The organism is Faecalibacterium sp. OF04-11AC (assembly GCF_003460645.1).
Lineage (GTDB): Bacteria > Bacillota > Clostridia > Oscillospirales > Ruminococcaceae > Faecalibacterium > Faecalibacterium prausnitzii_I.
Genome location: NZ_QTVP01000002.1, coordinates 115,343 through 173,013 on the forward strand (window position 1 = coordinate 115,343; position 57,671 = coordinate 173,013).

The 57,671-nt window shown below is 55.1% G+C and carries 46 protein-coding genes and 10 pseudogenes (2 of these 56 running past the window's edge); 27 read left to right on the top strand and 29 right to left on the bottom strand.

Translation table 11 applies throughout. The features are described from left to right. From DXA70_RS01685 to DXA70_RS01700, 4 genes and pseudogenes are all read right to left on the bottom strand, one after another. A protein-coding gene (locus tag DXA70_RS01685) for a TRAP transporter large permease (protein ID WP_128117422.1) crosses the window boundary here: on the bottom strand, positions 1-941 show its 5' portion. It extends 379 nt beyond the left edge of the window; 941 of the gene's 1,320 nt are visible here — the first part of the coding sequence; the start codon lies at positions 939-941; its stop codon lies off the left edge, out of view. Continuing rightward, positions 941-1,429: a TRAP transporter small permease gene (locus tag DXA70_RS01690; RefSeq protein ID WP_128117423.1), complete on the bottom strand. Its 489-nt coding sequence runs from the start codon at positions 1,427-1,429 to the stop codon at positions 941-943. Before DXA70_RS01690 ends, DXA70_RS01685 begins: the two co-directional genes overlap by 1 nt. A gap of 108 nt (positions 1,430-1,537) precedes the next feature. Beyond that, a pseudogene (gene dctP / locus DXA70_RS01695) lies at positions 1,538-2,586 on the bottom strand (TRAP transporter substrate-binding protein DctP). Positions 2,587-2,669: 83 nt separating this feature from the next. Next, the gene (locus DXA70_RS01700) at positions 2,670-3,245 is read right to left on the bottom strand and encodes a YcxB family protein (RefSeq protein ID WP_158565122.1); all 576 of its coding nucleotides are present in this window, start codon (positions 3,243-3,245) and stop codon (positions 2,670-2,672) included. Positions 3,246-3,491: 246 nt separating this feature from the next. Here DXA70_RS01700 and DXA70_RS01705 point away from each other — a divergent pair, with 246 nt between their 5' ends. Then, positions 3,492-3,995: a cupin domain-containing protein gene (locus tag DXA70_RS01705; protein WP_128117425.1), complete on the top strand. Its 504-nt coding sequence runs from the start codon at positions 3,492-3,494 to the stop codon at positions 3,993-3,995. Then, positions 3,956-4,378, top strand: coding sequence for an AraC family transcriptional regulator (locus tag DXA70_RS01710; RefSeq protein ID WP_128117426.1), 423 nt, complete (start codon positions 3,956-3,958; stop codon positions 4,376-4,378). Before DXA70_RS01705 ends, DXA70_RS01710 begins: the two co-directional genes overlap by 40 nt. A 127-nt stretch (positions 4,379-4,505) precedes the next feature. On the opposite strand, the gene malQ is transcribed toward DXA70_RS01710, so the two are convergent. From malQ to DXA70_RS01725, 4 genes and pseudogenes are all read right to left on the bottom strand, one after another. Further along, complete coding sequence (gene malQ, locus DXA70_RS01715; protein ID WP_128117427.1) at positions 4,506-6,008, bottom strand: 4-alpha-glucanotransferase; 1,503 nt, start codon at positions 6,006-6,008, stop codon at positions 4,506-4,508. 16 nt (positions 6,009-6,024) lie between these two features. Further along, positions 6,025-6,462 (bottom strand): endonuclease/exonuclease/phosphatase family protein, encoded by a 438-nt coding sequence (locus DXA70_RS15240; RefSeq protein ID WP_347553460.1) that lies wholly within the window; start codon positions 6,460-6,462, stop codon positions 6,025-6,027. Between the two features lie 59 nt (positions 6,463-6,521). Further along, positions 6,522-6,842 (bottom strand): annotated as a pseudogene (locus DXA70_RS15245) (hypothetical protein); the annotation flags it as partial. Between the two features lie 6 nt (positions 6,843-6,848). Next, positions 6,849-9,011 (bottom strand): PTS transporter subunit IIBC, encoded by a 2,163-nt coding sequence (locus DXA70_RS01725; protein WP_128117428.1) that lies wholly within the window; start codon positions 9,009-9,011, stop codon positions 6,849-6,851. A gap of 286 nt (positions 9,012-9,297) precedes the next feature. Here DXA70_RS01725 and DXA70_RS01730 point away from each other — a divergent pair, with 286 nt between their 5' ends. After that, positions 9,298-10,323: a LacI family DNA-binding transcriptional regulator gene (locus tag DXA70_RS01730; protein WP_128117429.1), complete on the top strand. Its 1,026-nt coding sequence runs from the start codon at positions 9,298-9,300 to the stop codon at positions 10,321-10,323. A 61-nt stretch (positions 10,324-10,384) separates the two neighbouring features. On the opposite strand, the gene DXA70_RS01735 is transcribed toward DXA70_RS01730, so the two are convergent. Then, positions 10,385-11,242, bottom strand: coding sequence for an AraC family transcriptional regulator (locus DXA70_RS01735; protein ID WP_128117430.1), 858 nt, complete (start codon positions 11,240-11,242; stop codon positions 10,385-10,387). Between the two features lie 129 nt (positions 11,243-11,371). Here DXA70_RS01735 and DXA70_RS01740 point away from each other — a divergent pair, with 129 nt between their 5' ends. Next, positions 11,372-13,633: a glycogen/starch/alpha-glucan phosphorylase gene (locus DXA70_RS01740; RefSeq protein ID WP_128117431.1), complete on the top strand. Its 2,262-nt coding sequence runs from the start codon at positions 11,372-11,374 to the stop codon at positions 13,631-13,633. 225 nt (positions 13,634-13,858) lie between these two features. Here the strand turns inward: DXA70_RS01740 and DXA70_RS01745 are convergent, their stop codons facing one another. The 4 genes from DXA70_RS01745 to DXA70_RS01760 form a co-directional block, all read right to left on the bottom strand. Next, positions 13,859-15,334, bottom strand: coding sequence for a glycoside hydrolase family 32 protein (locus DXA70_RS01745; RefSeq protein ID WP_128117432.1), 1,476 nt, complete (start codon positions 15,332-15,334; stop codon positions 13,859-13,861). Positions 15,335-15,358: 24 nt separating this feature from the next. Then, positions 15,359-17,032, bottom strand: a complete 1,674-nt coding sequence (locus DXA70_RS01750; protein WP_128117433.1) for an extracellular solute-binding protein — start codon at positions 17,030-17,032, stop codon at positions 15,359-15,361. Positions 17,033-17,108: 76 nt separating this feature from the next. After that, on the bottom strand, positions 17,109-18,014 hold the full coding sequence (locus DXA70_RS01755) for a carbohydrate ABC transporter permease (protein ID WP_173012883.1): 906 nt from the start codon (positions 18,012-18,014) through the stop codon (positions 17,109-17,111). Between the two features lie 13 nt (positions 18,015-18,027). After that, entirely contained in the window at positions 18,028-18,975 is a 948-nt protein-coding gene (locus DXA70_RS01760; RefSeq protein WP_112114530.1) for an ABC transporter permease subunit, read from the bottom strand. 333 nt (positions 18,976-19,308) lie between these two features. Here DXA70_RS01760 and DXA70_RS01765 point away from each other — a divergent pair, with 333 nt between their 5' ends. The 5 genes from DXA70_RS01765 to DXA70_RS01785 are packed head-to-tail and all read left to right on the top strand — an operon-like array spanning position 19,309 to position 24,438. Next, entirely contained in the window at positions 19,309-20,364 is a 1,056-nt protein-coding gene (locus DXA70_RS01765; RefSeq protein ID WP_128117434.1) for a LacI family DNA-binding transcriptional regulator, read from the top strand. A 17-nt stretch (positions 20,365-20,381) separates the two neighbouring features. After that, on the top strand, positions 20,382-21,032 hold the full coding sequence (locus tag DXA70_RS01770; protein ID WP_097781455.1) for a DUF624 domain-containing protein: 651 nt from the start codon (positions 20,382-20,384) through the stop codon (positions 21,030-21,032). Further along, positions 21,019-21,636: a hypothetical protein gene (locus DXA70_RS01775; RefSeq protein ID WP_128117435.1), complete on the top strand. Its 618-nt coding sequence runs from the start codon at positions 21,019-21,021 to the stop codon at positions 21,634-21,636. Before DXA70_RS01770 ends, DXA70_RS01775 begins: the two co-directional genes overlap by 14 nt. A gap of 36 nt (positions 21,637-21,672) precedes the next feature. After that, positions 21,673-22,605: a carbohydrate kinase gene (locus DXA70_RS01780; RefSeq protein ID WP_128117436.1), complete on the top strand. Its 933-nt coding sequence runs from the start codon at positions 21,673-21,675 to the stop codon at positions 22,603-22,605. A gap of 3 nt (positions 22,606-22,608) precedes the next feature. Next, positions 22,609-24,438: an amylosucrase gene (locus tag DXA70_RS01785; RefSeq protein WP_128117437.1), complete on the top strand. Its 1,830-nt coding sequence runs from the start codon at positions 22,609-22,611 to the stop codon at positions 24,436-24,438. Between the two features lie 187 nt (positions 24,439-24,625). Here the strand turns inward: DXA70_RS01785 and DXA70_RS01795 are convergent. From DXA70_RS01795 to DXA70_RS01850, 12 genes and pseudogenes are all read right to left on the bottom strand, one after another. Continuing rightward, positions 24,626-25,360, bottom strand: a pseudogene (locus DXA70_RS01795) (recombinase family protein); the annotation flags it as partial. Positions 25,361-25,490: 130 nt separating this feature from the next. Then, positions 25,491-25,776 (bottom strand): annotated as a pseudogene (locus DXA70_RS01800) (ABC transporter ATP-binding protein); the annotation flags it as partial. A 129-nt stretch (positions 25,777-25,905) separates the two neighbouring features. After that, positions 25,906-26,400: an ABC transporter permease gene (locus DXA70_RS01805; protein WP_112092004.1), complete on the bottom strand. Its 495-nt coding sequence runs from the start codon at positions 26,398-26,400 to the stop codon at positions 25,906-25,908. 77 nt (positions 26,401-26,477) lie between these two features. Then, positions 26,478-27,083, bottom strand: coding sequence for an L-2-amino-thiazoline-4-carboxylic acid hydrolase (locus DXA70_RS01810; protein ID WP_128117439.1), 606 nt, complete (start codon positions 27,081-27,083; stop codon positions 26,478-26,480). 6 nt (positions 27,084-27,089) lie between these two features. After that, positions 27,090-27,722, bottom strand: coding sequence for an L-2-amino-thiazoline-4-carboxylic acid hydrolase (locus tag DXA70_RS01815; protein WP_128117440.1), 633 nt, complete (start codon positions 27,720-27,722; stop codon positions 27,090-27,092). Then, positions 27,719-28,645 (bottom strand): 2-dehydropantoate 2-reductase N-terminal domain-containing protein, encoded by a 927-nt coding sequence (locus DXA70_RS01820; protein WP_128117441.1) that lies wholly within the window; start codon positions 28,643-28,645, stop codon positions 27,719-27,721. Before DXA70_RS01820 ends, DXA70_RS01815 begins: the two co-directional genes overlap by 4 nt. Before the next feature lie 102 nt (positions 28,646-28,747). Continuing rightward, entirely contained in the window at positions 28,748-29,233 is a 486-nt protein-coding gene (locus DXA70_RS01830) for a hypothetical protein (protein WP_128117442.1), read from the bottom strand. Next, entirely contained in the window at positions 29,233-29,568 is a 336-nt protein-coding gene (locus tag DXA70_RS13970; protein WP_243000967.1) for an L-2-amino-thiazoline-4-carboxylic acid hydrolase, read from the bottom strand. The genes DXA70_RS01830 and DXA70_RS13970 overlap by 1 nt, the downstream gene beginning before the upstream one ends. Next, positions 29,568-29,933, bottom strand: a complete 366-nt coding sequence (locus tag DXA70_RS13975) for a hypothetical protein (RefSeq protein WP_243000968.1) — start codon at positions 29,931-29,933, stop codon at positions 29,568-29,570. The genes DXA70_RS13970 and DXA70_RS13975 overlap by 1 nt, the downstream gene beginning before the upstream one ends. Beyond that, positions 29,930-30,793 carry an MBL fold metallo-hydrolase gene (locus tag DXA70_RS01840; RefSeq protein WP_128117443.1) on the bottom strand — a complete coding sequence of 288 codons (864 nt, stop codon included), beginning with the start codon at positions 30,791-30,793 and terminating at the stop codon, positions 29,930-29,932. The genes DXA70_RS13975 and DXA70_RS01840 overlap by 4 nt, the downstream gene beginning before the upstream one ends. A gap of 101 nt (positions 30,794-30,894) precedes the next feature. After that, positions 30,895-31,662: an alpha/beta fold hydrolase gene (locus DXA70_RS01845; protein ID WP_128117444.1), complete on the bottom strand. Its 768-nt coding sequence runs from the start codon at positions 31,660-31,662 to the stop codon at positions 30,895-30,897. A gap of 228 nt (positions 31,663-31,890) precedes the next feature. Beyond that, a pseudogene (locus DXA70_RS01850) lies at positions 31,891-32,100 on the bottom strand (ZIP family metal transporter); the annotation flags it as partial. A gap of 229 nt (positions 32,101-32,329) precedes the next feature. Between DXA70_RS01850 and DXA70_RS01855 the strand changes: the two are divergent. Genes DXA70_RS01855 through DXA70_RS01870 form a run of 4 tightly spaced genes read left to right on the top strand, consistent with a single transcriptional unit; the run spans position 32,330 to position 35,977 of the window. Continuing rightward, a complete protein-coding gene (locus tag DXA70_RS01855; protein WP_128117446.1) occupies positions 32,330-33,496 on the top strand; it encodes an ABC transporter substrate-binding protein in 1,167 nt (388 codons plus the stop codon). Continuing rightward, positions 33,496-34,527 (top strand): iron ABC transporter permease, encoded by a 1,032-nt coding sequence (locus DXA70_RS01860; protein WP_128117447.1) that lies wholly within the window; start codon positions 33,496-33,498, stop codon positions 34,525-34,527. The genes DXA70_RS01855 and DXA70_RS01860 overlap by 1 nt, the downstream gene beginning before the upstream one ends. Then, entirely contained in the window at positions 34,524-35,327 is an 804-nt protein-coding gene (locus tag DXA70_RS01865; protein WP_128117448.1) for an ABC transporter ATP-binding protein, read from the top strand. Before DXA70_RS01860 ends, DXA70_RS01865 begins: the two co-directional genes overlap by 4 nt. Continuing rightward, a complete protein-coding gene (locus DXA70_RS01870; RefSeq protein WP_128117449.1) occupies positions 35,324-35,977 on the top strand; it encodes a cupin domain-containing protein in 654 nt (217 codons plus the stop codon). Before DXA70_RS01865 ends, DXA70_RS01870 begins: the two co-directional genes overlap by 4 nt. A gap of 74 nt (positions 35,978-36,051) precedes the next feature. Here DXA70_RS01870 and DXA70_RS01875 read toward each other — a convergent pair whose 3' ends face one another. Further along, on the bottom strand, positions 36,052-39,924 hold the full coding sequence (locus DXA70_RS01875; RefSeq protein WP_243000970.1) for an acyl-CoA dehydratase activase: 3,873 nt from the start codon (positions 39,922-39,924) through the stop codon (positions 36,052-36,054). 165 nt (positions 39,925-40,089) lie between these two features. On the opposite strand from DXA70_RS01875, the gene DXA70_RS01880 reads away from it, so the two are divergent. Continuing rightward, complete coding sequence (locus DXA70_RS01880; protein WP_199522839.1) at positions 40,090-40,767, top strand: Crp/Fnr family transcriptional regulator; 678 nt, start codon at positions 40,090-40,092, stop codon at positions 40,765-40,767. A gap of 83 nt (positions 40,768-40,850) precedes the next feature. Here DXA70_RS01880 and DXA70_RS01885 read toward each other — a convergent pair whose 3' ends face one another. Further along, entirely contained in the window at positions 40,851-41,102 is a 252-nt protein-coding gene (locus DXA70_RS01885) for a DUF6061 family protein (protein WP_128117450.1), read from the bottom strand. A gap of 564 nt (positions 41,103-41,666) precedes the next feature. On the opposite strand from DXA70_RS01885, the gene DXA70_RS01895 reads away from it, so the two are divergent. The 12 genes and pseudogenes from DXA70_RS01895 (at position 41,667) to DXA70_RS01950 (ending at position 54,434) form a co-directional block, all read left to right on the top strand. Next, complete coding sequence (locus DXA70_RS01895) at positions 41,667-41,915, top strand: DUF6061 family protein (RefSeq protein WP_128117452.1); 249 nt, start codon at positions 41,667-41,669, stop codon at positions 41,913-41,915. 208 nt (positions 41,916-42,123) lie between these two features. Further along, positions 42,124-43,251 carry an ROK family transcriptional regulator gene (locus DXA70_RS01900; RefSeq protein ID WP_120119684.1) on the top strand — a complete coding sequence of 376 codons (1,128 nt, stop codon included), beginning with the start codon at positions 42,124-42,126 and terminating at the stop codon, positions 43,249-43,251. Between the two features lie 185 nt (positions 43,252-43,436). Then, positions 43,437-44,497: pseudogene (locus tag DXA70_RS01905) on the top strand (NAD(P)-dependent alcohol dehydrogenase). Next, positions 44,494-44,886 (top strand): VOC family protein, encoded by a 393-nt coding sequence (locus tag DXA70_RS01910; protein ID WP_117476342.1) that lies wholly within the window; start codon positions 44,494-44,496, stop codon positions 44,884-44,886. The pseudogene DXA70_RS01905 and the gene DXA70_RS01910 overlap by 4 nt, the downstream one beginning before the upstream one ends. A gap of 33 nt (positions 44,887-44,919) precedes the next feature. Next, positions 44,920-46,302: an MFS transporter gene (locus DXA70_RS01915; RefSeq protein WP_117476343.1), complete on the top strand. Its 1,383-nt coding sequence runs from the start codon at positions 44,920-44,922 to the stop codon at positions 46,300-46,302. A 9-nt stretch (positions 46,303-46,311) separates the two neighbouring features. Continuing rightward, complete coding sequence (locus DXA70_RS01920) at positions 46,312-47,280, top strand: carbohydrate kinase (protein ID WP_128117453.1); 969 nt, start codon at positions 46,312-46,314, stop codon at positions 47,278-47,280. 15 nt (positions 47,281-47,295) lie between these two features. Then, complete coding sequence (locus tag DXA70_RS01925; protein WP_015564590.1) at positions 47,296-47,535, top strand: HPr family phosphocarrier protein; 240 nt, start codon at positions 47,296-47,298, stop codon at positions 47,533-47,535. Between the two features lie 653 nt (positions 47,536-48,188). Next, positions 48,189-49,423, top strand: a pseudogene (locus DXA70_RS01930) (phage/plasmid primase, P4 family); the annotation flags it as partial. Positions 49,424-49,573: 150 nt separating this feature from the next. Then, positions 49,574-50,910 (top strand): annotated as a pseudogene (locus tag DXA70_RS01935) (potassium transporter TrkG). Between the two features lie 11 nt (positions 50,911-50,921). Beyond that, positions 50,922-51,568, top strand: a pseudogene (locus tag DXA70_RS01940) (TrkA family potassium uptake protein). Between the two features lie 279 nt (positions 51,569-51,847). After that, positions 51,848-53,731, top strand: a complete 1,884-nt coding sequence (locus tag DXA70_RS01945) for a DUF4118 domain-containing protein (protein WP_128117471.1) — start codon at positions 51,848-51,850, stop codon at positions 53,729-53,731. Next, complete coding sequence (locus tag DXA70_RS01950) at positions 53,724-54,434, top strand: response regulator transcription factor (RefSeq protein ID WP_128117454.1); 711 nt, start codon at positions 53,724-53,726, stop codon at positions 54,432-54,434. The genes DXA70_RS01945 and DXA70_RS01950 overlap by 8 nt, the downstream gene beginning before the upstream one ends. A 140-nt stretch (positions 54,435-54,574) precedes the next feature. Here the strand turns inward: DXA70_RS01950 and DXA70_RS01955 are convergent. Next, a pseudogene (locus tag DXA70_RS01955) lies at positions 54,575-55,875 on the bottom strand (adenylosuccinate synthase). Positions 55,876-56,035: 160 nt separating this feature from the next. Here DXA70_RS01955 and DXA70_RS01960 point away from each other — a divergent pair. After that, positions 56,036-56,935: a LysR family transcriptional regulator gene (locus DXA70_RS01960; RefSeq protein WP_128117455.1), complete on the top strand. Its 900-nt coding sequence runs from the start codon at positions 56,036-56,038 to the stop codon at positions 56,933-56,935. A gap of 73 nt (positions 56,936-57,008) precedes the next feature. Here the strand turns inward: DXA70_RS01960 and ilvA are convergent, their stop codons facing one another. Then, positions 57,009-57,671, bottom strand: the 3' portion of a protein-coding gene (ilvA, locus tag DXA70_RS01965; RefSeq protein ID WP_128117456.1) for a threonine ammonia-lyase. It continues 543 nt past the right edge of the window; the window shows 663 of its 1,206 coding nt (coding positions 544-1,206); its start codon lies beyond the right edge, outside the window — the gene reads right to left on this strand; its stop codon occupies positions 57,009-57,011.

A 57,671-nucleotide genomic window follows, 5' to 3' on the forward strand; every position in this document is an offset into this window, starting at 1 on the left:
GAAACGCTCATCAGGGCGTTGCTGATCGCAGCCGGGATGCCGGAGTAGCTCATGACGTAAGACATGATGGAGGAAGCGGCGATCAGGAACAGGATGGTAGCGCTGCTCTCCATGGTGTCAGCCAGCAGGTTGTAGAAGCTCTTCAGAGTCATCTCTTTGTAGAGGATGGAGAGCAGACCGCAGTACAGGCACAGGACAACGCCGGCCTCGGTCGCGGTGAAGAAGCCTGCCAGAATACCGCCCATGACGATGATGACGGCCAGCAGAGAGGGCACTGCATCAATGATGATCTTGATGGCGGGATCGGGATCCTTGACGTCCGAGGACTTGTAGCCTTTCTTGACCGCGATGAACACAGCCAGACCAGCGACACACAGACCCATCAGGATGCCGGGCAGGTAGCCGCCCATGAACAGAGCAGCAACGGAAACGCCGCCAGCGGTGATGGAATACAGGATCAACGGACCAGACGGGGGGATCAGGATGCCGGTAGGAGCCGAGCAGATGTTGACGGCCGCGGAGTAGTTGGGGTCGTAACCCTCATCCAGCTCCAGAGGAGCCATGATGGAGCCCATTGCGGAAGTAGCTGCAACGGAAGAACCGGAAACGGCGCCGAAGAACATGTTTGCCAGAACGTTGGTGGCAGCCAGGTAACCGGGCATCTTACCAACGGCCAGACGGGCCAGACGGACAAGGCGCTTTGCAATGCCGCCCTTGTTCATGATGTTGCCGCCCAGAGAGAAGAACGGCAGAGCCAGCAGAGAGAAAGAGTCAATGCCGGAGAAGCAGCGCTGTGCCGCGGTCAGTGCGAAAATCGCGGGGTCCATGCTGAACAGGGCCGTGAAGATGGATGCAATGCCGATGCCTGCAGAGATAGGCACACCAGCCAGCAGCATCACGAAAAAGGAACCGAACAGCAGTAACGTAGCCTGTGCAACCATTATGCGTTTTCTCCTTTCTTTTCTTTACTGTCCAGGAAGAGCTGAACGTACTTCAGCACGCGGGCCAGAATGATGAAGATGCCGGAAATCGGCAGGATGGAATACAGGAGCTTAAAGGGAATGCGCATGACCGAGGAAACGTTGGTAGCGTTCGCGGTCAGCTTCCAGCCGCCATACACGAAGACATAGCCAACGAAGAAGACGATGGCAGCCTCGATGAAGACGCTCAGAATGACATTGAACGCGCCCTTTGCACGGCCCTTGACCAGGTCCAGTGCCAGGTGCTTGTCTTTGTAGAAGCAGTATGCGGAACCGATCATGGAAGCCCAGATCAGAACGTAGCGCAGGAACTCATCGGTGACCGTGGAGGGGTTGCGCAGGATCCAGCGGGTAAAGATCTGCCAGGTGCCGCCTGCCAGCAGGGCGAACATTGCCACTGCCATAAGGAAACGCATGACGTTATCCAGAATTTTATCCAGTTTTTTCACAAGATCATCTCCTTGAGCTTGGTTCCTCCCGCGCGGCCACGGGCAAAGGCACTCAACGCCCTGCCCGCGGCCTTTAGGAGGCAAGAATCAGAATGGAACCGCGGCCGATCAGACCATTGCGCGGATCTCTTCCACGACCGCATAGGTGGTGGGGTTAGCGGTCTTGAGGTTCTCGTAGATGGGCTGCACAGCAGACTGGAATGCTGCGATGTCCACGTCCTTGACCAGCTCGACGCCGTTCTGGTTGACAGCCTTGTCCAGAACCTCGTCCTCGAAGTTCTTCCAAGCGGTCTTGTACTCCTCGGTAGCAGCCTTGGCGCACTCGGTCACAGCGGACTTCTGATCGTCAGAGAACTGGTTCCAGATGTTGGAGGAGATGATGACCATATCGGGGATGCGGGTGTGCTCGTCGAAGCAGTAGTACTTGGTGACGTCGCCGTGGTCACGCAGAGCGGTGACGTTGTTCTCAGCGCCATCGATAACGCCCTGCTGCATACCGGTGTAGATATCGCTGTAGCCCATAACGGTAGCGGAGCCGCCAGGCAGTTCATCATGTCGATTGCCATCTGGCTGTCCATGGTGCGGATCTTCAGGCCCTTCAGGTCAGCCGGGGTGCGGATGGCGGTAGCCTTGGTGTAGAAAGAGCGAGCGCCGGAATCCAGCCAGGTCAGGCCGCGGAAGCCCTGATCGTCGGTGGACTCAAAGACAGCCTGTGCGGAATCGCTGTCCATGTAGGTGTAGTAGTGAGCCTGATCGTCGAAGACATAAGGCACGGAGAAAGCGTTGTACTTCTCGCTGAAGTTGCCCAGCGTGGAAGCAGAGACCTTAGCCATGTCCAGAGCGCCGGCCTGGATCTGGGAGATCATATCAGACTCGCTGCCCAGGGTGCCGTTGGGGATGATCTGGATGTTGACAGTGCCGTTGGTCTTCTCCTTGACCTGCTCCGCAAAGCTGGTCAGCTGGATGTGAACAGCATGGTCCTCAGCCAGGTTGTGGCCCAGCTTCAGGTTGAAGCTGCCGCCTGCAGCAGCTGCCGCGCCGGAAGCAGCAGTGCTGCCTGCTGCAGAGTTGTTGGAAGAGCCGCCGCAAGCGGTGAGCAGAGCGGAAGCGCCTGCAACTGCCAGGACCTGAACGAACTGTCTACGAGAGATTTTCATAGTGGATTTCCTTTCTTCTTCTTGCTTGTGTATACCACGTCACAGCCGGTCGGCCGTGAAACAACAAATTTGGAATGCAGCGGTCAGGACTCGCCGCGGTGGAACCGATCTTTCACCATCTGGATCAGATCTTTCAGGTTGAGGCCCCACAGGCTCTTGGGCTGCTGCCAGTCCTTGCCGGTCTCTTTGGCAAGCACCTTGGCAAACCGCTCGGGGTTCGCCGGCAGCAGGCTGCCTTTGGGGATCATCACCGCCATCTGGCGGCTCTGGAACAGGTAGAAGTACTGGTCGTCCTCGACCAGGCGGTCGATCTTATCAAACGGAATGTGGGCACCGTTTTCCACGTCCACGCCGCCTGCGTTGATCCGGCAGCTGACCGTGCTCTCGGCCCCGCCCCGCTGCATGATGACGCCCTCGGCCGCCACCCGGCTTAGAAAATCCGGCATGGCGAACATCGCGCACCCTACCAGCAGGCAGAGCACCTTGACCACCGTTGGGATGGGAACGAAGAGTGCCAGCATCACCAGCGCAAATGCCACGGCCAGCCAGACCAGCCGCTGCATCCCCTCGTAGGTGTAAAACTCGGTGCGGAACATCCGGCGGATGGTCTCATCGTTAAAGATCACTTTGGCTTCAAAATGATTTTTAGAAGTCTGCATGAGCTCTTCCTTTCCGTTCGTCACGAAACACGACGGCTGCATTTGTAAAATATACCAAAAATTTTGTCACTGTTTTGTCATTTTTGTTCTTGTCGTCTTCTTGCACTCATATCATACTAAAATTCCAATCCGTTTTCTTGCGGTTTTGTGATTCAAATATTGCAATTTGTGATATCAGCTGATATACTAGAGCCAAAATCAACGATAAAGCACATTTCTGATATTTTTCACAAAGGTGGAATCGCTATGGAAATCGAGCGCGTTACGCATTATGTCGATAATGTCCTCACACAGGCGGAAGCACGGATGGGGCTGCGCAACACAAGATTGCTGGTGGCATGGTATACCAACCAAAAAAACGACCAGTCCGTGGTCCATTCCCATCCCTACCATGAGCTGGTGCTGCCCATCGGCGGCAGCACCGTGCGTTACTCCATCGACGGCAGTGTTTATCTGGTGCATGTCGGCGAGCTCATCTACTTCCCTGCTCAGATCTACCACGCCGGCATCTTCAATATTAATAACGACCACTCTGACCGTCTGGTCATCCAGATCGACGACGCCCTCTGGCAGGCCTGCCGCCGCAACGCAAACCTGAAAAACGCCGCCTGGATGCACAGCATCACCGTGCTGGACCCGGATGTCTGCAACAAGTGGGATTTTCAGAGCCTTTTTGTGCGGATGGCCCAGAGCCTGGAATTGCCAGCCAGATGCGTGACATCGTTTTTGAAGCCCAGGTGTCGGAGATGATGCTGCTCATCACGCTGGCCACCGGCAGCGGCCAGACCACGGCCCCCAGCAGCACCAACGTTCTGGTGCAGCGTGCCGTGTCCTACCTGCAAGCTCACTATCAGGACCCGACCCTCACCACGGTAAAGCTGGCCCAGGAGCTCTATGCCAGCCGGGAGCACCTCTCCCGCGCGTTTAAAGAGTGTACTATGGAGAGCATCCACAGCTACCTGACCCATCTGCGGATGCAGCACTGCCGCAAGGCACTGGAAGATGGTGTCTCCGTCCTCAACGCCTGCACCGAGAGCGGCTTCCCGGATTACAGCAGCTTCCTCAAAACGTTCCGGCGGCTGTATGGCATCACACCCGCGGAGTATCGCTCCCAGAACCGGAAAAAAGTTTGATTACGGAACGTATTAAGAGAAGTAAAAGTTCCATCCCGGATATGAAAAGCAGTCACCTATGCTGTATGGCAAATGCAAAACGGGGCCGTTGCACACGCAACAGCCCCGTTCTTTCATTTTTATACGATTACGCCCAGTTCATCCGGCCGTAGCGGGTGGTCAGCTGGCAGATCTCCTTTTGGAGCTTTTTGGTCAGCTGGGTCTTTTTCAGCCGCCAGCGCCAGTTCTGGCCCACGGTGGAGGGTTTGTTGATGCGGGCGGAGTTGTCCAGCCCCAGCCAGTCCTGCATGGGGATGATGCAGGTCGCTGCCGCGCTGCGCAAGATCAGCGCGATCATGCTCTTATAGAGCTGCTCCTCCGGGGTGGCGTAGTCGTACAGATAATCCCGCACCATGGCGCGTTCGGCGTCCGTGACGGTCCGATACCACGATACCAACGTCTCGTTGTCGTGGGTGCCGGTATAGGCCACGCTGTTCACCGGGTAATTGTGGGGCAGGTAGTCGCTGGCACTGCCGGTGTCGCGGGAGTCAAAGGCAAATTCCAGCACTTTCATGCCGGGGAAGCCGCTGTCCCGCACCAGCTGACGCACGGTATCGCTCATGTAGCCAAGATCCTCTGCAATGATCTCCCGCTTGCCCAGCGCCTGCTCCACGGTGCGGAACAGCTCAATGCCGGGGCCTTTCTCCCAGTGGCCCTCCACCGCGGTCTCACTGCCGTAGGGGATGGAGAAATACTCATCGAAGCCGCGGAAGTGATCGATGCGAATCACGTCGTACAGTTCAAAGCAGTACCACAAGCGGGTGATCCACCACTGATAGCCCGTTTCCCGGTGCTTTTCCCAGCGGTAGAGCGGATTGCCCCAGAGTTGGCCAGTGGGCGAAAAACCATCCGGCGGAACACCTGCCACAGCGGTGGGAATGTTGTCCTCATCCAGCTGGAACATCTGCGGGTTCGCCCATGCATCGGCGGAATCCAGTGCCACATAGATGGGGATATCACCGATGATGCGGATGCCCTTTTCGTTGGCGTAAGCCTTTAGTGCACGCCACTGCTGGTCGAATTTGAACTGGAGATATTTGTGGTACTCCACCTCAAAATACAGTTCCCGGCGGTAGTAGTCCATGGCATTCTGCCAGCGCAGGCGGATATCCTCCGCCCATTCGATCCACGGCTTGCCCTCAAAGCGGTCTTTCACCGCCATAAACAGGGCGAAATCGTCCAGCCACCACTTGTTTTTCTCGCAGAATGCCGCAAACGCTTCATTGTGGCCGATATCGCTGCGGGAGTAAGCCAGCCGCAGCAGACGGCCCCGCTCGGTGTACAGGCGGCTGTAGTTGATGTCGTCTGCCTTGCGGCCGAAGTTTGCCTTTTTGCATTCGGCGGCAGTCAGCACCCCTTCTTCCACCAGTGCGTCCAGACTGATGAAATACGGGTTGCCCGCAAAGGCGGAAAAGCTCTGGTAGGGACTGTCGCCATAGCTTGTCACCCCCAGCGGCAGGATCTGCCAGTAGGTCTGCCCGGCTTCCTTGAGCCAATCCACAAAGTCGTATGCTTCCTGCGAGAAGCAGCCGATGCCGTAAGGGGACGGCAGACTGCTGATGGGCAGCAAAATGCCTGCACTTCTCTGCATCTTCGTTTTCCTTCCTTTATAACTCGATCAAAATACCTGCATGGTCGGATACCTGCGGCTCCTGCAGGCCGTTGAACACGACCCGGCTGCTTTTGACGGGCACCGCTTTGGAGCACCAGATCTGATCGATGCGCTTTTTGGCCGCTGCATCCGGGGCATCCCGCCAGCCATCAATGGCTTCCACGACGGTGTAGCCATCGTCCCGCTGCTGTGCCATACTGTAGGTATCCTGCCAGCCGCTGCGGAGGATAAGGTCGTAGCCCTCCCCCCGCACATCGGCTTCACTGTTGAAGTCCCCCAGCAGAAAGGCAGTCTGCTTTGCTCCCGCCGCCTGCGAAAGCTTTTCCCACTGGGCCGCGAAGGGTTCTTCTTCGTCCTTCCACCAGCCAGATGCACCGTATAATACCAGACATCTCCTGCACAGATGCCCAGTGCACGGCGGGTCTTCCAGTATTTATAATCACTGCTTTTGCTCAGCAGCAGGTTTTCGGCATCGGTGATGGGGGCACGGCTGAACACCGCCATCCCCTCATCGTACTTGTCGTAGCCGACCTTTGCCGGGAGCCAGCTCCAATCATAATGCACGCCCCGTTCTTCCAGCATCCGGGCCACTGCTGCGGCGTGATTGTCCGCTTTCAGCAGCAGCGTATTGCCGGGGCAGGGACAGTAACCCGCCGGAGCATCCCCCAGCAGCGGAGCGGCAGCAGTCTGGTTCACCTCCTGCAGGGCGAACACCTCCGGCTGCTCCTCTGCGATGAAATCTACAAAAGCCTCCCGCTTAGCCTCATAGTCCGGCTCGATGAGGCTGTGGGTATTCAAAGTCAATAGTTTCATAGTTTTTTACAGAATATCGTTGATGTCAGATTTCAAAACGTCTGCTTTGGGGCCGTACACGGCCTGAATGCCGTCGCCCTTGACCAGCAGGCTCAGGGCACCCTCAGCTTTCCACGCGGCAAGGTCGGCCACCTTGGCGGGGTCTTTCACGGTAACGCGCAGACGGGTCATGCAGGCGTCCACCAGCACGATGTTCTCCCGGCCGCCCAGCAGGGCGATGATGCGCTCGGCCTGACCGTTGTCTGCCTTCTTCTCGGTCTTGGCGGCGGTATCGTCCGCGTTATCGTCGGTATAGTTGCCCAGACGGCCCGGCGTTGCCAGTTTGAGCTTGCCGATCATGAAATAGGCCACGAAATAGCCAATGATGAAGAATGCCACGACACAGATGACAAAGTTGATGATGTCGCCGCCCAGACCGGCCTGCAGGGACATGGGGATGCGGGTGATGAATTCCAGATTGCCGAAGGAGTGCAGGCGCAGATGGATGATGCCTGCCATGGCGAAAGCGCAGCCCTGCAGCAGTGCGTACACGATGTACAGCGGCATGGCGCAGAACATGAACATGAATTCCAGCGGCTCGGTGACGCCGGTCAGGAACACTGCCAGTGCGGTGGAGATGAACATGGACTTATAGTTTGCACGCTTGTCGGCGTCCACACGGCGGTACATGGCCAGTGCGATGCCCAGCAGCAGACCGGTAGCGCCGATCATCTGGCCCACCTTGAAGCGGGCGGGGGTAACGGTAGCCAGCAGGTTGTTGTAAGCAGCCATATCGCCGGCCTTCTTGAAGTTGATGAGGTCGTTGGCCCATGCCAGCCACAGCGGGTCCTGACCAAATACCTGACTGCCCGCGTTGACGCCGGTAGCGATGGTGTAGGTGCCGCCGAAAGAGGTGTAGTTCATGGGGATGGTCAGCATGTGGTGCAGGCCGAAAGGCAGCAGCAGACGTTCCAGCGTGCCATAGATGAACGGAGCCAGAACGGGAGAAGTCTCGGAAGAGTTGGCGATCCAGATGCCGAAGTTGTTGATGCCGGTCTGGACTACAGGCCAGAACAGCGAAAGCACGATGGAAATGACTACCGAGTAGCCGATGACCACCATGGGCACAAAACGCTTGCCGTTGAAGAAAGCAAGCGCATCCGGCAGCTTGCGGAAGTTATAGTATTTATTGTAAGCCACACCGCCCACGAAGCCAGCGATGATGCCCACGAACACGCCCATGTTCAGCGCCGGAGCACCCAGCACGGAGGTGAAGTAGCCGTTGACGGCGATCTCCTGCCCGAACAGGGTATGGGTCACGGCATTAGGGTCTTCCAGCATGGCGCTGGTGACGCCAAAGATGTTGCCGGTGATGACGTTGATCAGGGCAAATGCCAGCACGGCGGCAAAGGCACCGCCCGCGCGCTCCTTCGCCCAGCTGCCGCCGATGGCCACGGCGAACAGGATGTGCAGATTGTTGATGACCGCCCAGCCGATGTTCTCCATGGTGGTGCCGATGGTCATGACTGCCGCAATGTCGCCGCCGCCCATCTGCACCAGCTTGCCCAGACTGATCATCAAACCGGCAGCGGGCATGACGGCGATGACCGTCATCAGCACCTTGCCCAGCTTCTGCAGAAAATCGAAATTGATGAAGCTCTTCTTCGGTTTCTCTGCACTGGCTTCCTTGGCCGCGGGAGTCTCGGCAGGCTTTTCTTCTTTTTCCGTCAGGGTCAGCACCGGCGTCTTGCCTGCCGTTGCAAGGCCATCGGCGCAGTGCAGCTCCATATCGTCTGCGCCGCCGGTCAGAACGATGGAAGTGATGGTTTTCAGGCCCCGCTCCCGGATGAGCGCAAGGTCTGCCTTGGCCACAGGCTGACCGGTCTTGACCCGGTCGCCCTCTTTGACCAGGATCTCGAAGCCCTCGCCGTTCAGGCTGACGGTCTCCAGACCCACATGGACCAGAATCTCCAGCCCATTGTCTGCCGCAAAGCCAATGGCGTGTTTCGTTTCGGCGATGGTCTCCACGGTGCCATCCACCGGGCTGCAGAACAGCCCGTCGGACGGCTCGATGGCGATGCCTTCGCCCAGAACGCCGCTGGCAAAGGTTTCATCCGGGACTTCGCTCAGCGGGACGAGTTTTCCGCTGAAGGGTGCTGTCACAACAATCGAAGATCTCGTTGTGGTCATGATGTTCCTCCTCATTCCTTTTGCGTTGTTTTACGTAAGCGTTGCATTGTGCTTGCGCAACTTTACGCAACAAGAATAATCCAACTCCGCAATTTTTACAAGAGTTTTCTATGTCAAAAATAAACTTTCTATGTTTTCTACAATGCAGCTAAGGATTCTTTGTGAAAGTTGTTGAAGATATGCAGAGTGTCGCATTGCACGATTTGCGCAACTCTTTGCGCAAACATTGACATCGCGTGCAAACAGCTTTACAATAGAAGCAATATCGATTCAGGAGGAACAGATCATGGCAGTTACCATCAAGGACGTCGCCGCAGCAGCGGGTGTCTCCCCCTCCACCGTGTCCCGCACCTGCAAGGACAGCCCTTCCATCAGCCGGGACACCAAGGAGCGGGTGCGCCGCGTCATGGCACAGCTGGGCTATGAACCGAACTTTGAGGCCGAACCAGTAGAAGCTTTTTCCAAAACCATCGGCATCATTCTCCCCTCCTCCCAGCGGGACGTCTACGAGAACGCATTCCATCTGGAGATCATCCGCGGCATCGGGCAGTTCTGCAACCAGCGGCGGTATGTGAACACGGTCATTACCGGACAGGACGACGCAGAGGTTCTGGACGCCATCCAGAGCATGGTGGCCAACGCGCAGGCAGATGGTTTCATCCTGCTCTACTCCAAAAAGGACTGTCCTGTGGCGGCATATCTGCGCAGCGAAGGGCTGCTCCACGTCATTGTGGGCAAAGCGGCACAGTCCGCCAACCAGACCATCTATATCGACAACGACAACGCCCTTGCCGGAGAGGAAGCCGCAGACTACCTCTATGAGATGGGCCACCGCCGCATTGCCTATTTTGGTGTCAGCAATGCCATGCTGTTTTCGGCAGAGCGTAAGCGCGGTTACCAGATGTCTCTGCTCAAGCATGGCATCACCCCCCGCGAAGAGGACTGCGTGGAGATCGGCACCCTGAACGATGCTTACGAAGAAACGCTGAAAGCCCTGCTCACCGCACCGGACCGCCCCACCGCCATGCTGGTCAGCGATGATATTCTTGCTGTGGTGCTGGAACAGTTCTGCGGCAAACTGGGGCTGCACATCCCGAAAGACCTGTCCATCGTGTCTTTCAATAACTCGCTGTTCTCCCGCATCACCAGCCCGCAGCTGACCACGGTGGACGTCAACCCCTACCAGCTTGGCATGGAGGCCGCCAGCCAGACCATCAACCATATCGAGAACCCGAACCTTCTGGCAACCAAGATCATCGTGCCGCATAAGCTCATCCAACGCGAGAGCTGCTGCCCGCCGCCGGAGGTCTGATGCGCAAAAAACGAGGCCGTTTCCTCTCTTTTCCAGAGCAGCGGAAACGGCCTCGTTTTGTTTATTTTTTTCGGTATTCCCGCGGGGTCATGCCGAAGTGCGCCTTGAACTCCCGGTTGAAATAGGAGAGATTTTCGAATCCGCACCGGGAGGCGATGGTCAGGACGGTCTCGTCCGTGGTCTGCAGCGCCTCGGCGGCGGCATTCAGGCGGTATTCGTTCAGAAAGGCAACGAAGCTCTGCCCGGTCATCTGCCGGAACCAGCGCATGAAATGGCTGGCGCTGAAAGAGCAGACCCCGGCGGCATCGGCGACCCGGAGCACCTCGGCATAATGGGCCGAGAGCCATTGCAGAACGGCTTTCAGCCGCTGGGTGTCGGCTGTTTCCGCGGGGAGCTGCTGCTTTCCCTGCGCAATGAGCAGGGAAAGGAAGCGCAGCAGCGCCCCCTTGACCAGCAGCTCGTAGCCGGGGAGCTTGGCGCGGTTGGCTTCCTCCACCTCCCGCAGGCAGGCAGCAGCCGGAAGGTAGCACAAGTCGTTCGGGGTCAGACGTGCCTGCAGCGACAAGCGCCCGCTTTGGAGCGGCAGCAGATACTTCTCGGCGCAAAGGTCTTCCGCGCCGCCCAGAAGCTCCAGCGCGAAGATGATATTTTCGTATTCCATGCACTGCCCCTCGGCCTGCCGCAGGGCGTGGAGGGTGCCGGGCGTAAAAATGAAGATGTCCCCCATGCGGGCCGGGCAGGTCACAGCGCCCACCTGCACCAGTCCTATGCCCCGCTTGACAAAGACCAGCTCCATGCTCTCCTGCCAGTGGAGCGCTACCTGTGGAAAATCCCCCGGAATGGCGCAGGGATACAGATTAAAGGGGAAACGCACGGCACCGTGCTGCTTGGTTTCCTGCAAAGATGCCTGATTTTGCATCGTCTCACCTCCTGATGATAGGATTGTACCACAGTTTGCACTTTTTAGGCAAGATTTTGATTGTTTTATGTGGTATATTTGGAAGTACAGATGTCAAACCTGTTTTCCGTAGCAAAGGAGGATGCATTTATGAGCTTTACCGAAATGTTACAGAGTCTCACGGGCAAGCCACTGGTGGACTGCACCGATCAGGAGCTGTATCTGGCACTACTGGAGCTTGTGCGGCAGAAGAGCGCCGACCATGTGCAGCCGGTCACTGGACGCAAGCTGTACTATATCAGCGCCGAATTTCTCATCGGCAAGCTGCTGTCCAACAACCTCATCAATCTGGGGCTGTACGATGAAGCCCGCGATGCACTGGCTGCCGCCGGCAAGAGCCTTTCCGATATCGAAGAGGTGGAGCCGGAACCCTCTCTGGGCAACGGCGGTCTGGGCCGTCTGGCGGCCTGCTTCCTCGACTCTCTGGCAACGCTGAATCTGCCCGGCGACGGCGTGGGCCTGCGATATCACTTTGGCCTGTTCCGCCAGTCCTTTGAGGACGGCGTGCAGAACGAAAAGCCCGACCCGTGGCTCACCGCCCACAGCTGGGCGGAAAAGACCGACATCACCTACCCGGTGGAGCTGGCAGGCAAAGAGTACACCGCCCGGCTGTACAAGCTGGCCGTTACCGGCTACGAGGGCCGCACCAACACCCTGAACCTGTTTGACCTTGACACCATTGACGAGCGTATCGTCCATGACGGCATTGCCTTCGACAAGACCGCCATCGACAAGAACCTGACCCTCTTCCTCTACCCGGACGATTCCGATGAGGCAGGCCGCCGCCTGCGGGTGTACCAGCAGTACCTGATGGTCTCTGCCGGTGCTCAGCTCATTCTGGCCGAGTGTGCCGCCCGGGGCTGCGATTACCACGATCTGGCCGACTATGCCGCCATCCAGATCAACGACACCCACCCCAGCATGGTCATCCCGGAGCTGATCCGCCTGCTGGGCGAAAAGGGCATCGAATTTGAGGAAGCTGTGGAGATCGTCACCAGGACCTGCGCCTATACCAACCACACCATTCTGGCCGAAGCGCTGGAAAAGTGGCCCCGCGCCTATCTGGATGCCGTTGTTCCCCAGCTGATGCCCATTATCGAAAAGCTGGATGCACTGGCCCGCACCCGCACCAAGGAGGAGAGCCTTGCCATCATCGACAAAGACGACCGGGTGCACATGGCCCACATGGATATCCACTTCACCCACTCCACCAACGGCGTGGCGGCGCTGCACACCGAGATCTTGAAAAATTCCGAGCTGCACGGCTTCTATGAGCTGTACCCGGAAAAGTTCAACAACAAGACCAACGGCATCACTTTCCGCCGCTGGCTGCTGGAGTGCGACCCGCGCCTGACCGCCACGCTGGAGCAGCACATCGGCTCCGGTTTCCGCAAGGACGCGGCCGAGCTGGAAAAGCTGCTGGCGTTTGCCGACGACGAGACCGTGCTGAACGAACTGACCGCCGTGAAAAAAGCCAACAAGGCGGCCTTGGCGGAGTGGCTGCTGCGCACCCAGAAAGTAACGGTGAACCCCCATGCCGTGTTCGATATCCAGTCCAAGCGTCTGCACGAGTATAAACGCCAGCAGCTGAATCTGCTGTACCTCATCCATCAGTACCACGAGATCAAGGCAGGGCATCTGCCTGCCGTCCCGCTGGTGAGCATCTTTGGGGCCAAGGCGGCCCCAGCCTATACCATCGCAAAGGACATCATCCATGCCCTGCTGACCCTGTCTAAGGTCATCGCCGCAGACCCGGAGGTGTCTCGGTGGCTGCAGGTGGTCTTTGTGGAAAATTACAACGTCACCGCTGCCGAAAAGCTCATCCCGGCCTGCGACCTGTCCGAGCAGATCAGCCTTGCCTCCAAGGAGGCTTCCGGCACCGGCAACATGAAGTTCATGCTGAACGGTGCACTGACCCTGGGCACCATGGACGGTGCCAATGTGGAGATCAGCCAGCAGGTGGGGGAAGAGAACATCTATATCTTCGGCCAGACCTCCGATCAGGTCATCCATCGCTATGCCGTCGGCGACTACGATCCGGCCCAGTGGGTGGAGGGCGATGCCAACATCCGCCGTGCCATCCGCTTCCTCACCGGGCCGGAGATGCTGGCTGCGGGTCATGCCGAGAACCTGACCCGCCTGCACGACGAACTGATCCATAAGGACTGGTTCCAGACCCTGCCGGACTTCAACGCATACGTCGTGCGCAAGGGGCAGGCCCTCTGCGATTACGCCTGCGACCCCATGGGCTGGCGGCGCAAGTGCCTTGTGAACATTGCCAAAGCGGGCATGTTCTCCTCCGACCGCACCATTGCCGAGTACAACCGCGACATCTGGCATCTGGGCGAATAGTTTACGCAAGCTTTCCTATGGCAGTCGGAGCAGGCTCATCATGCCCCCAGAAAAGAGAAGCAGGGCGTTCCCGACGGGGAACGCCCTGTTGTGCATGATCTCTCGCTTGGTTGCGACCACGGCAGACTGGAAGAGTAATGACATAACAAACACAGCCCCACCTTGGCGAAGGAGAAGCCAAAGTGGGGCTGTATTCAATGAAGGAGAAATGAAGGGGATATCAGGTTACAGATCCAGCTCAAACTGTTCCACCGTAACAGTTGCTTTTCCATCGGCAGCAAAGGTGATGCCGTCGGCAGACTGAGGGGTGTAGATCCATACGGTCATGGTCTGCTCGCCATCGTTGACAAAAACTTCGATGCTGTTTTTATCCAGCAGGATGCGGAGCTTGAGCGCACCGTTCTGGCTGCGTACCTTGCAGCTGCGGGTATGCACGATGTCGGCACGGGAACCGGCATAGCTGCGATCCAGCGTCAGCTGCGAGGTGTAGGGGTCGTAGGTCAGGCTGGTGTGATGGTCTGCGTCAGCAGCCAGCTTCAGGGTAAAGGAACGGTATTCGCCGGGCTGCACCGTAACGGTCAGGTCCGCCACACGGCCCTTGATGCCTTCCAGAGAAGTTTCGCTTTGCACCGTCACATTTTCGTGGAAAGTGCGCTTGCCGTGGACGGCGTCCAGCTCCCGCACCGGGGCCTGAACAATGCGTCCGTCCTTGATATGCAGCTCTCGGGGGCAGATGGTCTGCCCGAACCACTTGCAGCCCTTGGGCTTATCCTCGGTGTCCGACCAGGTCTGCAGCCATGCGGTCATGATCCGGCGGCCATCCGGGGCAAGGGTGGTCTGGGTGGCGTAGAAGTCGATGCCGCCGTCCATCAGCTGCACATTTTCTTTCGTGAAAGTGTGGGTGGCTTCGTCGTAGCTGCCGATGAAGGCGATCACATTGTGACCATTGTGGAACTCGCCCTTGGGCAGCATCTCCATGGGGCCGAGCATCAGGATCTGTTTGCCGTCCAGTGGGAAGAAATCCGGGCACTCCCACATTTTGCCGTACTGATTGTTGCAGCGTTCCAGCACCGTGACAAAGTGCCAGTCGAAGCCGTCCTTGCTCTGGAACAGTGCCGCTGCGCCGCTGCCGTCCTCGGCCTGGCAGACGGTGACGGCGGAGTAAGTGCCGTCGGCCTCACGCCAGATCTTGGGGTCCCGGAAGTCGAACTTGCTGAAGCCCTCCGGCAGGTCTTTCTGGGTCAGCACCGGGTTGCAGGCAGGCTTTTCGTAGTTGAGACCGTCACCAATGGCAATGCTCTGGGTCTGGATGTCCCGCATCTCCCCATTGGGCTGCTTTTCTGCCACCACGCTGGTGTACATCAGCAGCTGCCTGCCGTCGTCCATCTCGGTGGCAGAGCCGGAGAAGCAGCCGGGGCCGTTATCCGCCGGGGAATCCGGGGCAAGCGCACAAGGCAGATACTCCCAGTGCAGCAGGTCGGTGCTGACGGCGTGGCCCCAGTGCATGGGCGCCCACCGCACATCGTAGGGGTTATACTGATAGAACTGGTGATACTTCCCCTTATAATAAGAGAAGCCGTTGGGGTCGTTGAGCCAGCCCACATAAGGAGTCATGTGGTAGGCAGGGCGTTCCGCCGGGGAGATCGCTGCTCCGTGTTCGGCCTCGTAGGCGCGGGCTTTTTGTAAAGTCAGATCGTTCATGGAATCCTCCAAAGGAAAGAATTCTTATGCGTAGTAAGCATCCAGATATTTCTGCATAATGCCCAGATAGTCGGACAGGCCGTAGGCTTCCAGCTTGCTCAGATATTCGTTCCACTCTGCATCCGTAGTGCCGTTCATGATCCAGTTCGCCTTCTGCGTATTCATGTAGGTCTGCAGATCTGCCTGCAGGTTAGAGACCTGCTCGGTGTCCTCGTTGCTCATAAAGACATTGGGATAGACATAATCGTTGTTCATATCCGGGGTGTAGATCTCCTTGATCCAGTCCAGACGGTACTGTGCATCGTCCGGGCAGGTAACGTATACACCATAGTAATCATCCAGAACCGCCAGAGGTCCACTGACACACTGCGCTTCACGGACTTCCACGGGAGAAGCATCGCCCAGAGGAGCGTGCTTCAGCATGGGCTCGCCCTTATCGTTGGTGGACAGTTCAAAAATGTTAAAGCCTTCCGCATCGCCGTAAGTACCCCAGTTGTTCTGCGGAGACTGGAGGGGGGCGTACATCTGATCCAGCCATGCACAAACCAGTGCAGGATTAGCCGCCTTTGCGGTGACAACGCATCTGCCGCGGGCAAAGCCGCTGGTGAAAGAGCCGTTCTGCGGAGTGATATTCCGGGTATCGGCGGTCAGGGCAGGCAGCGGCTCCCAGTCGGTCAGGTTGTCAATGTTGGCAACATCCCAGCTGAAGCAGACACCATAGCGGCCAGCCTTGCCCTTGGAAACATAGGTGGACCACTCCTGCGTGAAGCACTCCGGGTCAATGAGCTTCTCGGCATACAGCTTGTGCAGCCAGTCCAGACCATCACGGTAGCCCTGCTGGGTGGCGGCACAGATGACTTTCCGGTCGTTGGTAACGGCGATATGGCGATCCTTGTCAGCGTCGCCGTAGCCTTCGCCAAAGCCATTGATGAGGATGCTGGGGTCCTGATCGCCGTTGTTGACGATGCAGGACATGGGGATGATGTCGCCGTCAATGCCATACTCGGCCTTGATCGAAGCGGCGTTATCACGGAATGCCATCAGCACCTGCTCAAACTCGTCCACTGTGGTGGGCATCGACAGACCGAGGAAGTTCAGCCACTTGGTATTGATGAAGCTCATGTTGCCAATGGTCTGGATGGCGGTCTTTTCGGAGCCAAGCTGCTCGATCCAGGGCAGTGCCCAGATATGGCCCTCGCTGTCGGTGCACATGGTGCGGTACTCCGGGTACTTCTCAAAGACCTTCTGGAGATTGGGCATATTGTTGTCAATGTAATCTTCCAGATTGAGGATGACGCCCTGATCTGCGTAGCGCAGCAGATTGCTGTCGGTAAAATCAGCAGTAAAAACGAAATCCGTCAGGGTGTTGGGGTTGGACATATTCAGGGTGATCTTATCGCTCCACTGGTCGGACTGGATGGCGGTCCAGTCGATGTGCACATTGGTCTGCTCTTCCAGACGCTTGAAGATGGTGCGGTTGTTCGGCTCGGGTTCGCTACCCACAGGGAAGCTGGTCATACCGGTAAAGGTGACCTTTTCGGACAGCGGAAATGTAACGGCACCGGTCACGTCCACAGCTGCGGCAGCGGAATTGCTGCTGCCGGTGGATTTGCCGCCGCCACAGGCGGACAGAGCAGCGGCAGAACCTGCCAGAGCGCAGACCTTGAGGAAGTTGCGGCGAGAGATCAGCTTTTTCATGGTATTTTCTCCTTTTTCATGTTTCTTTTTTCGTGTAACAGATGAGCGTACCTGCTTATAAAATTCTGGAATATCCTCAGCCTTTAATGGAACCAGCCATGATGCCAGCATCAAAATACTTCTGGAAGAAGGGATACATCACCAGCAGCGGCAGACTGGAAATAATAATGGTTGCATATTTGAGCAGCTCTGCCATCTTCGCACGTTCGGCAGTACTCTGGATATCCGCGATCATGCCGGATTCCGGCTGGCTCTGGATCAGGATGGAACGCAGCACCAGCTGCAGCGGCTGCTTCGATGCGCTGTTCAGGTAGATCATGGCGTCAAAGTAGCTGTTCCACATTGCCACGAACTGCCACAGGGCCAGAACTGCCACCACCGGCATACAGACGGGCAGCAGGATCTTGAAGAAGTAAAGCATCTCGCTGGCTCCATCCACATCCGCAGCTTCGCGCAGCTCACGCGGGATGCCTTGATAATAGGTACGGGCAATGATCATGTTCCACACGCTGAATGCTCCCGGCAGAATGACCGCCCACATGGAATCCAGCAGACCCAGATTGTTGATGAGCAGGTAGGTGGGGATCAGACCGCCGCTGAAAAACATCGTGATCACAAACAAGGTGTTGAAGATCTTTTTGCCTTTGAAGTCCGGCAGCGACATGGGATAAGCGGCAAGCATCGTCACAGCTACCGAGATGATGGTGAAGATGATCGAGTAAAGTACTGCGTTCCTGAAGCCGACCCAGATCTGCTTGTCCGAAACGACACGCTGGTAAGCATCCAGACTCCACTTGCTGAAATCAAAGGAGATGCCCTTGTTTTGCAGAGTGACCGGGTCCATAAAGGACGCGATGACGATGTAGATCATCGGAACGATGATCGCCAGCAGGAACAAGCCCAGAAGTGCGTAGCCGCAGTACAGGATGATCTTATCTTGTCTGGTGTAGAGGGCCATTTTTGATTTTTTCTGTTTTGCCATGGTAAACCCCTCCTTACAAGCCCTTGCCATCGTTCATTTTGGCAACGACCTTGTTCACTGCGATCAGCAGAATGACGTTGACAACGGTGTTGAACAGACCAACTGCCGTAGAAAAGCTGTAATCGCCGTCCAACAGGCCCTTTTTATAAACGTACGTTGCAATGATCTCGGCAGTGTTCAGGTTCAGGTCGGTTTGCAGGGCATAGGCTTTTTCAAAACCGATGCTCATGATGTTGCCTGCCTGCAGGATGAACTGAATCACGACCATATCCTTAATGGCGGGCCACTCCACCGTCATGATCTGCTGGATCAGGTTTGCGCCGTCGATCATCGCAGCTTCCTTCAGATCTTTGCTGGCGTTAGAAAGGGATGCGGTGTACATGATGGATGCCCAGCCGGCACCCTGCCAGATGCCGCTGATGATGTAGATGGGGCGGAACGCTTCCGGCAGCGTCATGAAGTTGATGCTGGTGTGAAGCAGGCCGTTCACCGGGCCGGTGACACTCAGCAGCACCCGGACGATACCGCACAGCACGATGACCGAGATGAAGTTGGGCATATACAGCACCAGCTGCACCTTCTGCTTGATCTTCTTGCTCTCGATACGGTTGAGCAGGAATGCCAGCAGGATGGGGATCGGGAAGCCCCACAGCAGACCGTAGACGCTCAGCTTCAGGGTGTTGATCAGATAGCGCTGGAAGTCCGGCGAGGACATGAAGCGGGTAAAGTTTTTGAAGCCTACCCACTCGCTGCCCCAGATGCCCTTGAAAGGATTGTACTTCTGGAACGCGATCAGCACACCGCCCATGGGAGCGTACTTGAACACCAGCGTCAGCACCACGGCAGGCAGCAGGAACAACAGGTAAAGCTGCCAATGCCGTTTGATGTAGACCCATGTGTTGTGCAGCTTGCGTTCTGCTGTCAGCACAGCCGTTTCCGGCGAGGCCGTCTTTGCTTTCATGAATCATTCTCCTCCTTTTTGATTTGCTTGCCGTTTGATTTGTGTTTTACATTTGCACCTTTGAATTTTACGTTTTCATCGCTTCGATTGTGCAAATGTAAAACTCTGTAATTCATTTATACCACGCATGAAGGCGAATGTCAACGATAATTCATGGTATACATCAAAAATTATTGTGGATTTGTACAGATGCACAAATTCGAAAGTGCGTAAATATGCAAAATGATGATTTGCATTTTTGCATTTGACTAATTTGTGCATTTGCACTATACTGGAGTCATAAAGAATAAGATCCGTCGCCAGACTTTATCTATAAAAGAAAGAGGATGACTTATGGCAACCAAAGTCACCATTCAGGATATTGCAAACGAGCTGCAGCTTTCCCGCAACACAGTTTCAAAGGCCATCAACAACACCGGTGTGCTGGCAGATGCCACACGGGAGAAGATCCTGCGCAAAGCCGCCGAAATGGGCTATAAGCAGTTCGCCTATCTGCCGCTGTTTCAGGAAGACGCTGCAAAAGCAGCAGAGCCTTTCATTCTGCCGAGTGACAAACGGGAGATCGCCATGCTGACGACCCGGTTTCTGAGCAACTCTCACTTTTCCTCCATGATGCTGGATCGTTTCCAGTCGGAAATCGACCATCTGCACAGCGGCATGACCATTCATCGCATTTCTCCCATAGAGCTGAAAGAGAAAAAACTTCCATCTTCGCTCAACATCCAGCGCACAGCCGGCATCATCTGCTTTGAAGTATTCGACTATGACTACGCACAGATGCTGTGCGATCTGGATGTTCCGCTGCTGTTTGTAGACACCCCTGTGATGGAGATGCGCCCTCCTCTGAAAGCTGACCGCCTTTATATGGAAAACCGCATGGAGATCCAGAATGCGGTGGCCCACATGGTCCAGCGCGGCAAAAAACGCATCAGCTTTGCGGGGGATAAAAACCACTGTCAGTCCTTCTTTGAGCGTTATATGGCTTATAAGGATGCAGTGGAGCACTTTGGTCTGACAGAAGGCCTGAGCACCTGTGCGATGCCATCTGGACAGCAGAACTATCCGGTATCCCTGTACGAAACCATCCGTCGGTTCAAAACGATGCCGGATGCCTTTGTCTGCGCCAATGACTTTGTTGCCATGGATCTGGTCAAGGCATTGAATGAGCTGGGGTATTCGGTTCCCGATGATATCTGGGTCTGCGGCTTCGATGATAGTCAGGAGGCTTCCTACTTTGCCCCCCGTCTGACTTCGATCCATATCCATGGACAGATCATGGGCTACACCGCTGCCAATCTGCTTATGACCCGCATCGAAGAGCCATCGCTGAACTATCGCACCGTCTATACGGAAACCAACCTGATCCTGCGCGAATCCACAGGAGATTGAGCGAAAGGAGAACCCCCATGCGTGACCTGTGCAATACGGACAAGCCGTTGTTTGCTGTGCTGACGAAATTGACTTACAGTGCTTACCTGAACATCTTATGGCTCGTGTGCAGCCTGCCCATCGTTACCATCGGGGCTTCTACGACCGCATTGTTCTACGTCACGCTCAAAATGGCGGAAGATCGGGACGATGGTCTGACCCGGATGTTTTTTAAGGCGTTCCGGGAAAATTTTAAGCCCGCCACAAAACTCTGGCTTATCCTGCTGGCAGTCGGCAGTTTCCTGGCTGCGGATGGCTTTGTGCTGCGCCGAATGTGGAGCGAAAACATTTTCTGGACGCTGCTCACGGCAGTGCTTATTGGTGCGGCAGTTCTGTACGGCATCGTTCTGCTGTATGCCTTTCCTCTGCTGGCACGGTTTGAAAACACCACCTTCGGCATCCTGAAAACAGCGTTTCTCGTGGGTGTCCGGTATCTGTTTTGCACCCTGCTGATGGCGGCGATCTATGGCATCATGGGGTACGTCATCGTGTTTGTGTTCACGCCCGCATTCCTGCTGGGCATGGGTTTCTGCGCCATGCTCTGCTCCTTTCTGATGCTTCGGATCCTCTATCTGATCGGTGGAGACCCTGATGCAGTACACGAGGAATACGACCATGACAAAAACTGACCGGGATACGCTCCGCTCCCTCCATGGGCGCAAAAAGTGGGAGCACATCTGGGCATATTACAAGCTGCCCATTGCGATCGTGCTCATCGTCGTCTATATCCTCGGGTATGCAGCCTACCGCCATGTGACGAAAAAAGAGGATGTGCTTTACCTTGGTCTGGTAAACATCACTGCCGGGTCTGATCTGACGGAACAGCTTACCACCGGCTTTGCCGAGGCGCAGGGTCTGACCAAAAAGCAACAGGTCGATCTGCTGTCCGGCTTGCTGCTCAGCGAAAGCGAACACGCAGAGGAGCAGTATGTATATGCTTCGGAGATAAAGCTGCTGGGTGCAGTCAGTGCCCAGCGGTTAGATGTTGTTCTGATGGACGAATATGCACGGGATCGACTGTTGGCAGATGATTATTTTCTCGATCTGCGGACACTGGATGCATCTTTCCATGCACTGTCGGGTTTGAACGCCGGTGGGACCGTGCTGGATATTTCGGACACGCCGTTTGTCAGGCAGGCAGGTTTTTCTGGCAAGGTCTATCTTGGGGTGGTGCAGAATGCACCGCACCCGGAGCGTGCAGCCGCTTACATTCATTATCTGTTCCAGCGGTGATCGTTGGGTTTCACATCAAGAATAAGGAGAAGTATCATGGACATTGTAACGATTGGTGAAGTTTTGATCGACCTGACCCAGACCGGCAAGGATGAACGCGGCATTCCTCAGTTTGCCGCAAACCCCGGCGGCGCACCGGCCAATCTGGCTGTGGCTGCTTCCAGACTGGGCGCACAGACCGCCTTTATCGGCAAGGTGGGTGCGGATGCCTTTGGCCGCTACCTGAAAGAGGTTCTGGCAGAAAACAAGGTGGATGTTTCCGGCATGGCGGTGGATGCAGACCATCCCACCACCATGGCAGTCGTGTCAGTGGATGCCACCGGTGAGCGGGATTTCAGCTTTTACCGCAGTGCCAATGCCGATGTGATGCTGAGCAAAGAGGACATCCCGGAAGAAACTCTCAAAGCGGCAAAGATCGTGCATTTCGGCTCGGTCAGCCTGACCGCCGACCCTTCCCGCACCGCCACGCTGGATGCTGCCGCCCGCGCCAAAAAGCTGGGTGCTGTCATCACTTATGACCCCAATTACCGTGCCAACCTCTGGAAGAACAAAGAGGATGCCATTGCCCAGATGAAGGCTCCCCTGCCGCTGGTGGATATCTTGAAAGTGTCCGATGAAGAACTTCCCCTGCTCACCGGCACCACCGACTGCGAGAGCGGCACGGCACAGCTGGCACAGAACGGCATCCGACTGATTTTTGTCACCTTGGGTGCAAACGGCGTATTCTACCGCTTTGGGGAGAAAACTGGTCATGTGGCAGGCGTTCCCTGCAAGGTGGGCGACACCAACGGCGCAGGGGATACCTTCTTTGGGGCGGCACTGTCCAAACTCTGCAAGGAGGAGCTGGACACCCTGACGGTGGACAAGCTGGAAGGCATTCTTGCCTTTGCCAACAAAGCGGCCAGCATCACCACCAGCCGCCACGGCGCGATCCCCGCCATGCCCACCCTTGCAGAAGTGGAGGGCTGACCTATGGCAGCAAAACAGGAATTTGAGTCCCGGTTTGCCAAGCACAAGGATGAACTAGAATGGCTCTTCATGGAGCTGTACCGCGACCGTGAAGCCCTGCACACGCTGGAAGCCGAAATGGAACAGGCGTGGAATGCCCGCAGCGCCGAGCTGAAAGCACTGGACAAGGCACGCTCTGCCGACCCGGACTGGTACAAGCGTGGCAATATGTTCGGCATGACCATGTACACTGACCTCTTTGCCGGAAATTTGAAAGAACTGGCCAAGAAGCTGCCCTACCTGAAAGAGCAGAAGCTGACCTATCTGCACCTGATGCCCCTGCTGCAGATGCCCCACCCCCACAACGACGGCGGCTATGCGGTGGAGGATTTCGACACCGTAGACCCTGCCCTTGGCACGAATAAAGACCTCGAAAACCTGACCCGGGAGCTGCGGAAAGCCGGCATCAGCCTGTGTCTGGATTTCGTCATGAACCACACCGCCAGCACCCACCGCTGGGCCATGGCGGCAAAAGCTGGCGACCCGTGGTTTCAGGCCTATTACCACCTCTATGATGACCGCACCATCCCCGACCAGTACGAGCAGACCGTGCCGCAGGTGTTCCCCAACACCGCCCCCGGCAACTTTACATGGTGCGAGGAGATGCACAAGTGGGTGCTGACCACCTTCCACGACTACCAGTGGGATCTGAACTATGCCAACCCGGCGGTGTTCGTGGACATGACCAAGAGCATCCTGCATCTGGCAAACCTCGGCGTGGAAGTGTTCCGTATTGACGCCGTGCCCTACATCTGGAAGCAGCTGGGCACCACCTGCCGCAATCTGCCCCAGGTGCACACCATCGTGCGGATGCTCCGGATGGTGCTGGAATGTGTCTGCCCGGCGGTCATCCTCAAGGGCGAGGTGGTCATGGCACCCAAGGAGCTGGCTGCTTACTTCGGCACCCCGGAAAAGCCGGAATGCCACATGCTCTACAACGTGTCCACCATGGTCAACCTGTGGAGCGCACTGGCAAGCCGGGACACACGGCTGCTGAAAGCGCAGTTGGATGCTCTGCACGCCCTGCCGGACAACTGCTGGTTCGTGAACTATCTGCGCTGCCACGATGATATCGGCTGGGGTCTGGACGAGGCCGTGGAGAAGCGACTGGGCATTGACCCGCAGAAACACAAGGAATATCTGTACCACTTCTACGAGGGCAATTTCCCCGGAAGCTGGGCAAAGGGCGAGCTGTACAATTACGACCCTGCCACCGGCGATGCCCGGAGCTGCGGCACCACTGCCAGCCTGTGCGGTATCGAACAGGCACTGGAAAAGGACGATAAAACCGCACTGGACTATGCGGTGAAGCGCGACCTGCTGCTGCACACTGCCATGGCATTCTTGCAGGGCTTTCCCATGCTGAACTGCGGGGACGAAATTGCACAGCTTAATGGCTGGGACTACAAAAACGACCCTGACCGTGTGGAGGACAGCCGTAACCTGCACCGCAGCAAATTCAACTGGGAGGACGCAAAGCAGCGCACCCGAAAGGGCACACTGCAAAACCAGCTGTGGCAGGGCATGGAAGAACTGCGCAAAATGCGTGCAGACGAGTGCTTCAGCCCGGATGCGTGGGTGACCACATGGGACAGCCATAACCCCGGCGTGCTGGCACTGGTGCGCAAGCGCGGCGAGGAAACGCTGGTGGGACTGTTCAACTTTACCGAGTACCCGGCAGGGGCCAGTCTGGACGCTCTGGGCGGTGAGTATCACACCCCGGAGGGCACTTCCGTCTGGCTGGCGGATGTGGAACTGGAACCCTATCAGGCGCTGTTGGTAAAAAACAAATAAGCAAAACGAGCCCATCTGGCTCTCTCTTTTTGCCAAAGTTTTCAGCGTGTTTTCTTGCACACTGCCGAAAGTAGCGTGTTTTCAAAAGTTCGCGTTTGCGCAGCGCAGCGGAGCAATGAAAGCCCCAGTGGGGCTTTTAAGCGACAGAACGGTCTTGCGTAGCAAGATGGAGGGGCCTTCCCCCGACAAGTTCACCTGATACCAATGCCGGGATCGCATTAGGCTGTACCACATCCCGCAAACGCAATTCGCCGATGTACCGGCGATTACTCAGCATCCGCTGAATTGTGTTATAGGACATCTCTCCGCCCATCGAATTTTTGATGTTGTGCGCCTTCAACCAATCCCGCAGGTCAGTCATGGTCGCACCGTCCACATACTTCTGGAACGTCTGCTCCACATACGGAGCCAGCAGCGGGTCTGGCTGGTAATGCCGGGTCTCATCGATCATGTATCCGAACGGAATCGTGCCGCCATTATAAATACCCTTGAGAGCATTTTCGGTCATGCCACGCACGACCTTTTCGGACAGGTCAGCCGAGTAATATTCGGCATAGCCCTCCAGCACCGACTCCAGAATAATACCCTCCGGGCCAGCCGAAATGACTTCCGTTGCCGACACCAGTTTCACGCCGTTTCGCTTCAGCTGAGTCTTGTACCGGGCACTGTCGTAGCGGTTCCGGGCAAAGCGGTCGAGCTTCCAGACAATGATGATGTCAAAAATGCCACGCTCACTGTCCTTGATCATCTGCTGGAACTGCGGGCGGTTGTCCGTTTTTGCAGAAACGGCACGATCGATGTAGTGTTTGACCACCGTAAAGCCGTTCTTCTCCGCATAGGCGGTGCATTCCCGGATCTGACCTTCAATGGATTCTTCACGCTGACTGTCAGTAGAATAGCGGGCATAGATCACGGCGGTCACGGCAAGCACCTCCCATTTACACGTCATTGAACGGTGGAGCGTTCTTTCAAAGCAGTGTTTCGTATAATGTATATACCACAGTTTTTAACTGAATGCAAGACTTTTTCCCAAATAAAAGCCGCCCTCATTCTCAGATTGTCCAGTTCTGGCATGCCGACTGCAGATCCACCATGTGGGCATACAGTCCCTTCCGGGCGTACAGCTCTGCCGGGCTGTCCTGCTCGGCCACGATGCCGCCCGACAGCACCACCACCTGATCCGCACCGGCTACGGTGCGCATTCGGTGAGCAATAATGAGAACCGTTTTATCCTTGATAAGTCGTGACAGTGCTTCCTGAATGGCAGTTTCGTTTTCCACATCCAAGCTGGCGGTGGCCTCGTCCAGCAGGATGATGCCAGAAATACCATGAGCGCAGTAAGAACCGTAATTTTCATTTCGACTTTACTTTCTCTCCTTCACGTCCGCAAATATGGCAGATCATTGCATTCCCGCGTCGGGGTATTTGATGAGGCCATACAGCGAGGAGCATCTCCCATGTATTGTTTCAAAGTACGGTAACGATCAGGGCTGTCAGCGCGGCGATCGCGGCAAACAGCGGCATTCCGTGCAAAAACGATTCGATATGCTTTTTCGGATCCTGATAGTATTTCTTCTCCGGCAAAAACGAGAAACGGATGCGTTTTGTACTGCGCCACCAGAGCAGATCGATCACAAGGAGATCGAACAGGCCCAATCCCTCGCCGAATGCAAGGAAGTACCAAAATGCTGACAGGTAATTGTTTAGACCCAGCACACTTTTCAACGCAAGCCCCAAAACGGAAAACACCACTGTAAACAAAAGAAGATTACTGAGCAAAATGGCAGCGGTGGATTTTGCCTTCGGAACTGCTTGCCCAAGCTGAGGGTCGCTTTGCACACGGGTCTGAACCTCATCGGGATAGGAACGCAATCCGATGAGATTTTTCCTGTCCGTGCCTGTTCCGAGAAAGCATACGCCCCAATACAGAAAATAAAATACAGCGGCGATCATGATTTTCATATATATCTACGCTCCCATTCCATTTGCCGACCATCTCCGCTCCTGACGAACGCTTTTCATACCAATCTGCCTCCCCGCTATTTTTTGACCTTCATGCAGAAATCGCAGCGGTCATTTCCGCGCCCCAGCGTTTTTGTTCGGTGCCAAATGAGCTTCGGATGAAGACCGGTGTAGCTGATGTCATCACTGTCGCAAAAGCAGCGGCACAGCTCCGGGCATCCGTATTCTGTGCAGGTGTCGTGATAGGGACACTTCATCATATCCACACGCCAGACGCCGCTGCCGGTCTGCAGTTCTTTTGGGGCAAAGCCCGCCGCCGGGCCGAAAATGCTCCGGGTGGATTTGACGAAAACGCCGGGAACAAGGCGATAAAGCCCCGGTATGTGCAGCAGGGCGGCAAGCTGTTTGTGGCTCGTTCTCGCCAAGCGCTCCACATAGCCGTGAACGGTTTGCAGTGCCTCCTCTTTCGGCATGACCCGCTGCAAGGTCTCGTAGGCCGAAATGCCCGGCAAGATCTGCCGCTTGAGGTGGTATTGCTTTTCCTTGCTTGCACCCGCATTTTCAGCCAGCAGCGCATTCAGGCGCATATCAAAAGCGGCGTTCAGCTGCTTTGCCTGCTCAGGAAAACGTTGTGCCGCAGTCTCCCGGAAATCACGGGAAAGATAGGTTTTCTTCCTCTTCATCGTCCGTTACCCTTTCTTTTTGTACCCGCAGTCGCAGTAGGACCCACCGGAGGCAAGGGTGTACTGCCGCACAAAGTCGGTCACGCCGCCCGCTTCGCTCATTGTGTAGTCCAGACGGCACAGGGCGGGGGTCAGGTCGTACAGACCCAGCTCCTTCATCAGCACACAGATGCCGCACTTGGTAAAGCGTCCCTCGTAGCCGCTGCCATCCGGGTATTCGTAAAACTCCATGTTCCACGAGTAGGGGTTGCGGTCGGCGGCTTTCAGAGTGGCGGTTGCCTTCATAGCGGCAATGTCCTTTGCGGTAAACTTGCTTTTTCCGCTTTTGCGGCAGAACCACTGCATGGGCTTTGTCATCATGGATCTTGCATAGTAATCCGTCAGCCTGTCCACCTCCGGGCGCTGCGGCATGGAGAGAATGAACGCGCCGACCATGGCGCAGTTGACGATGTTCATCTTGAAGCGGTCCGCTTTTTCAAACTCCGGCAGCCTGCGGATGATCTGCCGGTATTGCGGCTTTGCCTTTTTCGTGATGGCTTTTGCGGTAGCTGCATCATAGCCCAGCACAGTGGTCAGCTGCTTTTGAAAGGAGCCGGCAAACAGCGCCCACATCCCAAAGGGCATTCCGGTGTACTTCATTGCAGATACCTCCCGGCTTCCGCTTCCAGTGCCTGCCATACCGGGTAGGCTGCGCCATGTTCATCGAAAAATTTCTTGAGATCCCGGTTCAGCGCACTCATTTCGTCGATGACGTTCATGGCATGGTCGGAGGCGCAGAGCTTCCCCAGCGAGGTGGCACACATCAGCTTGAAAAAGCGCAGGCAGGTCTTGCGGTACTTTTCCCCTTCAAAGTCCGCATCCTCCTTGGGCAGAATGGCGTGCCCGGCATTTCTGATGGCGCGGTATCCCTCGATGTTAGCATCCAGCAGACGGTTCAGGTATGCAGTATCTCCCCTGAGCTTTTTCAGGTCGCCGTCTGTCTTATAGCAGGCAAAGGCCGCAGGCATCACAAACGCGGCATGGCAGAGCAGATAGTCCTCCATGTTCGGCTCGTAGACGACCTTATATTTCGTGCCATAGAAGATACGCCCAATCAACTGTTTATTGGAGGTTGCACCCGTCAGCTGCCCAATGGTGATCTTTTTTAGGTCGATGGAGACCACCCGGTCAGCCTCCCGATGCCCCGCAGAAAGCGCAAAGGCAAACAGGACGTTCTTCCCCGGCAGCGCCGCCGCCAGTGCCCTCGCCTGCACATTGTTCCCCACAAAAACGATGTTCTTCGTCCGGTTCGCCCGCAGCATGTCCAGAACGGAATCCAGCTGTGTATAGCGCAGGACCACAAAGATCACATCGTACTTTGCATCCGGCGCAAGCTCCGTCACCACCGGAATGCGGCTGACCGAGGTGCGGAGCGAAAATTTGTCCTTGATCCGCAGGCCGTTCTGCTTGATCTCCGCAGCCCAGTTTCCCCGCGCAAGCAGAGTGACATCCTTTCCGGCGCGCAGCAGATTTCTTGCCAGATTGCACCCCAGAACGCCTGCACCATATACCAGAATTTTCATAGCTTGCCTCCAAATCCGATCTTCACGATCTGCATTTTCATCCCGTTGTCCCCGACCTTGGCGAGAAATCGGAAAAAGCCGCTGACGGAAAGGTCTTTCCGATCACTGTACTGTCATCATTGTCGCCAGCGCCGCCGCTATGGCTGCCATACCTACCGTACCGAAAAGCCACTTTTTCTGCTTGTCTTTTGCAGTAATGTAGGGCTTCAGATCCTCCGTTCCGGGGATCGTCCATGCGTTCGTGTGCCCCACCCAATAGCCGTCAACCAACAGGCGGTCCATGAGATTCATAACAGACAAGATAACGAGCAACTGCCAGAAACCCTGAACAAAGCCCTTTGCACCGTTTATCCCATAGACACAGACCAGCACATAGCCGATATAGCCGGGGACGCATACCGCTTTGAAAATCAAAGCATTTCGCTTTATTTTCTCGTGTGTTGTAAGTCCCAGCTTCACGCACCGCTGCTGCACCGCCGGGCTGTAAAGATGCACCATCCCAACAGCCCCTTTGCGGATGCCCGCAGCGCAGACGAGAACCAACAGGATTCCCAGCCCAAGACCTTCCAGAATCACCTGTAAAAGCATTACTTATTCCTCCTGTATCCGTTTTCATCCCGGTATTCGGGATGTTCCTTTACGTATGGATCCTTATCGCCGCAGATGGTATAGTCGCATCGGCAGCCGTCCACGCAGGTGGTCGTCCGCACGAGCTTGGCATGGAGCAGTTCCATGGATGCATAGTCCACATTGCACAGGGCAGGCATAATGTCCGTAAATCCGAACCGCTTGGCAAATTCCGCCGCCGGACACGCCGTAAATTCATAATAGATGGGCTTGCCGTTTTCGTAAGGCGCAACATCCATCTCGTAATCATGCCATGTGTCACAGTGCTTTTGGGTGGTGCTGAACGCCCGATACATCAGCTTTTTCCAGAATGGCTTGTTGATGTCAACGAAGCGCAGCTCCGGAAGGACGGCAGTATCAGATTTTCTTCGATCTCTTCCATTTCGCGGAATGTGACCACATCCCGGCACACATCGTAAAAGCACATGATGGCGATGCAGTCGTAGGTTCCGCCCATGCCGTTGTGAAAATTCTTCCTGCCGCCCAAATCGGTGCGCCAGTCGGAAAGAAGCTCTGCGTATTTCAGCTGCACCTGCTCCCATATCACTTCGCGCTCCGCCCCCGGATAGTGCAGAGCGATTTTCGCCAAAATTTCTTTTTTGCAGGGCGTGGAATACAGCACATGGCAGCTACGGTCAATTTGTAATTCGCTGTCCTTCATCTTCCCACGCCTTTCAGAAAACCGCTCTTTGCATTTTCTTCGGTGTCGTCCGATTCGTCGTAGGCATCATAGGGTGCCGATGGGTCGTGTACTCGTTTTTTGAATGGTGAACAGCGCTTGTCTTTGTGGGCAAACGCAAAGGCAAAATTGTCCGTCCATCCCGTGTGACCGGTGATGAAATATGGATGCAGCCCACGTGCGCGCAGTTTCCGCTCCAGCTCCGCCAGTGACTGCACAGCCAGCTTATTGTCCTCCGCCAGCGAGGAAATGAAGCTGTAACCGCCGTCCGCACCAAACCACAGTGTGTCGCCGATAAAAAGGTACTTATCGTCAATGAGGTAGACCATATGTCCCCATGTATGACCGGGAACCAGAAAACACTCGATCCTGACGCCGTCAATGTCAAGTACCTGCCCATCGTGCAGCAGTACCTTTTCGTTGTTGATCGTGACCCGCGGCAATTTATAGAGATGACAGATGACTTTTCGCCGCTCCTCGCCGGTGAGATACCGGTTCTCGATCTCGCCGATGTACAGCTTCGCATTCCGGAACAGCCCCGGACCGTCTGCTTCCACCGCACCCACATGGTCGGTGTCCTGATGGGTGATAAGGATATGGTGTATCGACTTCGGATCAATCCCAAGCCAGCTCATTTTTTCGGCAAGGCGGTCGTAGTTATATCCCGCATCGACCATAATGGTCGTATCGCCTTTGCGGTAGAAGAAGATGTTCGCCACCCATTCGCGCACGCAGGCAACATTCTCGTCGATCCAGCCGGTGTTCAAAGGCTTGAAGATTTCCTTGCCCCGGTACATCCAGCTCATTGCTTTTCTTTGAAATTCCGTTGCCTTTTTCGACATGATCGCACCTCATTTCTGTGCTGTGATGCACAGTCAGCCCTTTTTATTTTTGTGGTTCTGGATCTTACAAAATCCTGCTTGCTCCAGATACGTTTTACCGTTCACAATGCAATGCTTTTTACCAGATGCGCCCACTGCTCCGGGTGACAAGCCAGCAATTCCTCGTGCTGCAAGTTCTGCTCATGGAGAACAGGATGTGCAAAATGCTGCTGATACCGGGCACGATATTTTGCGCCCATTTTCAGGGCGTAAAAAATATGGATCTCGGTACCGGGTACATGGATCTTATCCGGCAGCGGAGTGATAAGATCGGAATAGAACTGATTTTTACAGCTCTGCATGGTCACATAAGGGCGGGCCTCACCGAACATTTTCAGAAAGGCTTTGACATAATCCCCCGACTCTTTGGCACGCTTGTCCAGACGCTTTTGGAGAAATTTTGCCTTGAACTTTCCGTCCCGCACCACAGGGTAGATCAATGGCAGCAGAAAATCAGTCTGCAATCTTGCCGCCAGCGGCGATGCCTGATCCAGATCGGAGCTGCCCAGAATGCCACAGTCCATGTGGATGTTCTGCCGTGCCGCCAGCAGCCCCACAAACGAGCCGCCCAGAGAGCAGCCGTAGGCCGCCCGGATGTGACCGCCGCAGTGGGTCTTGAGGTAGGCCTCGATCTTTTCGGTCTCCTCCAGCATGGTGGGAAATTCGGTCTGTTCAGTCTCATCAAAGCCATCGTAGCTGACGCACAGCACCCGGAAGCTGTCAGCCAGAAGCGGGATCACCGCACCGAAATTGCTTTTCCAATGGCAACAGGTGCCCGGCAGCAGCAACAGCACCGGGGCATCCTCTGCACCAAAATGGTAGATCTTCATCCTGATACGCTCCTTCTCTATTTATTTTCCACCTGTAAATAGAAGAGATCTATTTCTTCGTATAGGGCAGAGTTTTGAGTTAGACAAAGCTAACTTTTTCATTCTATAAAAAGCCGCTTCTCAGCGGTCCTTCTGCCAAAATAATACGCCCTGCCGTCTCCTCTGTCAAGAAGTTTAGGCATTTTCAGAGATTTTGAAAAAGATTTCGCTTTCGGGAACCCCCAACCGTCACCCCAGTGCCACATCCAGCACCATCATCACGCTGAAGCCCACCGCAAAAAACACCGTGCCAACGTTGGAGTGCTGCCCCTGCGACATTTCCGGGATCAGTTTCTCCATCACCACATACAGCATGGCTCCGGCTGCAAAGCTGAGCAGATAGGGCAAAGCGGGCACCACGATGCCTGCCGCCAGAATCGTCAGCACTGCCCCGATGGGCTATTCACGGTTGTTATCAACGAATCAAATCGTGAATTGCGATGGCAGGGTGCGTCCTATTCAGGGGCGCACCCTGTTTTTGTGGCTATTTTTACCATCACATAAATTTGCACTGCCGTTGCCATAGCAACCGACAAAGGAAAGTGAATTTGATAAAATGCTCTGCGGTTGGTTATTGCTAACTAACTACCACAACCAAAGAACCATTGATTGATCAAAGGAGTTTTCCATGAAAAAGATTTCTCGTCGTTCGTTTATCACTGCCATGGCTGCTGTAAGTGCAGCCGGTGTTCTGGCCGCCTGCGGTTCTTCTTCAAGCAGCACGGCTTCTTCTGTGGCTTCTTCCGCTGTATCCAGCGAAGCAACTTCCTCTGCCGCATCTATGGATGAGACCGGCACCCACACCGTCATCGACCACGGCGGCAATGAGGTCGAAGTCCCCAACAAGGTCACTCGTGTGGTCATCGACCAGATCCCCATCCTGTCCACCTACATGGCCTATTTTGAGGGCAGCGCACCCTATATCGTGGGCTATTGCGGCTCCTTCAAGTCGGTCATTTCCGACACCGTGCTCAAGAACATCGCCCCGGAGCTGATGGAATCCAGCGACACGGTCTATGCGCAGAGCGACCTCAATATTGAGGAGATCATGAAGCTGAACCCGGATGTCATCCTGTACAATGCAGGCAATTCCTCCCATGCAGAAATCCTGAAGGCCAGCGGTATTCCCTCGATCGGCTTTGCCACCGTGGGTGCTTCCACCGAGGCTGACCCGCTGGAGCGCTATGAGGAGTGGCTGAAACTGCTGGAGGATATCTTTGGCGAACCGGGCAAGACCGAGGCCTTTGTGGCTGCCGGTGACGAGATCGTGGCCGATGTGGAAGCCCGCATTGCGGATATTCCTGAGAGCGACCGCCCCAGCGCCCTGATCCTGTGGAAGTACTCGGACGGTGTGCCGCAGGTCTCCGGAAACGGCACTTTCGGTACCTACTGGATGAAGCATCTGGGCGTGACCGACAAAGCGCTGGAAGCCACCGGTTTTGCCCAGACCAGCATGGAACAGGTCTACAGCTGGGATCCGGACATCCTCTTCCTCGATGGCCCCGGCCTGCAGCCCCTGCGCACGGAGAATGTGCTTTCCGGCAACGTGGATGGTGCCGACTTCTCCACGCTGACCGCCGTTCAGAACGGCCGCGTGTACAACACCACCCTCGGTATGTGGAACTGGTTCACCCCGAACCCGGATGCCCCGCTGGTACTGGCATGGCTGGCCTGCAACACCTACCCGGACGCTTTCGCAGATTACCCGCTGGGCGATACCATCAAGGAATATTACAAGACATGGTACGGCTACGATGTGACAGATGACGAGTTGGAGGAAATGCTGCTGTACTGATGAAAGATACCATCTGGATCAAAAAAGGCCGGTTCACTCCTCTGGCCGTGGTGTTGATGTTCGCTTTTCCCCTTGTGACCGCACTCATCTGCCTGTGCTTTGGGCGAATGAATGTTCCGGTAGGCGAAGTTCTCACAGCTTTGCGCACTGCTCTGACGGGTGAGAGCACCTCAAATGTACAGAACTACTCCATCGTCATCAATCTGCGGCTGCCCCGCATTCTAATGGCCATCATCGTCGGCGCAGGTCTGTCTTGTGCAGGCAATACCTATCAATCCTTATTCTCCAATCCGCTTGCCACACCGGATATTTTGGGTGTAACCAGCGGCACCTGTGTGGGTGCAATTCTTGCTATTATCCTGTCTTGCAGTATTCTGGAAACGCAGCTCATCGCCTTGGTCTTTGGCCTGATTTCCGTCTGTTTTACTCTGAAAGTCGCAGGCAAGAGTGATGGGCGTTCGATGGTTTATCTGGTGCTGGCCGGTACGATTGCATCCTCTCTGTTCAACGCACTGGGTTCGCTGTTGAAATATACTGCCGATCCGCAGGACAAGCTGCCGGAGATCACCTACTGGCTCTTGGTCAGCTTTACCAGTGCCAGTTACCAAAAGATCCTGATTGGCTGCCCACTTATCGTTGCGGGAATCATCATCATCTATCTGCTGCGCTGGCGGCTGAACATCCTTTCACTGAGTGATGACGAGGCTCGTGCCAGCGGCATCAACATCAAACAGACCCGGATGCTGTTTATTGTTGCATCTACGCTGGTCACGGCTTCAGCCGTTTCCATGTGCGGTCAGGTGGGCTGGATTGGTCTGCTGATCCCGCACGCATCCCGGATGCTGGTTGGAAGCAACAACCGTTATGTGGTGCCCCTCAGTCTCAGTCTGGGAGCCAGCTTTATGATCCTGATCGATACCCTGTCCCGCAGCATCAGCATTATCGAGCTGCCTCTTTCCATCCTCACCGCTATCATCGGTGCACCGGCGTTTATTTCTCTGTTGAATAAAACAAGGAGCAATCTGCAATGATCTTAGAAGTGCAGAACGGTTGCTTCGGCTACCCGAAGCAGCCTGTGATTCTCGAAAATATCAATTTGCGTCTGGAAGAAGGTCACATCCTTGCGATTCTTGGTCCAAACGGCATTGGTAAAACCACCCTGCTCAAGTGCATGATCGGTCTGCTGCCATGGTACAGCGGCAAGACCCTGCTTTACGGGAAGGACATTCACACCCTCAAACCGAAGGATGTCTGGAGTACCATCTCCTACATTCCGCAGTCTCGCGGCTTCGCTTTTTCCTACACCGGTCTGGAAATGGTTCTGCTGGGGCGCAGTGCACATCTCGGGACCTTTCAGCAGCCCGGCAAAGAGGAAATCGAAATGGCGGAAGCCATGATGGAACGGGTGGGGATCACCCGCCTTGCCAACAAGGACTGCAACCGGATGAGCGGCGGTGAACTGCAAATGGTGCTCATCGCCCGTGCCCTCATCAATGAGCCGAAGCTCATCATTCTGGACGAGCCGGAAACCGGTCTGGATTTCCACAATCAGATCTTAGTACTGAATATGGTGGAGCGGCTGGCGCATGAATCCGGCATCAGTGCCATCATGAATACCCACTATCCCACCAATGCCATGAGCGTAGCGGACGAAGCCCTGATGCTGAACCGCAAAGGCGAATTTTTCTACGGTCCAGCTGCGGAGATCTTGAACGAGGAGAACATCTCGTATTCTTTTGATGTTCAGGTGCTGGTGGATGAACTGCATTATCAGGGGCGGTCGGTGCGCAGCATCGTTCCGGTTGCTCTGCGGGAGGAAACTGCTGTATGAACAATGTCCCTTTTACACTTTCCCAGGTTCGCCCGATCCGGGATGCTATGACCGTTTCCCGACCTTCCGGACTGGGCTATGGAGTGCCGGTAACATGGTTTTCCTTGGGCGCAGGCACTTCTATTACCCCGGAATACTATGACTGCACCACTCTTTATCTGGGTGGTGAGGGAAACGGCAAGTTTCTTCTGGGAGTCGATGGGCAGGAAGTGTCTGTCAAACCCGGAGAAGTGCTGTATGTACCGCCGAAAACACTGTGCGGCACAAAAACCAACAGTGGAATGATCTATACCGAAATCATTTTGAAAAAGGAGAATTTTACCATGAACAACATCATCAAGGCAGGCCAGCCCACCGAACTGAAGAACCTCATTTCTTATGAAGAGGGCAGCATCGCCAATCTGGACATCGCTCATGCAGACAACATGAAATTTGTCCTGATGGCTTTTGACGAGGGCACCGGCCTGACTCCGCACCGCGCTCCCGGCAATGCCATCCTGACCGCCCTCGAAGGCAAGGCCATTATTGGCTATGAGGGCAAGGATTACGAACTGAACGCAGGCGAGAGCTTCCGCTTCGATAAGAACGGCCTGCACAGCGTTACCGCACAGGGCAAATTCAAAATGAGCCTGCTGCTGGTCATCGAATAAGCGATTTTCTGTTTCATAACTGACGCAAAGAACCCGTCTGGACGTACCAGACGGGTTCTTTGCGTCTGCCAGATTCAGCAGTAGTAGAGGAACGAACGCAGGCGGCTCCATGCAGTTTCATCCCAGTCGTTATCAAGGGAAATCTGGAACAGCGGAGCCCGACAGGCATCGTGCAGGCCGCGCATATCCAGAATCATCGCTGTATTTTCATACCGGGGTGCAAGGGTCAGCACTGCATTGGTACGGTTAGAAAGCTCCACGGCCTTGGCGTACCGATATCGACCGTTCCCGCCTGAAAAATTCGGCAAGGCAGAGTCCGCAATGAGGAACAGTGTTTCAGCGTCTTCCGCAAAGGCACTGTGCGCTCCAAGTTCATTACCAAGGGTCTGCATCTGCCTCTGCATCTGGTCAAGCCAACCAGCCGATGGTTTGTTTTCATCCAAATTGTCTTTCCACAGAAACCAGAGTGCCTCGCTGAGTGGGGCGCGAAGCACCTGTTCGCCTTCGGCTTCCAGCGCGGCAAGTACGCCGTTGTCCAGTTCTGTCAGGCAGAGCGGCGTACCAACAGCGGCAATGCGGCGGCCTTTTGCGGGAAGTGTGCCGATTTCTCTCGCTGCGGTGTGCAGCTGCTTCCAGTCGGGCAGAGCATCCCACTGTGCTGCCATGTCTGCACGTTGGTCTACCGGGGCGGCATAGAGGATATCTCCCGCCAGCAAAGTGCGGAAGAGAGCATCACGGTTCTGCGCCATTTCGGGCAGTGTTTCCAGCATTGGGCTGACCAGTTGAGCATTCAGCTCTTTTCTGCGGTCCAACACAGCACGGATGACACGGGCGTATTGACCGTCTGCTTCCGCTCCCTGCGTCTGCGGAATCAGGAACTGCGCATGTGTCTGGTCGTTTTTTCGCTCGGCAAGGATACTGCCCAGCAGTGCCGGGAAAGGCAGGTATTCTTTTGCACTCGTCTCTGCTCGGCCAAGGCTTAGAATATCGTCCGTCAGGTGCGGCAGCTCGTAGGGATCTGCCCCTTGCTGTTTGAAATATGCAGCCAGATAGGGCGTATAAGCACCCATCGCCGGAAGATAGAGTGGCACATTGGGGGATGGTGTCTGTGCCAGACGACAGGGGTGAATATCGACCTGCTCCAGCACAAAGTCCTTGGGCAGAACTTCCACCGGGCGGTGGTTCAGGCTGTTCAGGAAGGCTTCAATGCGGGTGATGACACCCACATTGGAGAAGTGCTCGTCCACTTCGATCTGCAAGTAGGGCTTATCCCCCATTTCCTGCTTGAACAGATGGGACAGCATGGTATCCGGGCCGCAGCCGTGGTTGGTCAGATACACCGCATACAGGTTCGGATGATGAGCGATGAGCTTTGCGCCGGACAGGATGTGCTGTCCGAACGGATAATACAGATTTTCGTATTCGTCCGCAATGTCCAGCGCATGGCCGGGCAGATGACTCAGGGTAATGACCTTGTATCCGCGTTCCAGCAGCAGTTCCGGGATACCCATGTTCAGGATGGGGTCGGAAACGCCATAATTCCGGGTGATGAGCACCAGAATTTTGTCCTCCGGTTTCAGGGTCGCCAGCAGTGCTTTGCCCTGCTTTTCCACTGCGGCAGTATGGCGGCGCACCGCCATGGCACCGCTGAGCAGTGCTTTTGCGCAAAGCGGCTTCGGGATACCTAGTACTTTGCCCAGCCCCAGCATGGCGGTGGCCATGGCTTCCTGCCCGAAGTCCAGATCAAATACCGGGCTGAGCAGGGTGATGCCCTTGCTTTCGATGTCCAGTGCCTTTGCGATGGACACCGCCGCCGTCTGCATATAGACGCAGCCGTAGTTGTGCTTCACCCGGCTCTTTTCGTGCTTCATGGTGTGGATGCTGGGCAGAAAGATATAATCCACCTTCTGGTCGATGAGCTGCTGTATGTGGCCGTAGATCAGCTTGACCGGGTAGCAGGTCTCGCTCTGTGCCAGCTGCTGGGAAAGCCGGGTGGTTTCCTCGCTGGTCGGGTCGGTCAGGACTACGTTGAACCCCAGCGAGGTAAAGAAGGCATTCGCCATCGGGAAGAATTTGTGGATCATCAACGCAAAAGGCACACCTACGGTCTTTTTACGTGGGTCACGTTTTCCAGTGTAACCCTCCAAAAGCAGTTTGTCTGCCTGCTTGTAGAAGTCAATATTCTTCTGAATCTCCGCACTGCGGCTGTCCTCTGCGGCCTGTGCCGGGCTGTCAAACCCGACGAACTGACTGGACGTATCGCCCACCGCTTCCTGCGCCAGCAGGGCCGCGCCGTATGCGCCGCTGATGGAGAACACCGGGCTGACCCGGACCCGGCTGCCATAGGCCGCCTGAAAAGCCGCCACGATGCCGGGATTGTAATCCACACCGCCCTGCAATACGATGTGCTGTCCGACCGGTTTGGAGCCGACCACTTTGTGCAGGTAGTTCTGCACGATGGCGTGGCACAGTCCGGCCACAATATCTGCCTGTGGAACGCCTTCGGCAGCGGCAGAAGCAATGGCGGTTTCAATGAATACCGTGCAGCGCTCGCCCAATGCGGTCGGGTGCTCTGCGGACAACGCCAACTGGCCAAATTCAGCCAGCGGAATCCCCATGCGGGCGGCCTGTTCCTCTACAAAAGAACCGGTGCCCGCTGCGCAGATCTTGTTCATCTGGAAATCCACGACCTCACCGTTTTTCAGGCTGATGTATTTGCTGTCCTGCCCGCCGATCTCAAAGACAGTATCCACCTCCGGCACCCAGTGCGCAGCGCCCTTGGCTTGCGCAGTGATCTCATCCCGGACAGCATCTGCTCCGATGCGTTTGCCGACGCGCTCTCGTCCAGAACCGGTCACACCGACTGCGGTAAATCGAATATCACCAAACCGCTGACGAATACTTGCAAGGCCTTTGCGGACAGCTCCTTCCGGGTCACCTGCGGTGCGCAGATATTGAAAGTCTACCAGTTCGCCGTCAGCACCGACCAGAACAAGATCGGTACTGGTAGAACCGATGTCGATGCCCAATGCGCAGCCACTTTCTGGAATGATCTTGGTAGCGTTTGGCTCCGCAAGGCTCGTGCCGGGGCGCAGTTCCAGTTTGGGCAATGTTCCGACCGTGTGGTGTGTTGTTCGTGTACAGTCCAGAGAATCATTCAGTTGACGTAACGTGAACGAGCCGGATGCTTTGAGTGCAGCACCAAGAGCCGCTTCATATCGGGCAAACTCCGGAACGATGAGTTCTTTCTCACTCAACCCGAATACATCCCGGATGGCTCGGATCACGCCTGCATTGCAGGTAACACCACCGCAGAATACCACAGGTTTGCAGACCGGCAGCCGCCGCACGATGGTAGCTTTATAGTTGCGGATCATTGCATAGCACAATCCCAGCAGGATATCCGGCGTGGAAACGCCTTCCTGCTGGCGGTGAATGATATCCGTTTTGGCAAACACTGCGCAGCGTCCGGAAAGCCGCGGGATGCTCTGCGCCTGCTCAACCAGCGCAGAATAATCCTCCAGCTTGCAGCCCACACGGGACATCTGATCCTCAAAAAAGGAACCGGTACCGCCTGCGCAATGCTCGTTGGCCGCAAACTGCGGGGTCCGGCTCTGGACTTCCGTGATGAACCGCGCTCCCTGGCTGCCGATTTCAATAATCGAACCGGCCTGCGGCACAAGCCTGTGCACACCTTCCACGATGGCAGGGATCTCTCCTAATTCTGACAGAACCGGACAACGTTCCAGTAGTGCCCCGGCATTATCACCTGTCACACAAACGGCAAGTGTCTCGTCCCTGCCAATAGCAAGTTCCGACAAGCCCTGCCGCAGGCACAGAAGTGGTCTGCCGTGATGCACGGCAAGCCAGTACTTCTCCACTGTTTCGTTCTGCATCAGCACGATTTTGACCGTGGAGGTACCAAGATCCATTCCCAAAGAATACATGGGACAGCTCCTTTCAAAAATCAACCCTGTTGCTTTGAGGGTTTGACATTTCAAACTTCATTCCGTATAATAGAGCTGTCGTAAATTAGACAGCTCTAACCAGAGTTTAACATAACTACCTCGATGTGTCCGTTGTTATGGCAACGGACGGAATGATTTTGGAGCATGGAAAAATATTATTCGATTTTACAGCAGTGCGGAATGTTCCACGGCATCCAGCCGCGCCGCTACCGGGATGTTCTGGACTGCCTGCACGCAAGCGTGCATCAATATCCCCGCAATACGCATCTTGTGGAACTGGGCGAACAAAGCCACAATACAGGCATCCTGCTGGATGGCACAGTGGAAGAGTTTCTGTATGATGAAAATGGCAATCAGGTCAGCATCTGCCGGCTGGCAAGCGGGCAGATTTTCGGGGCCGAACTGGCCTGTACCGGCTGGAGTACCAGTCCGGTCTGCCTGCGGGCCGACTCAGACTGTACGGTGCTCCGGCTGGATTTCAGTGCGCTCATGTCCCAGCAGACCATGAGCTGTCCCTGCCGGATGCAGGTGACCGCCAATCTGATGCAGGACATGGCACAGCAGCTTCTGTTCTTCAATACAAAGGTGCGCATCCTTGCCCAGAAGCGTCTGCGGGATCGGCTGAAAATTTATTTGCAGACGCTGACACCGGACAGCAAAGGGTGTTATCATCTGCTGTACAGCCGCACCGAACTAGCCGACTTCCTCTGTGTAGACCGCAGCGCGCTTTCCCGCGAATTGTGCCGGATGCGGGATGAGAAACTTCTTGAATTTTCCGGGGCAAAAATCAAGATTCTGGATGATAATTTTCTCCGTCACTAAGATTCAAACTGAAATAAAAGGAAGGCAGGGTGTTCTTTTGATGGAACACTCCGCCTTCCTTATCGTGTGTGGATTTTTGGGAGTTAGTCTTCTAGTCCATGGATTCCAGCCACATTCTTCAAATATTCCTCCGGTTCGCCGTTTAGAATCAGGTCCGCATAGCCTAGCGGGTCATTATAGACGAGATAGTCTAACTCCGACCTCTGCGCCATGGTAACGTCCAGCGCATCCTCGGCCCCGGTGCAGTCGATGGAAATTTTTCTTCCATCCCGGAGCAGCAGCTCCACGCACCCGGCGTCCATGTTGAACGAACAAACTCTTGCATCGTACTTCATAATTTTGTCCTTTCTGCCTTACGGCACTCTTACCGTGGTCTGTCGTGCTTTTTTGTGATAAGGTCTAGGACGTTTTTCGAGGGAAGCAAGAGATTCGTTTTGTTTTCCAAAGAAAACAAAAAATCCGAACCCTTCTCCTATCGGAAAAAAGTTCGGATTTTGTTGATGTGGTGCACCTCCAGGGACTCGAACCCTGGGCCCACTGATTAAGAGAAACCAACGTGCAACAATCGTCAATTCCCAGAATTGCGTAAAATCGTTATTTTTATCGTTTCACCGTAAATTTGCATTTTGCATCTGCTGCATTCTTTGCACCTGTTATCCCCTCTTGCATCCGTTATCCAGCCGTTCCGGTGTGCAAAAATGTGCAGAGCCAAAATCAGCACCTTAAAACAGGTATCGGATTTTTATGCAATGGGGTGAAAACAGGTCTGTTTCATCCGGCGAAAGGCACACTCTATATCACCAATTTATACCATACATCAAATGTACATCAACAATTTGATTCTTGGCAGGGATATGGACAATCGAACTGACACCACCTTATATAAAAGGAGTTTTCCCATGAACAAACTGCTTTCCTGCCGCTACAACATGGACACCAACCGGGTGGAAGCCCGGTTCGCTGATGGCTCTGCCGTTGCCATCGACTGCGTCGCCATCGAGGACAAGTACGGCAACACCCCGAAACAACGGGCAGAACTTGACTGGCTGCTCTACCATAAGCCTTTGGAGTATGCACAGCTTGTGCTGGGAGGAGAGATGGAGCACTATCTCTCGCTGGGATGCGACCACGGCAGGCTGGATGATTAAGTCCCTATAAAGAACACGGTGCCCACCGACCTATGGTTTGCCATAAGCTGGTAGCATCGCTTCTTATCCATAAGCAACTCGCTCTTTTCGGCTAACGCTTTTTTGTAAATGTTTCCCTTGCAGAATCTCTCCAGATTCTCTATAATAAGAAAGAGCTTTATAAATCTTCTTTCAAATGTTGAATCTGCTCTTGGAGGTGAGTGAGCCCATGACCGGCAGCGGCGCAAATAACCGTGATGTTAAAAAAATCAACCGCATCCGAACGATTCGCAGCATTTTTTCCTGCGACCGAATCTCGCAGCCGGAGCTTGCGGCAAAAGTCAACAACAGCTGGCCGACCGTATTGCAGAATGTCAAAGAACTGATGGCGATGGGACTGGTGCAGGAGGTCGGCACCTTTGAATCCACCGGCGGGCGCAAGGCGAGAGCATTCGCTCCTGTACGGGATGCCAGACTTGCGGTCGGACTGGAGATTACCCAGAATCATGTCGGAGCAGTTCTGGTCGATCTGTCCGGTAACCTTCTCCGCTATGAGCGTAAAAAGCGTCTTTATGAGCGGTCGGACACCTATGCGGAAATGCTTGCCGGAATCGTGCAGGGGCTGATCGAAAAAGAGGGCTACCCGGTGGAAAAAATTCTGGGTGTCGGCATTTCGCTGCCCGGTATTCTGGACAAAGAGGGGCAGACATTGGTTTACTCTCATGCCTTGGGTCTGCGGAATGTTCCTACCGAAGAATTCAGCCGTTACATCCCGTTCTCCTGCCGGTTCATCAATGACGCGAACGCTGCCGGACTTGCTGAAGTGCGCGACCTCGAATCTCCCCGCAGCCTTGTCTACCTTTCTCTGAGCAACAGTGTCGGTGGTGCGATTCTGACCGGTGGAGCGCTCTATGGCGGCGACCATCTTCGTGCCGGAGAGTTCGGGCACAACACGCTCGTTCCCGATGGCCGCCCCTGCTACTGCGGAAAAAAGGGCTGTCTGGATGCCTATTGCTCTGCAAAAGTCCTCTCCCGACTGACCGACGGAAATCTTGCACTATTCTTTGATGGGTTGCGCTCTGGCGATGCAGCTTTGCAAACGGCATGGAATGAATACCTTTCTTACCTTGCTGTAGCAGTCAATAATCTGCGCATGACCTTCGACTGTGATGTAATTGTTGGCGGCTACGTTGGCGGATTTCTGGCAGAGTTTGGCGAACCGCTCCGGGAAATGCTGGTCGAGCGTAATACGTTTGAGCCGGACAGTTCCTACCTGAAGTTCAGCCGCTATAAGCTGGAAGCCTCTGCGCTGGGAGCCGCTCTGCTCCATATCGAAGCCTTCATTCAGAACCTATAAACCTTCCCATCGAGGACGGCACCTGCCGTCCTCGATTTTTTGCACAATTCCGCCGCTTTTTCCTTGTGCAGTTCTCCGAATCCGCGAAAAAGGGCTTGACTTTGGTTGTGCGGTGTGTTAATTTGTAGTCACATTCATAAACACTTTATAAAAGTTAATAAACAAATAAAAACGGAGGTCATCTTATGAAAGGCACAATGAAAGTTGCAGTCATGAACGGCATCGGCAAGATGGGCTACACCACCCGCCCGATCCCCACACCCAAAGAGGACGAAGTTCTGGTCAAGCTGGAATACGTTGGCATCTGCGGCAGCGATATGCACTACTATGAAACGGGTGCGATCGGCAATTATGTAGTCAAGCCGCCGTTCGTGCTGGGCCACGAGCCGGGCGGCACAGTCGTGGAAGTTGGCAGTGCTGTCAAGCATCTGAAAGTCGGCGACCGCGTTGCGCTGGAGCCGGGCAAGACCTGCGGTCACTGCAAGTTCTGCCGTGAGGGCAAATACAACCTCTGCCCGGATGTCGTGTTCTTCGCTACTCCGCCGGTAGACGGTGTTTTTCAGGAGTATGTGGCCCATGAAGCAAACCTCTGCTTCAAGCTGCCGGACAACGTAAGCACCATGAAGGTGCGCTGATCGAGCCTCTGGCTGTTGGTTTCCACGCAGCCAATCAGGGCGGTGCTCATGCCGGTCAGACTGCGGTGGTCATGGGTGCAGGCTGCATTGGTCTGGTCTCCATGATGGCGCTGAAAGCCGAGGGTGTTTCCCGTGTTTACGTTGTGGATATCATGCAGAAGCGTCTGGATAAGGCTCTTGAACTGGGTGCAGACGGTGTGATCAACAGCCGCGAAAAGGATGCCGTCCAAACGATTCTCGACCTGACCGATGGTCTGGGCTGCGACCTCGTTATCGAGACTGCTGGTACAGAAATCACTACCCGCCAGGCCATTGAGATGGCGCAGAAGGGTGCAAACATCGTTCTGGTCGGTTACTCCAAATCCGGCGAGATGACCCTGCCTATGAGCCTTGCACTGGACAAGGAACTGACCTTCAAGACCGTGTTCCGTTATCGCCACATTTACCCCATGGCGATCGATGCCGTTGCTTCCGGCAAAATCAACCTGAAGGGCATTGTGACCAACATCTTTGACTTTGACGACATCCAGAATGCCATGGACAAGAGCATTTCGGACAAGGCCAACATCGTCAAAGCAGTGGTGAAGATTGCGGAGGCAACGAAGGTATGAGTTTTCCGCAGGTTCTGACCGGTGTGGCGCACATTGGCATCCCGACAAATGATCTCGACAAGACCATTGCATTTTACAAGAAGCTGGGGTTTGTTTCTGCGCTGGAAACGGTAAACAAAGCCGCCGGGGAGCGCGTTGCGTTTCTTCAGCTTGGCGATCTGATGATCGAAACCTATGAAAACCATCGTGCGGCGGAAAAGGCCGGAGCAATCGACCATGTAGCTCTGGCAACGACCGATATCGAAGCCGCCTTTGCTGCAGCAAAAGAGGCAGGGATGCACCTGCTGCATTCCAGCATCCAGTCACTGCCGTTCTGGGAAAACGGTGTGCGCTTTTTCATGGTCGAAGGCCCGAATAAAGAGAGAATAGAGTTCTGCCAGAAATTATAAGCATCGCGTCAAGAGGAGAAAGGAGCGCGCCGTATGAGTTACACAGCAGAGCCGAAACAGCAGGATACGAACATCAAAGTCCCTCTGATCAGTAAAATCGCTTACGGCATGGGCGATGTGGGCTGCAACTTCAGCTGGATGTTCGTTGGCAACTTCTTGATGATTTTTTACACCGATGTCTGCGGCATCAGCATGGCGGCAGTGTCCCTCCTGATGCTGGTCTCCCGCTTCTGGGATGCCATCAATGACCCCGTGATCGGTTCGCTGAGCGACCGCACCCGTTCCCGCTGGGGACGCTACCGTCCATGGCTGCTGTTCGGCGCACCGGCAACTGCTGTGGTGCTCGTGCTGACGTTCTGGGCGCACCCCACATGGTCAGACAGTGCTAAGAGCCTGTATATGTACATTACTTACTGTGTACTGGTTCTGGGCTATACTTGCGTGAACATCCCTTATGGTACGCTCTGCGGCACCCTGACCCAGAACATCGAGGAGCGTGCGAAAATCAACACCTCCCGCTCCGTCTGTGCCATGATCGCCATCAATATCATCAACATCATCACCCTGCCTTTGATCTCTGCTTTTGGCGGTGATAATGCAGCACGGGGATATCTTCTGGTGACCGTCCTTTACGGCGGTATCTTCACCCTCTGTCACTGGTTCTGTTTTGCCAAAACCAAAGAGGTCGTCCAGCCCCCGGAGCGGAAAAAAGTCTCACTGAAAAAGCAGTTGGATGCAGCGCTTCAGAACAAGCCCTACCTGATTGCACTGGCGGGTCAGTTCCTGTTCGGTGTGACGCTGTATGGCCGCAATGCCGACCTGCTCTATTACTTCAAATATGTGGAAGGCAACGAGAATCTGTTTACCATCTACTCGATGATCCTGATCGTTCCCTCCATTCTGGGTGCTGCGGCATTCCCCTTCGTGTTTGAAAAGCTGGGCAACAAAGGGCACACTGCTTCCCTTTTCGCTGCCGGAACCGGCGTTTCCCTGATTGCGCTCTATTTCTTCAGTGCAGTTTCTTCTCCCATTCCGTTCTATACATTCGCTGCACTGTCCCAGTTCTTCTTCTGCGGATTCAATACCGCCATCTACGCCATCGTTCCCGACTGCGTGGAGTATGGCGAGTGGAAAACCGGTGTCCGCAACGATGGTTTCCAGTACGCATTCGTTTCACTGGGGAACAAGCTGGGCATGGCGATTGGCACCTCTGCGCTGGCTGGTGTGCTGAGTGCATTGAGTTTTGCCCCCAATCAGGTGCAGAATGCTGCCGTGCAGAATGCGATGCACTATGCATTCTCGCTGCTTCCCGGTGCGCTGTGGCTGGTAACAGCGATTGTCCTGTTCTTCTACCGAATCAGTAAGCGTTCGTATAACCAGATTATGTCCGAACTGAACGCTAAAAAAGCAGGTTGAGGTGATACCATGTTTGATGTTGTAGCTTTGGGAGAAAGCCTGATTGACTTTACCCCGAACGGAACCAATGCACAGGGCATCGAATTGTTTGCCCGGAATCCCGGCGGTGCACCCGCCAATGTCCTTGCCATGAATGCCCGTCTGGGCGGCAAAACAGCATTCATCGGAAAAGTCGGCAAAGACGGATTCGGCGATTTTCTCCGTCAGACCCTTGTGGAAAGCGGCATTGATGTGTCCGGTCTGGTGATCGACGAAAAGATTCCCACGACCCTTGCCTTCGTTCAGCTTGACAGCAAGGGAGACCGCTCCTTTACCTTTTACCGGAACCCCGGTGCCGATGTGATGCTGACTTCGGCAGAAGTCAACAGGAATCTGATCGACGATGCTGCCATCTTCCATTTCGGCTCTGTCTCTCTGACCGCCGACCCGAGCCGCACCGCCACGTTGGAAGCTGCGCGGTATGCACGGCAGCAGGGCAAGCTGGTCAGCTTTGACCCCAATTACCGTCCGCTTCTGTGGGAGCACCCGGCAGATGCCGTTGTCCAGATGCAGGAAGGTGTCAAGCTGGCGGATCTTCTGAAAGTTTCCGAGGAAGAAATGCAGCTTATCACAAACGAAAACGACCTTGCCCGCGGCTCACAAGCCCTGCTCGAAATGGGGCCATCTCTTGTGCTGGTATCGCTGGGTGCAAAGGGTGCTTATTACCGGAACGCTGTGGGAGCAGGGCATCTTCCCACCTATGATGTGCCTACCGTGGACACGACTGGTGCAGGCGACGCATTCATGGGCGCAATTCACTACCAGCTGCGAGGAAAAGATGCTGAGGATTTGCGTACCCTCCCTGCATTTGAGCTTGAAGAAATCGTCCGCTTCGGCAATGCAGCGGGCAGTCTGACCACGACAAAGGGCGGCGCAATCCCTGCAATGCCCTCCATGGTGGAAATTCAGAACTGCATTGCCTCTATCCCACTGATGTAAAAGAAAGGATACCCTATGACAAAATTACAGATCAGAATGCGGCAGGTCGATCAGGTCAAGGACTTTGTAGATTTGCTGTCCAAATATCCCTATGAGATGGACTTAGTCTCCGGGCGATATACCATTGATGCCAAATCCCTGCTTGGCATTTACAGTCTCGACCTGAGCAATCCGCTTACCCTTGTGATTTATTCCGATTCCTGCGAAGAACTGCTGACACAGCTCCATGCGCTGCTCCCAGATTGCATCGTCTGATTTTCTACGCTTTTCTCCTTCTTCCATTTGCACCGTTCAATTCTGGTTCTCCTTCACCAGAATCGGGCGGTGTTTTGATTTGTATAAGTCCTACTATCACCGCATTCCCTTAATAAATTTTGCAAGCCCATATTGATGTGCCTCATTGCCTTGTCAAGAGGGCTGGCACCGCCCAGCCCTCTCTCTTTTTGCCAAAGTTTCCCTTGCTTTTTCTTGCAAGCTGCCGAAAACAACGCGCTTTCAAAACTTTTTGTTGACATGGCTCGATTTTTGTGGTAATCTATCCCAACAATTGAATATAACATATTTTTACATATTCGTTCTGGCCCTGCGGGGCTGAACATTTTGGCTTTCAGCCGTTACATAACCGACTAGCATGACCTTCCAGAAAAAGCGAAGGCAGGGCTGGTCTGTTCTGTGACGGCTTTTTTGTTGCCGTTTTGCCCGTTGCACCTTGAAAACCGCATGACCGTCTGCATGGGATACTCGGCGATGACCCCCAAGTGGGAGAGCCGGAAAACGCCGCCGAGAGGGGGCAGGAAATCCATGAAGGGAGAACGGCAGGACGTTGATTTCTCAGTTGCGGAGTAAGAAAATGTGGTCAAAATGACCACATTTTCTTACCGTAACGCCAATGAAAGGACGGAATGCCTATGAGTAACTTTACCCCTGCATGGTTCAAGAACGGCTTTTTCAACGAATCCCTGTTCTGTGACGATTTTCTGAGCACTCACCAGCTGCTTTACTCGAATGGCGCATTTTTCACCCCGGATGGCAGAATGGTGGACCCCATGCCCCTGCGGTGTGAGATCTTCGAGATGATGCGTGAATACGTCGGGGCAAACCTTGCCAAGAAGGTTACCAATGTAGTAGACGTACTGAAGCTGGCGGCACAGGTGGAGGACTTCCCGCCCATCACCGACCGCATTGCGCTGGCAAACGGCACCCTGTATCTGGACGGCACCTTTCAGGAAGGCAAGCCGGAGATCGTCCGCAACCGGCTCCCGGTCAAATATGACCCGAAAGCCGCCCAGCCCGTCCACTGGCTGCGGTTCCTGTCCGACCTGCTCTACCCGGAGGACATTCCCACGGTGCAGGAGTTCATCGGCTACTGCCTGATCCCCAGCAACAAGGGGCAGCGCATGATGGTCATCAAGGGCAGCGGCGGTGAGGGTAAGTCGCAAATCAGCGTGGTGCTGTCCCGGCTGTTCGGCTGCAACATGAAGGATGGCAACATCGGCAAAATCTCGGAGAACCGCTTTGCCCGTGCCGATCTGGAGCACACCCTGCTCTGTGTGGACGATGATATGCGGATGGAAGCCCTGCGCCAGACCAACTATGTCAAGTCCATCGTGACCGCACAGGGGCAGATGGATTTGGAGCGCAAGGGCAAGCAGAGCTATCAGGGCTGGATGTACGCCCGCCTGCTGGCGTTCAGCAACGGCGATCTGCAGGCTCTGTATGATCGCTCGGACGGTTTCTACCGCCGTTAGCTCATCCTGACCACCAAGGACAAGCCCCTCTCCCGTGTGGATGACCCGGACATTGCCGAGAAGATGGCGGCAGAGGTCGAGGGCATCCTGCTGTGGGCATTTGAGGGCTTGCAGCGGCTGGTGAAGAATGGTTTCCAATTCACCGAGAGTGACCGTGCCAAGCGCAACCGGGAACTGGTGAAGCGGGACAACAACAATGTGTTTGATTTCCTCGAATCCGAGGGCTACATCCGCCTGAAGGCGGATACCTGTACCAGCTCGAAAGAGCTGTATGAGTCTACAAGACGTGGTGCGAGGAGAACAGCCTGAATGCGATCAAGGCCAGAGGATTCAGCGATGCGCTGATCGCCAACCAGCGCAGGTACAATCTGGAATCCACCAACAACATGCTGGACATTACCGTTTTTTGCGCTGGTGATGCCCGGCATTTTTTAGTGTTGCCCGATCAATTTTAATGGAATCTTTATACTTCTACAATTTTCTTTACGGCTCCTTTATCTATTCCATGCTAATCTTTATGCACACGGATAGGTAAAGGAGCTTTTATGATTCAATATCCTCGTTACAGGCAGCACCGTTTTTCTTCTTTTCAGGTCATTATTGCAGGTTTTGCGGCAGTTGATCTGGTGGGCGCGTTGCTTCTGATGCTCCCGATCGCTGCACAGCAGCGGTGCATCACACCGTTCCATGAGGCACTGTTTACCTCCACTTCCGCCCTTTGCGTGACCGGCCTTGTGGTTCAGGATACCGGCAGCTACTGGTCGGCATTCGGGCAGAGCGTAATTCTTCTTCTGATCCAGATCGGAGGATTGGGCGTCATTACAGTGGGCGCTGCCTTTGCGCTGCTTTCCGGGCGAAAGATCTCCCTCAAGCAGCGCAGCACGATGCAGGAGCTACGGCTGCCCCGCAGATGGGCGGCATTGTGCGGCTGACAGGCTTTATTCTGCGGATCACCGCCCTGTTTGAATTGGCCGGTGCTGCATTGCTGCTGCCGACGTTCTGCGCCGATTATGGTTTGCGCGGGATCTGGTACGCGCTGTTTCATTCCATTTCGGCGTTCTGCAATGCCGGTTTTGACCTGCTGGGAACAGAGGGGGCAGAATTTGTTTCGCTGACACAGTATGCAGGAAACCCATTGCTTACCACAGTGATCGCGGCCCTGATTGTCTTTGGCGGCCTTGGTTTTCTGACATGGGAGGACATTTGTACCTATCGCCTTGATTTTCACCGTTACCGGATGCAGAGCAAGGTGATCCTTGTCACAACGGCATTTCTTCTGGTACTGCCGGCACTGTACTTTTATGGTTTTGAGTTCACGGCAGGTTCTGCCCGGCAGCGCATTTTATTGTCGATGTTCCAATCCGTTACCCCCCGTACTGCCGGCTTTAACACCGCTGATCTTGCTGCGATGGGCAGCGCTTCACAGGCGTTGATGGTGGTTCTGATGCTGTTGGGCGGTTCGCCCGGCTCTACGGCAGGCGGCATGAAAACCACAACATTTGCCGTTCTGCTGGCCAATATGTGGGCAACCTTCCGCCGCAGAGAAGATGCCGAATTTTTCGGGCGGCGCATAGATGGTTCTGCGGTCAAGAATGCTGCCACCATCGCAGGGATGTATTTGACGCTGTTCTTCCTCGGAGCCTTTGTCATTGCTGCGGCAGAGCAATTGCCGATGTCGGTCTGTCTGTATGAGACCGCTTCGGCTGTGGCAACGGTGGGTCTGACATTGGGCATCACGCCGCAATTGGGCATCCTTTCGCAGGGGGTTCTGATCGCACTGATGTTTTTGGGACGTGTTGGCGGATTGACGTTGATCTATGCGGCATTTGGCAGCAGCCCTGCCCATTCTCGTCTGCCGCAGGAGAAGATCGCAATCGGATAAAGGAGACAAGTATGAAATCGATTCTTTTGATCGGGCTTGGCCGTTTTGGCCGCCATATTGCGCAGGAACTGAATGAACTGGGTCATCAGGTCATGGCGATTGACAGCAACGAAGACCGTGTGAACGCCGTGCTTTCCTATGTGACGAATGCACAGATCGGTGACAGCACCAGCGAATACTTTCTGCGCTCCCTTGGTGTCGGCAATTTTGATGTGTGTATCGTAACCATCGGCGGCAATTTTCAAAGCTCACTGGAAACAACATCACTGCTCAAGGAGCTGGGCGCAAAGCTTGTGGTCTCGCGTGCAGAGCGGGATGTACAAGCTAAGTTTTGCTGCGCAACGGTGCGGATGAAGTGGTCTATCCGGAAAAGCAGCTGGCAAAGTGGGCAGCGATTCGATACAGCTCCGAACACATTCTGGATTACATCGAGCTTCAGGACGACCACGCCATCATGGAAGTGACCATTCCACCGGAATGGATGGATCGTACGATCGGTGAGATCAATATCCGAAAAAAGTATAACATCAACATTCTTGCGCTGAAAAAAGACGGAAAACTCGATATGAACATCACGCCGGATACGCAGCTGTGCCGGGATGAAAGTATGCTGGTTTTGGGAAAATACGCATCGATCCAGAAGTGTTTCCGGCTCTAAAAAGATAGGACGGATCGTATGGATGTCGTTTTGTTGCTGATGGTTCTTGGAGTCATGTCGAGCGGCTTTTGGGCAGCAGATGCGCTGGATCACATGCGGAAAGAGATCCTTCGACAGGAAGGAAAAAGACGTGGCTGGTGGTCGTGACCATCAAATTGTGCTATACTGTGGGCAAGGCAGGTGATCTTTATGAATCAGAACGACCCACCCACTGAACATATTCTGGCGTGTCTGTCGTCCTCTCCCTCCAATGCAAAGATCGTGCGGACGGCAGCAACGATGGCAAAGGCGTTTGGAGGGACCTTCACAGCTCTGTATGTCCGGACGCCTGACTCGGATCAGATGGGAAAAGAAGACTGTCGGCGCTTGCAGCAGCACATTCGTATGGCAGAGCAGGCAGGTGCTGACATTTCTACGATCTACGGGGATGACATTCCGCAGCAGATCGCAGAGTTTGCCCGCGTCTCCGGCATTACCAAAATCGTGCTGGGGCGCTCCAGCGTACGTCGCCGCCATTTCTGGAGTGGACCGTCACTGACTGAAAAATTGACGATGACTGCGCCTAATCTGGATATTTACATCATCCCGGATGCTTCTGCAGAAAACGGCTACGGCTCAGGACGGAAGCTGTTCATCCGTCCGTTTCTGCCTTCTGTCCGCGATTTACTGATCACCGCAGGCATTTTGAGCTGCATCACGCTCATCGGCTTCTTTTTCTTGCAACTGGACTTTGCGCGCTATAACATTATTACGTTCTATATGCTGGGGGTGCTGTTCACCGCATTGTGTACCAGCGGTTACACCTGCGGTGTGCTGGGCTCCATTGCCAGTGTTGCGCTATACAATTTTTTCTTGACGGAACCGCGCCTGACATTCCATGCGTATGACCCCGGTTATCCGGTCACATTTGCCCTGATGCTGACCTCTGCGATCGTTACCTGCACCCTGACAACACGGTTGAAAGACCATGCAAAAATGTCTGCGCAGGCGGCATTCCGTACAAAAATACTCTTTGACACAAACCAGCTTTTGCAGAAAGCCAAAAGTGAAGAAGAAATCTTTTCGCTGACAGCTTCCCAGCTGATAAAACTGCTGAACCGGAGCCTGATCGTCTACCCGGAACAAAACGGAGATCTTGGGTCAGAACAGGTTTTTGGGGTTGACGGGAAAACGGTGCAAAACATCTTTTCTGCACCGGAAGAACGGGATGCAGCAAATTGGACATTTGCAAACAAAAAGCGTTCCGGTGCAGGCACGGATAGCTACCCGGACGCAAAGGGACTTTATCTTGCACTTCGGACCGGAGGCGGCGTGTTTGGAGTGGTTGGGATCGACCTGTCTGAAAAACCGCTGGATGCCTTTGAAAACAGTGTGCTGCTCTCCATTCTGGGCGAAGGTGCGCTGGCCATCGAAAACCGCAGAAACGCACTGGAAAAAGAGCAGGCAACCGTGCAGGCAAAAAATGAAGAGCTGCGGGCAAACCTGCTGCGCACGATCTCCCATGACCTGCGCACCCCGCTGACCTCCATTTCCGGCAATGCCAGCAATCTGCTTTCCAACGGAGAAATGCTGGATACAGAGACCCGAAACAAGATCTGCACCGATATTTTTGATGATGCACAATGGCTGATCGGTCTGGTGGAAAATCTGCTTTCCATCACCCGCATTGAAGATGGACGGATGAATCTGCAGATCTCGCCGCAGCTGATGGACGAAATGATCGAAGAAGCACTGCATCATGTCAACCGGAAAAGCTGCGAACACACCATCACAACACAGTATGGGGATGAGATCCTCCTGGTCAATGTGGATGCACGGCTGATCATGCAGGTCGTTGTCAATCTGGTGGATAATGCCATCAAATACACCCCCGTGGGCTCGGTCATTCAGATCTCGGCTTACCGGAAAGACCATCAGGTCGTAGTGGACGTTGCAGATAACGGTCCCGGCATTCCGGATCGCGCAAAAGCACAGGTGTTCGAGATGTTTTATACCGGGCAGAGCCGTATCGCAGACAGCCACCGCAGCCTTGGATTGGGTTTGCCCCTCTGCCGAGCGATCCTGACGGCTCACGGCGGAACATTGACCCTGCGTGACAACATTCCCAATGGCAGTGTCTTTTCCTTTGCATTGCCGCAAAGTGAGGTGAATATTCATGAATAAGCCGTCCATTCTGGTCGTAGAGGATGATGTTCCTGTACGGTGTCTGATCACAACGACCCTGAAGACCCACGGCTATAAATATCTGACTGCTTCCAATGGGGAAACGGCGATCATGATGACTACCAGCCACAATCCGGACATCATGCTGCTGGATCTTGGGCTGCCCGATATCGACGGCATCGAGGTCATCCGCAGCGTCCGCACATGGTCGAACCTGCCCATCATCGTCCTGAGTGCCCGGAGCGAGGATTCTGATAAGATCGAAGCACTGGACAACGGCGCAGACGATTATCTGACAAAGCCGTTTTCCGTGGATGAGCTGCTGGCAAGACTGCGTGTAACGCAGCGCCGATTGAATCTGCTGGCTTCTGACGGTATCAACAGCCCGGTTTTTGTCAATGGTCCTTTGAAGATCGACTTCTCGGCAGGCTGCGTCTGGCTGAGCGAGAATGAATTGCATTTGACTCCCATCGAGTACAAACTGCTGTGTGTGCTGGCGCATAATGTGGGCAAAGTGCTGACGCATACCTCCCTCACGCAGAAAGTATGGGGCAGTACGCAGGAAAATGACATTGCTTCCTTGCGAGTTTACATGGCATCCCTGCGCAAAAAATTGGAACGAAACCCGGATGCGCCGCATCTGATCCAGACTCATGTTGGTGTCGGATACCGAATGCTGCGCGCAGAAAACGATGAAGCATAGTAAAAAAACAGGGTGCGTCCACCCGGACGCACCCTGCCAAAGCCACGGACGATAGCGATATGGAACCAAAAAACGCGGGAGCTCCTTTCTGGAGACTCCCGCGTTTTTCGGTTCCTGTGCTCTGCGTGAAGCTTTTGGCTTTACAGCCACTCGCCTTTCAGCACGAATTTTTCGCGCTCGGCACCCGTGGAGACGAACTGGATCTCGTGGCCCAGCTCTTTTTCCAAAAACTCCACATAGGCCTTTGCTTCCTTGGGCAGCTCCTCCCAGCTCTGGCAGCCGGAGATGTCCTGGTTCCAGCCGGGCAGCATGGTGACAACAGGCTCCACACGGTCCAGGTCGGACAGGGTATCGAAGCGGGGGACTTCTACCCCGTCCAGCTTGTAGCCGGTGATGACCGGGATCTCTTTCATGCTGCTCAGCACGTCCAGCTTGGTAAGGGCGATCTTATCCGCGCCCTGGCAGGCCAGACCATAGCGGCTGGCCACACAGTCAAAGGGGCCCACCCGGCGGGGACGGCCGGTAGCGGCACCATACTCTCCGCCAGCCTTGCGCAGCTGTTCGTTCCAGCCTTCCCCCATGCGTTCTCAGCCGCAAAGGGGCCTGCGCCCACGCAGGTGGAGTAGGCTTTCAGCACGCCCACCACATGGTCCAGCTTGCAGTTGGGGATGCCTGCCCCCAGCGGCGCGTAAGCCGCCAGCGTGTTGGAGCTGGATGTAAACGGGAAGATACCGTAATCAATATCCCGCATGGCGCCCAGCTGGGCCTCCAGCACGATCCGCTTGCCGCTGTCGTGGGCCTGCTGTAAAAACGCGCCCACATCGCAGATGTAGGGGGCAAACTTTGCAGCCTGCGCCTCACACCAGTGGAACAGCGCGTCGTAGGACATTTTTTCCTGATGATAGCAGCCTGCCAGCTCCATGTTCTTGGAGTCCAGGATCATGTGCAGGCGGTTCTGGGTGCGTTCCTCGTCCAGGTGGAGCAGGTCGCCCAAACGCAGGGTCTTTTTGCGGTATTTGTCGCTGTACGCGTAGGCAATGCCCCGCCGGGTGGAACCAAAGGCCGTGCCATTCTTGGCCAGACGGTCTTCCTCCAGCCCATCCTGTACTTTGTGCCAGGGCATGGAGATGGTGGCCTTATCCGAAAGTTTGAGGTTTTTGGGGCTGATCTCCACACCCCGCTCCTCGATAGCGGCCATTTCACCCGCCAGATGGTCCAGGTCTACCACCATGCCGGTGCCCAGCACACAGGTCACCTCCGGGTGGAGGATGCCCGAGGGCAGCAGGTTCAGGATGAACTTGCCTTTCTCGGTGACAACGGTATGTCCGGCGTTATTGCCGCCCTGATAGCGGGCGACGATATCAGCGTTTTCAGCCAGCAGATCGATGACGCGGCCCTTGCCCTCATCGCCCCAGTTGATGCCAGTAACTGCGGTAAGCATATGATGCTTCGCTCTCCTTTTTATCTATTTCCGGCACAGGGTCGGAATTTCAGCTTGATTTTTGGGTGCGGTATGATTATACTAGCAGGCAGAAAATGTGTAAAACGTATCTTGTACATAGCTGCAATGTAATTTGCGTATGGCAGAGGAGGAGCTCCCCATGTATGTGGATTGGGAATACTACAAAATCTTTTACTATGTAGCAAAATATCAGAATTTCACCAAGGCGGCCCGTGTGCTGGGCAACAACCAGCCCAACATCACCCACTCCATGAACCGGCTGGAAAGCCAGCTCAACTGCGTGCTCTTCATCCGCTCCAACCGGGGCGTCACCCTGACGCCCGAGGGGGAGCTGCTCTACTCCCGTATTGCCTCGGCGGCAGTGCAGATCCAGGACGCAGAGGAAGAGCTGAGTGCCAGTGCCACCCTGGAGCATGGGGCCATCAGCATCAGCGCCACGGAAACGGCCCTGAACATCTATCTCTCTGAAAAGCTGCGGGCGTTCCACACCGAGTACCCCGGCATCCGGCTGCGCATCTCAAATCACTCCACCCCGCAGGCCGTGCAGGCCGTGAAAAACGGTGAGGTGGATTTTGCGGTCATTTCGACCCCGGCGGAAGTCGAGTCCGGCTTGAAAATGGTGGAGCTGAAACCGTTTTACGAGGTGCTGGTGGGCGGCAAGACGTTCACCGCATTGGCAAGCCAGAACCTGACTTTGAAAGAATTGGGCAATTATCCCCTCATCTCCCTGAGTGACGAGAGCATGACCCGGAGCTTTTACCGGCAGTTCTTCCTGGAGCATGACGCGGTGCTGAAGCCCGACACCGAGGCCGCCACCACCGACCAGATGCTCACGCTGGTCAAAAGCGAGCTGGGCCTCGCCTTTGTGCCGGAACCCATGGCCAAAGATCCGTTGGAACGCGGCGAGATCGTCCAGCTGCATCTGCAGGAGATCATCCCCACCCGTTCCATCTGCCTCGTCTACGACCATCACCGCCCGCTGAATACGGCGGCCCGGAAGTTCCAGCAGCTGCTGACGGCTGCCGACCATAAATGCTGAAAACAGCCCGGCTCCCTGCTGTGATACAGGGAGCCGGGCTGTTTTGATCCTTTTTCCTTTTTTGGTTTTGTAGTTATACTCGCTCGGCCACCAGCTGGAAGCCTTCTTTGGTGAGCTCCGTACGGATCTGCTCGATCTGTGCGTGGTCACGAGTCTCAAGAGCCAGCTTGAGGAAGCAGCTGGAGATGGGCATGTTGGGGTCGGAACCGTCGTGGAGGACGGACACCACGTTGCTGCCGCAGCGGGAAACGATGGCGGCCACCTTTTCCAGCTGGCCGGGCTTGTCTTCCAGTGCGATGGTCAGGTTGGCCTTGCGGCCACTCATGACCAGACCACGGGTGATGACACGGTTGAGGATGTTCACGTCAATGTTGCCGCCCGAGATGAGGCAGACCACCTTTTTGCCCTCGATGGGCAGCTTGTGGAACAGGGCAGCAGCCACCGGCACCGCGCCGGCACCCTCGGCCACCAGCTTCTGGTTCTCCATCAGGGAGAGGATGGCGGCGGCGGTCTCGTCCTCGGTCACGGTGACGATATCGTCCACATACTCCTCGCAGATCTGGTAAGTCAGCTCGCCGGGAGTCTTGACCTGAATGCCGTCTGCAAAGGTGGAGGCTGCTTGCAGGGTCTGGTACTTATGCTCGTGCAGGGAGCGGTACATGCTAGGGGCACCCTCGGCCTGCACGCCGTAGACCTTGACGTCCGGTTTGAGGCTCTTGAGCGCAAAAGCCACACC

Bases quoted from the DNA above. Each gene is read 5' to 3' on its own strand.
- DXA70_RS01780 (WP_128117436.1), top strand. From the start codon at position 21,673: ATGGACATTGTAACGATTGGTGAAGTTTTGATCGACCTGACCCAGACC.
- DXA70_RS01915 (WP_117476343.1), top strand. From the start codon at position 44,920: ATGAGTTACACAGCAGAGCCGAAACAGCAGGATACGAACATCAAAGTC.
- DXA70_RS01815 (WP_128117440.1), bottom strand. From the start codon at position 27,722: ATGAAGTACACCGGAATGCCCTTTGGGATGTGGGCGCTGTTTGCCGGC.
- DXA70_RS01725 (WP_128117428.1), bottom strand. From the start codon at position 9,011: ATGACCACAACGAGATCTTCGATTGTTGTGACAGCACCCTTCAGCGGA.
- DXA70_RS01925 (WP_015564590.1), top strand. From the start codon at position 47,296: ATGACAAAATTACAGATCAGAATGCGGCAGGTCGATCAGGTCAAGGAC.
- DXA70_RS01755 (WP_173012883.1), bottom strand. From the start codon at position 18,014: ATGGCAAAACAGAAAAAATCAAAAATGGCCCTCTACACCAGACAAGAT.
- DXA70_RS01775 (WP_128117435.1), top strand. From the start codon at position 21,019: ATGACAAAAACTGACCGGGATACGCTCCGCTCCCTCCATGGGCGCAAA.
- DXA70_RS01880 (WP_199522839.1), top strand. From the start codon at position 40,090: ATGGAAAAATATTATTCGATTTTACAGCAGTGCGGAATGTTCCACGGC.
- DXA70_RS01740 (WP_128117431.1), top strand. From the start codon at position 11,372: ATGAGCTTTACCGAAATGTTACAGAGTCTCACGGGCAAGCCACTGGTG.
- malQ (WP_128117427.1), bottom strand. From the start codon at position 6,008: ATGCAGAGAAGTGCAGGCATTTTGCTGCCCATCAGCAGTCTGCCGTCC.
- DXA70_RS01805 (WP_112092004.1), bottom strand. From the start codon at position 26,400: ATGAAAATCATGATCGCCGCTGTATTTTATTTTCTGTATTGGGGCGTA.
- DXA70_RS13970 (WP_243000967.1), bottom strand. From the start codon at position 29,568: ATGTATCGGGCGTTCAGCACCACCCAAAAGCACTGTGACACATGGCAT.
- DXA70_RS01700 (WP_158565122.1), bottom strand. From the start codon at position 3,245: ATGCAGACTTCTAAAAATCATTTTGAAGCCAAAGTGATCTTTAACGAT.
- DXA70_RS01820 (WP_128117441.1), bottom strand. From the start codon at position 28,645: ATGAAAATTCTGGTATATGGTGCAGGCGTTCTGGGGTGCAATCTGGCA.
- DXA70_RS01945 (WP_128117471.1), top strand. From the start codon at position 51,848: ATGGCAAAGGCGTTTGGAGGGACCTTCACAGCTCTGTATGTCCGGACG.
- DXA70_RS01830 (WP_128117442.1), bottom strand. From the start codon at position 29,233: ATGCTTTTACAGGTGATTCTGGAAGGTCTTGGGCTGGGAATCCTGTTG.
- DXA70_RS01810 (WP_128117439.1), bottom strand. From the start codon at position 27,083: ATGAAGAGGAAGAAAACCTATCTTTCCCGTGATTTCCGGGAGACTGCG.
- DXA70_RS01770 (WP_097781455.1), top strand. From the start codon at position 20,382: ATGCGTGACCTGTGCAATACGGACAAGCCGTTGTTTGCTGTGCTGACG.
- DXA70_RS01745 (WP_128117432.1), bottom strand. From the start codon at position 15,334: ATGAACGATCTGACTTTACAAAAAGCCCGCGCCTACGAGGCCGAACAC.
- DXA70_RS01865 (WP_128117448.1), top strand. From the start codon at position 34,524: ATGATCTTAGAAGTGCAGAACGGTTGCTTCGGCTACCCGAAGCAGCCT.
- DXA70_RS01910 (WP_117476342.1), top strand. From the start codon at position 44,494: ATGAGTTTTCCGCAGGTTCTGACCGGTGTGGCGCACATTGGCATCCCG.
- DXA70_RS01950 (WP_128117454.1), top strand. From the start codon at position 53,724: ATGAATAAGCCGTCCATTCTGGTCGTAGAGGATGATGTTCCTGTACGG.
- DXA70_RS01895 (WP_128117452.1), top strand. From the start codon at position 41,667: ATGAACAAACTGCTTTCCTGCCGCTACAACATGGACACCAACCGGGTG.
- DXA70_RS01730 (WP_128117429.1), top strand. From the start codon at position 9,298: ATGGCAGTTACCATCAAGGACGTCGCCGCAGCAGCGGGTGTCTCCCCC.
- DXA70_RS01710 (WP_128117426.1), top strand. From the start codon at position 3,956: ATGCGTGACATCGTTTTTGAAGCCCAGGTGTCGGAGATGATGCTGCTC.
- DXA70_RS01875 (WP_243000970.1), bottom strand. From the start codon at position 39,924: ATGTATTCTTTGGGAATGGATCTTGGTACCTCCACGGTCAAAATCGTG.
- DXA70_RS01785 (WP_128117437.1), top strand. From the start codon at position 22,609: ATGGCAGCAAAACAGGAATTTGAGTCCCGGTTTGCCAAGCACAAGGAT.
- DXA70_RS13975 (WP_243000968.1), bottom strand. From the start codon at position 29,933: ATGAAGGACAGCGAATTACAAATTGACCGTAGCTGCCATGTGCTGTAT.
- DXA70_RS01900 (WP_120119684.1), top strand. From the start codon at position 42,124: ATGACCGGCAGCGGCGCAAATAACCGTGATGTTAAAAAAATCAACCGC.
- DXA70_RS01840 (WP_128117443.1), bottom strand. From the start codon at position 30,793: ATGTCGAAAAAGGCAACGGAATTTCAAAGAAAAGCAATGAGCTGGATG.
- DXA70_RS01855 (WP_128117446.1), top strand. From the start codon at position 32,330: ATGAAAAAGATTTCTCGTCGTTCGTTTATCACTGCCATGGCTGCTGTA.
- DXA70_RS01845 (WP_128117444.1), bottom strand. From the start codon at position 31,662: ATGAAGATCTACCATTTTGGTGCAGAGGATGCCCCGGTGCTGTTGCTG.
- DXA70_RS01960 (WP_128117455.1), top strand. From the start codon at position 56,036: ATGTATGTGGATTGGGAATACTACAAAATCTTTTACTATGTAGCAAAA.
- DXA70_RS01760 (WP_112114530.1), bottom strand. From the start codon at position 18,975: ATGAAAGCAAAGACGGCCTCGCCGGAAACGGCTGTGCTGACAGCAGAA.
- DXA70_RS01765 (WP_128117434.1), top strand. From the start codon at position 19,309: ATGGCAACCAAAGTCACCATTCAGGATATTGCAAACGAGCTGCAGCTT.
- DXA70_RS01705 (WP_128117425.1), top strand. From the start codon at position 3,492: ATGGAAATCGAGCGCGTTACGCATTATGTCGATAATGTCCTCACACAG.
- DXA70_RS01735 (WP_128117430.1), bottom strand. From the start codon at position 11,242: ATGCAAAATCAGGCATCTTTGCAGGAAACCAAGCAGCACGGTGCCGTG.
- DXA70_RS01920 (WP_128117453.1), top strand. From the start codon at position 46,312: ATGTTTGATGTTGTAGCTTTGGGAGAAAGCCTGATTGACTTTACCCCG.
- DXA70_RS01885 (WP_128117450.1), bottom strand. From the start codon at position 41,102: ATGAAGTACGATGCAAGAGTTTGTTCGTTCAACATGGACGCCGGGTGC.
- DXA70_RS01750 (WP_128117433.1), bottom strand. From the start codon at position 17,032: ATGAAAAAGCTGATCTCTCGCCGCAACTTCCTCAAGGTCTGCGCTCTG.
- DXA70_RS01860 (WP_128117447.1), top strand. From the start codon at position 33,496: ATGAAAGATACCATCTGGATCAAAAAAGGCCGGTTCACTCCTCTGGCC.
- DXA70_RS01870 (WP_128117449.1), top strand. From the start codon at position 35,324: ATGAACAATGTCCCTTTTACACTTTCCCAGGTTCGCCCGATCCGGGAT.